At 46.7% G+C, this 57,671-nt stretch carries 54 protein-coding genes and 1 pseudogene (2 of these 55 cut by a window edge); 34 read left to right on the forward strand and 21 right to left on the reverse strand.

Features of this window, described 5'->3' with window-relative positions; translation table 11 throughout:
* The 3 genes from thrS to MHI55_RS08210 all read right to left on the reverse strand — a co-directional run.
* Positions 1 to 1,433 carry the 5' portion of a threonine--tRNA ligase gene (gene thrS, locus MHI55_RS08200; protein WP_340389648.1) on the reverse strand. It extends 568 nt beyond the left edge of the window, so the window shows 1,433 of its 2,001 coding nt (coding positions 1–1,433); the start codon lies at positions 1,431 to 1,433; the stop codon falls past the left edge of the window.
* A gap of 471 nt (positions 1,434 to 1,904) precedes the next feature.
* Entirely contained in the window at positions 1,905 to 3,665 is a 1,761-nt protein-coding gene (locus MHI55_RS08205; RefSeq protein WP_340389651.1) for a HAMP domain-containing sensor histidine kinase, read from the reverse strand.
* A complete protein-coding gene (locus MHI55_RS08210; protein ID WP_339189037.1) occupies positions 3,662 to 4,423 on the reverse strand; it encodes a response regulator transcription factor in 762 nt (253 codons plus the stop codon). The genes MHI55_RS08205 and MHI55_RS08210 overlap by 4 nt, the downstream gene beginning before the upstream one ends.
* 220 nt (positions 4,424 to 4,643) lie before the next feature.
* On the opposite strand from MHI55_RS08210, the gene MHI55_RS08215 reads away from it, so the two are divergent.
* Entirely contained in the window at positions 4,644 to 5,744 is a 1,101-nt protein-coding gene (locus tag MHI55_RS08215) for a M23 family metallopeptidase (protein WP_340389653.1), read from the forward strand.
* A gap of 342 nt (positions 5,745 to 6,086) precedes the next feature.
* Positions 6,087 to 6,590 (forward strand): N-acetyltransferase family protein, encoded by a 504-nt coding sequence (locus tag MHI55_RS08220; protein WP_339189032.1) that lies wholly within the window; start codon positions 6,087 to 6,089, stop codon positions 6,588 to 6,590.
* A gap of 116 nt (positions 6,591 to 6,706) precedes the next feature.
* Here the strand turns inward: MHI55_RS08220 and MHI55_RS08225 are convergent, their stop codons facing one another.
* On the reverse strand, positions 6,707 to 7,198 hold the full coding sequence (locus MHI55_RS08225; RefSeq protein WP_339189030.1) for a DinB family protein: 492 nt from the start codon (positions 7,196 to 7,198) through the stop codon (positions 6,707 to 6,709).
* Positions 7,199 to 7,484: 286 nt separating this feature from the next.
* Here MHI55_RS08225 and MHI55_RS08230 point away from each other — a divergent pair, with 286 nt between their 5' ends.
* The 10 genes from MHI55_RS08230 to MHI55_RS08275 all read left to right on the forward strand — a co-directional run bounded on the left by MHI55_RS08230 (position 7,485) and on the right by MHI55_RS08275 (position 17,360).
* Positions 7,485 to 7,904, forward strand: coding sequence for a hypothetical protein (locus MHI55_RS08230; RefSeq protein ID WP_091033471.1), 420 nt, complete (start codon positions 7,485 to 7,487; stop codon positions 7,902 to 7,904).
* Positions 7,901 to 9,190 (forward strand): ammonium transporter, encoded by a 1,290-nt coding sequence (locus tag MHI55_RS08235; protein WP_036610695.1) that lies wholly within the window; start codon positions 7,901 to 7,903, stop codon positions 9,188 to 9,190. Before MHI55_RS08230 ends, MHI55_RS08235 begins: the two co-directional genes overlap by 4 nt.
* Positions 9,191 to 9,339: 149 nt before the next feature.
* Positions 9,340 to 10,281, forward strand: a complete 942-nt coding sequence (locus MHI55_RS08240) for a YwqG family protein (protein WP_100527925.1) — start codon at positions 9,340 to 9,342, stop codon at positions 10,279 to 10,281.
* Positions 10,282 to 10,559: 278 nt separating this feature from the next.
* A complete protein-coding gene (locus tag MHI55_RS08245) occupies positions 10,560 to 11,018 on the forward strand; it encodes a DinB family protein (RefSeq protein ID WP_051449640.1) in 459 nt (152 codons plus the stop codon).
* Positions 11,019 to 11,125: 107 nt separating this feature from the next.
* A complete protein-coding gene (locus MHI55_RS08250) occupies positions 11,126 to 12,079 on the forward strand; it encodes an aminoglycoside phosphotransferase family protein (RefSeq protein WP_340389655.1) in 954 nt (317 codons plus the stop codon).
* Positions 12,080 to 12,108: 29 nt separating this feature from the next.
* Positions 12,109 to 12,813, forward strand: a complete 705-nt coding sequence (locus MHI55_RS08255) for a response regulator transcription factor (protein WP_026081203.1) — start codon at positions 12,109 to 12,111, stop codon at positions 12,811 to 12,813.
* A gap of 55 nt (positions 12,814 to 12,868) precedes the next feature.
* Complete coding sequence (locus MHI55_RS08260; RefSeq protein WP_340389657.1) at positions 12,869 to 14,002, forward strand: HAMP domain-containing sensor histidine kinase; 1,134 nt, start codon at positions 12,869 to 12,871, stop codon at positions 14,000 to 14,002.
* A gap of 99 nt (positions 14,003 to 14,101) precedes the next feature.
* On the forward strand, positions 14,102 to 14,842 hold the full coding sequence (locus tag MHI55_RS08265; protein WP_076251615.1) for a hypothetical protein: 741 nt from the start codon (positions 14,102 to 14,104) through the stop codon (positions 14,840 to 14,842).
* A gap of 20 nt (positions 14,843 to 14,862) precedes the next feature.
* The gene (locus tag MHI55_RS08270; RefSeq protein ID WP_256720039.1) at positions 14,863 to 16,704 is read left to right on the forward strand and encodes a PBP1A family penicillin-binding protein; all 1,842 of its coding nucleotides are present in this window, start codon (positions 14,863 to 14,865) and stop codon (positions 16,702 to 16,704) included.
* Between the two features lie 110 nt (positions 16,705 to 16,814).
* Positions 16,815 to 17,360, forward strand: coding sequence for a DUF2569 domain-containing protein (locus tag MHI55_RS08275; protein WP_076251619.1), 546 nt, complete (start codon positions 16,815 to 16,817; stop codon positions 17,358 to 17,360).
* 128 nt (positions 17,361 to 17,488) lie between these two features.
* Here the strand turns inward: MHI55_RS08275 and MHI55_RS08280 are convergent, their stop codons facing one another.
* The 13 genes and pseudogenes from MHI55_RS08280 to MHI55_RS08340 all read right to left on the reverse strand — a co-directional run bounded on the left by MHI55_RS08280 (position 17,489) and on the right by MHI55_RS08340 (position 27,683).
* The gene (locus MHI55_RS08280; RefSeq protein ID WP_076251620.1) at positions 17,489 to 17,947 is read right to left on the reverse strand and encodes a threonine/serine exporter family protein; all 459 of its coding nucleotides are present in this window, start codon (positions 17,945 to 17,947) and stop codon (positions 17,489 to 17,491) included.
* Positions 17,948 to 17,965: 18 nt separating this feature from the next.
* On the reverse strand, positions 17,966 to 18,727 hold the full coding sequence (locus MHI55_RS08285; RefSeq protein WP_036669533.1) for a threonine/serine exporter family protein: 762 nt from the start codon (positions 18,725 to 18,727) through the stop codon (positions 17,966 to 17,968).
* 235 nt (positions 18,728 to 18,962) lie between these two features.
* Positions 18,963 to 19,268: a hypothetical protein gene (locus MHI55_RS08290; protein WP_036669286.1), complete on the reverse strand. Its 306-nt coding sequence runs from the start codon at positions 19,266 to 19,268 to the stop codon at positions 18,963 to 18,965.
* A 64-nt stretch (positions 19,269 to 19,332) separates the two neighbouring features.
* The gene (locus tag MHI55_RS08295; protein ID WP_076251622.1) at positions 19,333 to 20,376 is read right to left on the reverse strand and encodes a S66 peptidase family protein; all 1,044 of its coding nucleotides are present in this window, start codon (positions 20,374 to 20,376) and stop codon (positions 19,333 to 19,335) included.
* A 97-nt stretch (positions 20,377 to 20,473) separates the two neighbouring features.
* Positions 20,474 to 21,811, reverse strand: coding sequence for a DUF4179 domain-containing protein (locus MHI55_RS08300; RefSeq protein ID WP_076251624.1), 1,338 nt, complete (start codon positions 21,809 to 21,811; stop codon positions 20,474 to 20,476).
* Complete coding sequence (locus tag MHI55_RS08305; protein WP_256720040.1) at positions 21,808 to 22,323, reverse strand: sigma-70 family RNA polymerase sigma factor; 516 nt, start codon at positions 22,321 to 22,323, stop codon at positions 21,808 to 21,810. The genes MHI55_RS08300 and MHI55_RS08305 overlap by 4 nt, the downstream gene beginning before the upstream one ends.
* 217 nt (positions 22,324 to 22,540) lie before the next feature.
* Positions 22,541 to 23,068 (reverse strand): ankyrin repeat domain-containing protein, encoded by a 528-nt coding sequence (locus MHI55_RS08310; protein WP_076251628.1) that lies wholly within the window; start codon positions 23,066 to 23,068, stop codon positions 22,541 to 22,543.
* A gap of 33 nt (positions 23,069 to 23,101) precedes the next feature.
* Positions 23,102 to 23,557, reverse strand: a complete 456-nt coding sequence (locus MHI55_RS08315) for an NUDIX domain-containing protein (RefSeq protein ID WP_036669535.1) — start codon at positions 23,555 to 23,557, stop codon at positions 23,102 to 23,104.
* A gap of 159 nt (positions 23,558 to 23,716) precedes the next feature.
* Positions 23,717 to 24,205, reverse strand: a pseudogene (locus MHI55_RS08320) (GNAT family protein); the annotation flags it as partial.
* Between the two features lie 147 nt (positions 24,206 to 24,352).
* Positions 24,353 to 24,763: a flagellar basal body rod protein FlgB gene (flgB, locus tag MHI55_RS08325; RefSeq protein ID WP_036610664.1), complete on the reverse strand. Its 411-nt coding sequence runs from the start codon at positions 24,761 to 24,763 to the stop codon at positions 24,353 to 24,355.
* A 183-nt stretch (positions 24,764 to 24,946) separates the two neighbouring features.
* A complete protein-coding gene (gene speD / locus MHI55_RS08330; protein ID WP_036610662.1) occupies positions 24,947 to 25,762 on the reverse strand; it encodes an adenosylmethionine decarboxylase in 816 nt (271 codons plus the stop codon).
* Positions 25,763 to 25,919: 157 nt separating this feature from the next.
* On the reverse strand, positions 25,920 to 26,498 hold the full coding sequence (locus MHI55_RS08335) for a DUF1273 domain-containing protein (RefSeq protein ID WP_076251630.1): 579 nt from the start codon (positions 26,496 to 26,498) through the stop codon (positions 25,920 to 25,922).
* Positions 26,499 to 26,534: 36 nt separating this feature from the next.
* Entirely contained in the window at positions 26,535 to 27,683 is a 1,149-nt protein-coding gene (locus MHI55_RS08340; protein WP_101314085.1) for an RluA family pseudouridine synthase, read from the reverse strand.
* A 190-nt stretch (positions 27,684 to 27,873) separates the two neighbouring features.
* Here MHI55_RS08340 and MHI55_RS08345 point away from each other — a divergent pair, with 190 nt between their 5' ends.
* Complete coding sequence (locus MHI55_RS08345) at positions 27,874 to 28,281, forward strand: hypothetical protein (RefSeq protein WP_076251631.1); 408 nt, start codon at positions 27,874 to 27,876, stop codon at positions 28,279 to 28,281.
* Positions 28,282 to 28,498: 217 nt separating this feature from the next.
* On the opposite strand, the gene MHI55_RS08350 is transcribed toward MHI55_RS08345, so the two are convergent.
* A complete protein-coding gene (locus MHI55_RS08350; protein ID WP_076251633.1) occupies positions 28,499 to 29,209 on the reverse strand; it encodes a GT-D fold domain-containing glycosyltransferase in 711 nt (236 codons plus the stop codon).
* A gap of 312 nt (positions 29,210 to 29,521) precedes the next feature.
* Here MHI55_RS08350 and MHI55_RS08355 point away from each other — a divergent pair, with 312 nt between their 5' ends.
* The 6 genes from MHI55_RS08355 to MHI55_RS08380 all read left to right on the forward strand — a co-directional run bounded on the left by MHI55_RS08355 (position 29,522) and on the right by MHI55_RS08380 (position 35,535).
* The gene (locus MHI55_RS08355; RefSeq protein WP_076251635.1) at positions 29,522 to 30,211 is read left to right on the forward strand and encodes a glycosyltransferase; all 690 of its coding nucleotides are present in this window, start codon (positions 29,522 to 29,524) and stop codon (positions 30,209 to 30,211) included.
* Positions 30,212 to 30,229: 18 nt separating this feature from the next.
* A complete protein-coding gene (locus MHI55_RS08360) occupies positions 30,230 to 31,219 on the forward strand; it encodes an SDR family NAD(P)-dependent oxidoreductase (protein ID WP_101314084.1) in 990 nt (329 codons plus the stop codon).
* A 75-nt stretch (positions 31,220 to 31,294) separates the two neighbouring features.
* The gene (locus MHI55_RS08365; protein ID WP_101314083.1) at positions 31,295 to 32,698 is read left to right on the forward strand and encodes a nucleotide sugar dehydrogenase; all 1,404 of its coding nucleotides are present in this window, start codon (positions 31,295 to 31,297) and stop codon (positions 32,696 to 32,698) included.
* On the forward strand, positions 32,685 to 33,431 hold the full coding sequence (locus tag MHI55_RS08370) for a methyltransferase domain-containing protein (protein WP_101314082.1): 747 nt from the start codon (positions 32,685 to 32,687) through the stop codon (positions 33,429 to 33,431). Before MHI55_RS08365 ends, MHI55_RS08370 begins: the two co-directional genes overlap by 14 nt.
* 451 nt (positions 33,432 to 33,882) lie before the next feature.
* Positions 33,883 to 35,013 (forward strand): glycosyltransferase family 2 protein, encoded by a 1,131-nt coding sequence (locus tag MHI55_RS08375; RefSeq protein WP_076251644.1) that lies wholly within the window; start codon positions 33,883 to 33,885, stop codon positions 35,011 to 35,013.
* A gap of 150 nt (positions 35,014 to 35,163) precedes the next feature.
* Positions 35,164 to 35,535 carry a hypothetical protein gene (locus MHI55_RS08380; RefSeq protein WP_340389659.1) on the forward strand — a complete coding sequence of 124 codons (372 nt, stop codon included), beginning with the start codon at positions 35,164 to 35,166 and terminating at the stop codon, positions 35,533 to 35,535.
* Between the two features lie 334 nt (positions 35,536 to 35,869).
* Here the strand turns inward: MHI55_RS08380 and MHI55_RS08385 are convergent, their stop codons facing one another.
* Positions 35,870 to 36,394, reverse strand: coding sequence for a DUF5412 family protein (locus tag MHI55_RS08385; RefSeq protein ID WP_101314930.1), 525 nt, complete (start codon positions 36,392 to 36,394; stop codon positions 35,870 to 35,872).
* Positions 36,395 to 36,417: 23 nt separating this feature from the next.
* A complete protein-coding gene (locus tag MHI55_RS08390; RefSeq protein WP_101314931.1) occupies positions 36,418 to 37,311 on the reverse strand; it encodes a helix-turn-helix domain-containing protein in 894 nt (297 codons plus the stop codon).
* Between the two features lie 90 nt (positions 37,312 to 37,401).
* On the opposite strand from MHI55_RS08390, the gene MHI55_RS08395 reads away from it, so the two are divergent.
* The 8 genes from MHI55_RS08395 to MHI55_RS08430 all read left to right on the forward strand — a co-directional run bounded on the left by MHI55_RS08395 (position 37,402) and on the right by MHI55_RS08430 (position 51,888).
* Positions 37,402 to 39,246: an ABC transporter ATP-binding protein gene (locus tag MHI55_RS08395; protein ID WP_340389661.1), complete on the forward strand. Its 1,845-nt coding sequence runs from the start codon at positions 37,402 to 37,404 to the stop codon at positions 39,244 to 39,246.
* Between the two features lie 187 nt (positions 39,247 to 39,433).
* Positions 39,434 to 41,185 carry an ABC transporter ATP-binding protein gene (locus MHI55_RS08400; RefSeq protein WP_257468243.1) on the forward strand — a complete coding sequence of 584 codons (1,752 nt, stop codon included), beginning with the start codon at positions 39,434 to 39,436 and terminating at the stop codon, positions 41,183 to 41,185.
* On the forward strand, positions 41,182 to 41,343 hold the full coding sequence (locus MHI55_RS08405; protein WP_180361886.1) for a hypothetical protein: 162 nt from the start codon (positions 41,182 to 41,184) through the stop codon (positions 41,341 to 41,343). Before MHI55_RS08400 ends, MHI55_RS08405 begins: the two co-directional genes overlap by 4 nt.
* A 313-nt stretch (positions 41,344 to 41,656) precedes the next feature.
* The gene (gene recQ / locus MHI55_RS08410) at positions 41,657 to 43,537 is read left to right on the forward strand and encodes a DNA helicase RecQ (protein ID WP_076251653.1); all 1,881 of its coding nucleotides are present in this window, start codon (positions 41,657 to 41,659) and stop codon (positions 43,535 to 43,537) included.
* A 410-nt stretch (positions 43,538 to 43,947) separates the two neighbouring features.
* Positions 43,948 to 45,990 carry a B12-binding domain-containing radical SAM protein gene (locus tag MHI55_RS08415; RefSeq protein WP_340389663.1) on the forward strand — a complete coding sequence of 681 codons (2,043 nt, stop codon included), beginning with the start codon at positions 43,948 to 43,950 and terminating at the stop codon, positions 45,988 to 45,990.
* A gap of 876 nt (positions 45,991 to 46,866) precedes the next feature.
* Positions 46,867 to 49,998: an S-layer homology domain-containing protein gene (locus MHI55_RS08420; protein ID WP_340389665.1), complete on the forward strand. Its 3,132-nt coding sequence runs from the start codon at positions 46,867 to 46,869 to the stop codon at positions 49,996 to 49,998.
* A gap of 531 nt (positions 49,999 to 50,529) precedes the next feature.
* Positions 50,530 to 51,183, forward strand: coding sequence for a DUF3024 domain-containing protein (locus MHI55_RS08425; RefSeq protein ID WP_340389667.1), 654 nt, complete (start codon positions 50,530 to 50,532; stop codon positions 51,181 to 51,183).
* Between the two features lie 54 nt (positions 51,184 to 51,237).
* Positions 51,238 to 51,888 (forward strand): DUF3885 domain-containing protein, encoded by a 651-nt coding sequence (locus MHI55_RS08430; protein ID WP_076251660.1) that lies wholly within the window; start codon positions 51,238 to 51,240, stop codon positions 51,886 to 51,888.
* A 497-nt stretch (positions 51,889 to 52,385) separates the two neighbouring features.
* Here the strand turns inward: MHI55_RS08430 and MHI55_RS08435 are convergent, their stop codons facing one another.
* Positions 52,386 to 52,988 carry a hypothetical protein gene (locus MHI55_RS08435; RefSeq protein WP_101314934.1) on the reverse strand — a complete coding sequence of 201 codons (603 nt, stop codon included), beginning with the start codon at positions 52,986 to 52,988 and terminating at the stop codon, positions 52,386 to 52,388.
* A 234-nt stretch (positions 52,989 to 53,222) separates the two neighbouring features.
* Here MHI55_RS08435 and MHI55_RS08440 point away from each other — a divergent pair, with 234 nt between their 5' ends.
* The 7 genes from MHI55_RS08440 to MHI55_RS08470 all read left to right on the forward strand — a co-directional run.
* Entirely contained in the window at positions 53,223 to 53,789 is a 567-nt protein-coding gene (locus tag MHI55_RS08440; protein ID WP_101314935.1) for a histidine phosphatase family protein, read from the forward strand.
* 89 nt (positions 53,790 to 53,878) lie between these two features.
* On the forward strand, positions 53,879 to 54,229 hold the full coding sequence (locus tag MHI55_RS08445) for a hypothetical protein (RefSeq protein WP_340389669.1): 351 nt from the start codon (positions 53,879 to 53,881) through the stop codon (positions 54,227 to 54,229).
* Between the two features lie 46 nt (positions 54,230 to 54,275).
* The gene (locus MHI55_RS08450) at positions 54,276 to 54,872 is read left to right on the forward strand and encodes an AAA family ATPase (protein ID WP_036669335.1); all 597 of its coding nucleotides are present in this window, start codon (positions 54,276 to 54,278) and stop codon (positions 54,870 to 54,872) included.
* A gap of 154 nt (positions 54,873 to 55,026) precedes the next feature.
* A complete protein-coding gene (locus MHI55_RS08455; protein WP_340389671.1) occupies positions 55,027 to 55,536 on the forward strand; it encodes a hypothetical protein in 510 nt (169 codons plus the stop codon).
* A 180-nt stretch (positions 55,537 to 55,716) separates the two neighbouring features.
* The gene (locus tag MHI55_RS08460; RefSeq protein ID WP_036669338.1) at positions 55,717 to 55,974 is read left to right on the forward strand and encodes a hypothetical protein; all 258 of its coding nucleotides are present in this window, start codon (positions 55,717 to 55,719) and stop codon (positions 55,972 to 55,974) included.
* Positions 55,964 to 56,335, forward strand: coding sequence for a retropepsin-like aspartic protease (locus tag MHI55_RS08465; RefSeq protein WP_340389673.1), 372 nt, complete (start codon positions 55,964 to 55,966; stop codon positions 56,333 to 56,335). Before MHI55_RS08460 ends, MHI55_RS08465 begins: the two co-directional genes overlap by 11 nt.
* A gap of 409 nt (positions 56,336 to 56,744) precedes the next feature.
* A protein-coding gene (locus tag MHI55_RS08470; protein WP_340389675.1) for an iron-siderophore ABC transporter substrate-binding protein crosses the window boundary here: on the forward strand, positions 56,745 to 57,671 show its 5' portion. Its footprint extends 114 nt past the window's final position; 927 of the gene's 1,041 nt are visible here — the first part of the coding sequence; its start codon is at positions 56,745 to 56,747; its stop codon lies beyond the right edge, outside the window.

Here is a 57,671-nt window from a genome sequence, read left to right on the forward strand (position 1 = left end):
CGACGATCTAGTACATTTTGCAATGCGCGTTCCGCTTGATCCCACAGCTCTTCCGATCCCATGGAATCTTCCGGACGAGTGGACAATTCAATCTTATATTCGAATCCAAAGATATCGTACATACGTCCGATCAGTGAGATCGCCTGATTGATCTCGTCCTCGATCTGCTCTGGCATGACGTAGAGATGGGCATCATCCTGGCAGAATGTCCGCACACGCATCATGCCGTTCAGGGCACCTGAGAATTCATGACGGTGAACCTGACCAAATTCCATCATGCGAATTGGTAATTCGCGATAGGAATGAAGTGTGTTTTTGAAGATCAGCATATGCCCAGGGCAGTTCATCGGTTTCAGTGCAAAAGTGGCATCGTCCACTTCCGAGAAATACATATTGTCCTTGTAATGCTCCCAGTGACCGGATTGCTCCCACAGACGATTGTTCATCATGAGAGGAGTCCGAACCTCCTGATAACCTTCCTGTAATTGTAGCTCACGGGAGAATTGCTCCAGTTCAGTGCGAACAGTCATGCCTTTGGGCAGATAAAAGGGCATGCCGGGAGCTTCTTCGGAGAACATGAACAGTTCAAGCTCTTTGCCAAGTTTACGGTGATCTCGTTTCTTCGCTTCTTCGAGCATGTGCAGATGTTCATCCAGTTGGGCTTTGTTCGGGAAAGCAGTGCCGTAGATGCGTTGTAGCATCTTATTATCCGAGTTACCCCGCCAGTACGCACCAGCCACATTCAGCAGCTTGAACGCTTTGATTCGACCAGTGGATGGAAGATGTGGACCGCGACACAGATCGAAGAACTCTCCTTGATCATAGATTGAAAGTTCGGCGCCCTCTGGCAAATCCTGAATGAGTTCAAGCTTGTAGGGGTCCTGGATCTCTCCGAAGATACGGAGGGCTTCCTTGCGGTTAACGACCCGGCGACTGATCTTATGATTCTCCTGAATGATTTTGTTCATTTCCTGCTCGATGGCAACCAAATCACTGATGGACAAGGCATGCTCCAGATCAACATCGTAATAGAATCCATCTTCAATGACTGGGCCGATACCCAGTTTCACTTGTTCTGCACCGTAGATGCGTTTGAGTGCCTGTGCGAGCACATGTGCTGCGCTGTGACGATAACGATACAGACCTTCCGCACTTTCTAAAGTAACGATAACAAGTTCGCAATCTTGCTGGAGCACCCAATCGAGATCGACATTTTGACCATCTACAATACCGCCGATAGCCTGTTTCCCAAGACTTGTGCTGATAGATGAGGCAACCGCACCTACAGTGATGCCTGCTTCGTAAGAACGTATCGCGCCACCTTGCAGACGGACCTCAATGGAATGACTGGATGGTTGAAGATCATTTGCTTGGTTGTTTATTTCGTTACCTGATTTGTTGCTTGCTGAGTTACTGTTTTCTTGTTTGCTCATGTGAACCACTCTCCATTTCTTAAAATGAAAGCGCAAAAAACACCCGTCCCGGAAAAGGGACGAGTGCGCTTGGCTCGTGGTTCCACCCTAATTTTGGTTATGGTGCACCCTGCTCTCGGCCAGCCGCCGGAACAGAAAACATCATAACCCTCATTGGAATCCGTTATCGGGGATCAGGCGGTGAACTCTACTGGCAGCATGCCAAACATCCGAAGGAAGTTCGAAATGCTGAGGTTCGAGGTCACGGCTGCAGAGGGGTAATTCCGGTCCGTTCGCTGAAGAAGGTTTCACCAATCCCCTCTCTCTCTGGGCAGCACGCAAACGAAATCATGTCTCTGGTCATCGCCAAATATGTTAGATCAACTCATCAGATGATCCTGAAATGTGTTGTGTTCATTATCAATATATTGGAACAGGTGTTATTGAGTGTCGATTATATAGACTGAAAATGGAAAGGTCAAGCGGAACATTTTAATTGGTTTCGGACGGCCCATCCCATATTAAGCGAATGATCGTTCCTTCACCAGGGGTGGACTGTACCTCAATACGACCATTCATGGCTTCGATCAAACCTTTGGTTACCGCCATGCCCAGCCCTGATCCAACGTCCGATGTACCTGTATCTGTACCGCGATAGTATCGTTCAAATAACTTCCATACCGTCTCGGAGTCCATGCCTCTTCCATTATCGGCAAACTGAATGCTGAACTCATCAGCGTGTTCACCAGAATGCACACTGACAACCAGGATGGACTCGGGCGGATTATGAAGAAGGGCATTGGCGGTCAGATTATCCACAATTCGTTCAAACGACGGAATATGGACAAGTCCATACACAGGCACTTCGGAAGGTTGGAATAGGATGCGACCTTCTCCATATGCCGGATTCCGTTCAGCGCGCTGGATCAGATCACGGAGCAACGTATTTACGTCAGTCTCTTCCACCACAGGTTGATATCCTCCACTGCGTAATCGATAGGTCATGGCAAGGTCGTTGACAAGCCTGTCCATATACATGGACTTATCGAGCATTATGCCTGCGAATTCCCTGACTTCCTCCGCGGTCCAGCTATACTTATCCGCCTCAAGCATATGAGCATATCCCTGAATGGAGGAGAGGGGTGTCTTCAGGTCATGTGTTATGCCAGCAATCCACTCCTCCCGCAGAGAATCGGTCTGTTTCCGAAGTTCTTCATCTTGCTTCAAAGTGTGAGACAGGGCCTGCATGGAGCGAAGCACTTCAGCATACACGTTGTATTTTCGCTTCCACTTTCCGTTACGACGCTGACTGCGAGGCACTCCAAAGGCTCCGGTAGGTTCCTCGTAATGTCCTCGTTCCAGACGCTGTAACCATTGGAGCATATGTAGCATGGGTGAACCGAATCGGTTGGCATACCAGAAGGCAAGCAAAATGAGCAGAATGATGATGGATACAATCAATACGACCAATGCCGGTTCCAGAATAAAATTGTAGGGGTTCTGATCACTGTTCACCGCCGGATCAACAGGGATGCTAATCAGCCAAGTGGTTTCACTCTGTTCGTCGTACCACGTTGCAACAGACAGGCCAGATCGACTCGGATAGCGAACTTGCAGAACGAGTTCCTGAATGGTGTATTCGGTCGGTACGCCCATGGCTGGTTTGTTGAAGGAAGAAATTTCACGTCCTGACGGGTCCAATATTTGAAGATAAGCATTGGCAGTACGAAGGGCCTCCTGTTGGTTGGGCTGAAGATTAAGCTTCCCGTTGGTAAAAGCAAGATCTGAACGAATGTTATTCATTAAGGACTTGGCCGGGTTGCGCTCACCATATAACAAGGTAAAATCCTTTCCGTTCTTCTCCCGGATCAGCATGGCGATCTGATAAGGGAACGGCTTCTGGCTTTCCCAGTATGCAATCAATTCCCCCGGTTTATAGTGAGTAGGAACATCGGCAGGTGTGTGATATTCATCAATGGCGTAACCTTGTTCATCCAGAACCTGGAGCCAGCCTTGATTTTTGTCCACTTGCTTCAGCAATTCGGGGTCATATCGGATGGTGTCATCCGGCATGATCTCTGCTGTACTAATCAATTGGTCCAGACCGTTAAGAGCAAAATCATCGATCAGATTCACCTCATTTACCTTTTGCACGACCCAGTAAGTGGCTACAGACCCAAGCAGGATGATAAGAACGACTGCACCGGCAAGCATCCCGATAAACCGGGTCATTAACCTGCGCCGAATACTCATGATCGTGACACATGTTCCGGCTGAATCAGTTTGTAACCCAGACCCCGGACGTTTACGAGAAACACGGGATTGGAAGGATCGGCTTCAATGCGCTCCCGAATGCGGTGAATATGAACCATCACGGTATTGTCATCACTAATGGCTTCCGAGCCCCAGACCCGTTCATATAGATCTGATTTGGTGAAAATTCGATTGGGATGTTTGCAGAAAAAGAGTAACAGTTGGAACACAAGTGCCGGACAAGATACGGACTCACCTTCAACACGAAGTTCACCAGCCCACTCCAGCACTTGAAACCGTCCAAAGTCGTACACGCCTTCCGATGTGCTGGGAGATGACGTATTTACGTTAGATGGGACATGATCCGAGATCGCTGCGGTTTTAGATGGTAAATAACGCTTCAGTAATGATTTAATTCGAGCAACGACTTCCAGCGGATTAAAGGGTTTGGCGACATAATCGTCGCCACCAACGGCGAATCCGGTTAATTTGTCATAATCGGTTGTTTTGGCCGTTAGAAACAGGATGGGCGCATCGGTGACCTGCCGTAGAAAAGGACAGATTTCCAGTCCACTTTTGCCAGGAAGCATGATGTCGAGCACGATGCAATGATACGTCTTGTTGTTACATGCCTCAATGGCAGCTTCGCCTGTTGTAACGGTATCAATATCGAGAAACTGCTCTTTGAGCAGAACGGTTTTGAGCATATGCAGAATAGCCTGTTCATCATCCACAAGCAGTAATGAGACGTTATCCATAGTTTAAAAATGACCTCCTGATCCTTCCGTTGTGTGTATTGCTAATCATACCATCCAAGAAGGCTGTATAGCGTACGAGCTATCTTAACGGAATCTTAATTATGCAGCGTTAGAAGGCAAGACGAGTTTAGCTACTGGTAAGTTGGGGTTAGACGAAGGATAAGACTCATTCTGTACACTTAACTGGAAAGTATAACGATTAGCAGAAGGGATGTTGAAAATGAACAGAGAAGGTCATGTGAAATCAGAGCAACATACACATTCGAAATTACAGAATAAAAGGGGTTGGAAGGTACTTGCGATAACCCTTGGAGCTTGCGTGATACTGTCTGCTTGCGGCAACAGTAACTCCATTACTTCCGACCAGGCAGAGCAGCAGTCAGCCGAACAGGCGTCCAATAATGAAGCGAGCGAGAACTCCATTCAGGAGCAGAACTCAAGTTCAGAGGTGAGCGCGGTGGTTACACCGGACAATTTCATAGATACGCTGATGAACGGTTCAAAGGATGCAATCTATAATCAATTCTCTCCCGAGTTGAAGGGGACGTTAACGCTTGAACAGTTCAAAACGACGGCTGATCCTTTTCTGGAGGGTGTTGAATCGTGGGAGCAAGTGGTAGACGCCGAAATGAATCAAATATCTGAGGTGGCCTGGAAGGATCAGACTGGGACGAAAGGAATTCGAGCCTATTTTTCCGAAGAAAATCAAATTGAAGGTCTCTCGATCCAACCGCTGCAAGCTCATGAGGACACGGATGCTAAATTCACCAAAACCGAATTTAAATTGCCGATGAAGGGAGAATGGTATGTATTCTGGGGAGGTAATGATGTGTTGTCGAACTATCATTATGAGCACGAAACGCAGCGGTATGCGCTGGATATCGTACGGACCAAAGAACAATCCAGTTATCAAGGTGATGCAAAGGAAAATCAAAACTACTATGCTTTTGGTGAAACGCTCTATGCAGCTGCGGATGGAACCGTTGTCGAGATCAAAAACGATATTCCGGACAATGTACCGGGTGTCATGAATCCGGAAGAACCAGCCGGTAACTACGTGGTAATCGACCATGGCAACAGTGAATACAGCATCACAGGACACATCAAGGAAGGCAGTGTTTCGGTCAAAAAAGGAGATAAGCTCAAGCAGGGAGACCCTATCGGTGAGCTTGGTAATTCGGGAAATTCCAGTGAAGCTCATCTGCATTTCCAGGTATCGGATGGCCCGGATCTGTTCACATCTCGCTCAATTAACATTCGTTGGGCAGACCAGAGTCAGCAGTTAACTCGTGGGAACACAATTCAGGGACTTCCAGAGTAATGCTATATATAAGTTAAAGCATTGAATTTACACTGGACTACTAAGCGGTCAGAACCATCTTCGGATCGCTGTTATCCCCAGATTTTATTGATTCCCTTATATAAAGGGGCAAATCCGGGGATAAAGGCGCAGTGTATGCTTCCGAAGTAGCTTTCTTGCAGAAAGCTTTTAGCTTCGCTTCTTCTGATTGGTTCTGTCCTCTCCTCTCCGTTGTCGTGTAAATGTTTACTTAAACATTTACAGATTTCTCTGTCAGAATGTTAGGGATGACGAAGACTTCTCTTCTCCGTTATAATATCTTCTATAATTAGAGGTTTGATCTGGAATGATGGAGGAATAGCGATGAAACTGGAAGATGTGCAGATTGAATATGCGCGCCTGGAGGACTTGCAGAGGATTGTGGAAATTTATAATTCCACTATTGAGGGCCGTATGGCAACAGCGGATTTGGAGCCAGTGACGGTGGAGCAACGTTTGCCTTGGTTCGAGGAACATACACCGGAACATCGTCCGCTTTGGGTGATGAAGCAGGCAGGACAGGTGGTAGCTTGGGCGAGTCTCAGTTCATTCTATGGACGTCCTGCGTATAATGGAACGGTGGAAGTAAGTGTATACGTGGATCAGCAATGCCGCGGAATTGGGGCTGGCGGACGTTTGCTCGAAACGGTATTTGCGGCATGTCCTGCACTTGGAATTAAGACCATTCTTGGATTTGTCTTTGGGCATAACGAACCGAGTCTGGGGTTATTGCGCAAGCATGGATTTGAACAGTGGGGATATTATCCCGAAGTGGCCGTGTTGGATGGTGTGAATAGAGATCTGGCGATTTTGGGCAAAAAAATATAAGTGTCGTTCTTATTCGTAACATAAGAACACTGAAAACCTCCAACCTAAATTAATAGGATTGGAGGTTTTTTTGTCGTTCGACTATATTTTTCGCTATGTGAAAAAGGAGGTTGTGTTTATACGCCAAGCTGCTGTTTAATCTCTTGGATCTGTCCCAGATGACGTTCCTCATGATAACTTGTAAAGTCAATCCATTGGGTTAGATCCATCTCACCAAATACGGGATGAGGAAAGGACTTGCTACGCAGCAGGTCAGGATCATGATCCAATGCAAAGTTGTTTAAAGCTTGGTGAGATTCGTCCAGATCACTGCGTACGTCTGCGAGTGCTTCAGGCGCTGCTGGAGGCTGAAGATGGGGTGGTGCCTCGACGGAGCGGCTGCGGTCCAACGATAATTCATATGGTTTTTTGTCCACAGACACCGTCTGTTCCTTCTCGAGGGCTAGGCGGGCTTGTTTTCCAATTACATTTTCCATCAGATTCAGATGTCGTAGTACTTGCATGATACTCCATTGCTCGGGTGAAGGTTTTTGGTTCAATTGTTCTTCTTCGAGTCCAGAGACTGCTTCCCAGATTTGGTTGCGTATATTGTCATTACGAGTAAACATTGTGGAATCCTCTCCTTATATACAGGTTCTATGATGCGGGTAGTCTGTGTATGTTCATTACCCCAAATGTGGATGCTTATTCTATAAGCATTGAGAATGGAAAGAGTGAATGCGAACCTGGGCAACATTATCCTTTGTTAGATGTAATTCGTGGCAAATAAAAAAAGCCGTTCTCCATGAACGGTTCATTTAAATCCATCCCAAGTCCAAAAAAAGATTGACGGGCTGACCCCGGCAAACTATAATCGGTACAAGTAACTTGATATGTAAGGAGTCCTGACATGATATGTTAGTAATCGACGAGGTGTATCACCATACAGCATTGCAAATATCATCGTCCGATTTATTGTACCTTATCGAACGGCTGAAGGTCAAAAAAGAAAATGAGATCCAAACGCTCAAGCAGAAGATCGAACAGTTCGAACAAAAGCGTCGAGCGGAAGAGATCGCTTATCAATCGTTGTCGCCCGTACGCAAATGGTTCGCGGGCCGCCCCGCATCCCATCATCAGGCGGTGGAGTATATGGTGCAGGTGAAGGAACGTTTTCGCAAGATGGAACAGATTCGCAGACGCATACGTGAATTAGATCAGATCGCAGAACGAATTAAGCATCCGGACAGCATTGAGCGGGACGAGATTGAGCTTGCGCCCGATACAATCCGTGAGCTCAGACAGCTTAGTGAAACGGAGGATGTACAAGCATGACTTTGGAAACGTTAAGCACCGGGATTGATACGGTCTGGGTCGTACTGAGTGCAGCGATGATTTTATTGATGGAGGGTGGATTCGCCCTGCTCGAGGCTGGCTTTGTGCGTTATAAAAATAGTGTGAACATTATTATGAAGGTATTTGCTGACATTACGATTGGGACGTTACTGTTCTATGCGATCGGTTTTGGACTGATGTATGGTTCGGACGTTGGCGGTTTTGCGGGAGTAACGGGATTTTTCCTGAATGGGGATTTGTCTCACCTGGACGTACCGGTATCTCTGGAGACATTCTGGTTGTTCCAGGCGGCCTTTACCATTGCCGTTATTTCCATCGTTTCAGGAGCGGTAGCCGAGCGCATCAACTTCCGTGCCTACCTGTTGTATATCATATTGATGACGGCGATCATTTATCCGATTGGTGGACACTGGGCATGGGGCGGCGGCTGGCTTAGTCAGCTGGGGATGCAGGACTTTGCCGGTTCGGCTGTCATCCATGCGCTCGGCGGATTCTCAGCACTGGCTGCTGCGATTATCATTGGCCCACGTAAAGGGAAGTACACGCCACTTGGCGTAAGTGCCATTGCACTCCCAAGCAATCTGCCACTGGCATCTGTAGGTGCATTTCTGTTATGGTTCGGTTGGTTTGGTTTTAATGCTGGTAGTACACTCAGCGCGACGGATGTAAGAATTGGTCACATTGCGATTGTCACGATGTTATCTGCGGCTTCGGGTGGTGCAGTTACGCTACTGTATACGTTATTCCGCTTCAATCGTTCAGATGCACCCTCGGTCATTAACGGTTCGCTTGCTGGACTGGTCGGTATTACGGCAGGCTGTGCTTTTGTTGGTGATGTAGCAGCGATATTCATTGGGGCAGTGTCCGGCTTGTTGATGATGGCTGCCACTAACTGGCTGGACCGTCGACAGATTGATGATCCGGTTGGTGCTTTCCCGGTGCATGCCGCATCAGGAATGTGGGGCACGATTGCTGTAGGTCTTTTTGCCACGGATGGTGGATTATTTATGGGCGGCGGCTGGAGGTTGCTGGGTGTTCAGGCACTTGGCCTTACAGCCTTGGTCATCTGGGGATTCGCCATGACCTGGATCGGGTTAAAGTTGATTGGCAAAATTGTGCCTGTACGTTCGACAGAAGAAGAGGAAGATCTGGGTCTGGATATCAGCTATCATGGTGTGATGGCAGCCCATCAGGCCCATGAATTCCTGGACGGTGAGGAGCATATGCGTGCTTACCAGGAAAAGTCTTCTGATCCAAATCGTTAAATGGAATATAGGATAAGGAAGTAGACTGACAAGGAGTGTCAGTCTCTTTTTTTGCTAGAAGCAGGGAAAGACGTCCGGGCAGAAGAATATACAGGTGTGAACCTGAATATGTCTCAGCATAGGTGTATTGTCAAAAGGGGAGGATCTATATGATTAAGCCAGAACAATGTGAACGTCTGACCAGAAAAGCCCGTAAAACACTTGAGGAATATGGTTTGGGAGTTGCTGCCGATCTGCTGTTGTCCTCAAGCCGCTGGGGAATTCGCCTCGATGTATCCACACTGGACGAATATCGCAGAACAGGAAACTCACGTGTGGGTGGACATCCGGATTTGCCAAGTCGCATGGAATGGCCCGTAACACAAGAAGGAGTTCCAATGACTTTCCTAGCCCAACTGAACCTGGTGGATTTGTCGCCGTATACGCCGAATGATGGACGCGGGACTTTGCCTGAACGTGGAATGTTATACTTTTTCATTGGCACGGATGAATCTGCTTGTCCCATTGAACATCGTGTGATTTTTGAGCCGAGTTCTCATAACCTGATAAGGCGAGAGCCTGAAGGCGATACCGCGCTGGATGGAGCCCCGTTTGTTGCACATTCGGTGACAGTGCTGCCTAATCTTGAGTTTCCTACATATGCATACATTGACGCCAACGCGCTGAATGAGCTCTCGCCGCTTCGGCTTGAGACCGATGAGACCGAATCGGAAGTAAGTCTGTATGACCGCTACCTTGAATTCGAGTCGAGCTGGAATCATCCAAGTACGCTGAATTGGGGTGGGATGTTTGGATATCCTGACGGGCAGCATCCGGATGCCGAGCATCGTGCCTTGTTACAGATCGCACTCGGAGAAGAGTACGATTATAATGAGCAGGAGTGTGAGAAGAAGCTGACCAAGCATTACGGCGGTGATGAGGATCGGACATGGCAGGAACTATCCGATACGCTGCTGCTGTTGAAGATAGATACGCATGATGCTATTGGTTTCCAATGGTGGGATTGCGGGGAACTGCAATTTTTCATTCGCAAGTCTGACTTGGAGGCTGGACGATTCGAGCAAACGTATTGTTCGTTATACTCAAGTTGAACAAAGATTTGAAAACAAATAGGCAACAAAATGTCCTGAATCCCGTCTATATGAAGGAGGAAGGACTTTTTTTTGTTCGTAGATTGATATATAAATTGAACTAAAGCTTTCTTGCAGAAAGCTTTTAGCTCCGCTTCTTCAGGTCCTTTCTGTCTTCTCCGTTTTGTGTAAATGTTTTGTTCAATTTATATAGATTTGGGGTATATATTAAGGAGGGATATCTTGGTTGATAACCGATCATATGTTCTGTATAATGGGATAAAAAGGAAGTGTAACTGTTGATTCAATCTGCGTTTAAACATATTGACGTGGCTGTAACATCTTTAATCGATATATGTGATCAGCTGTCGGAAGAAGACTTGGCTTTGACTCCAATTGAAGGTAAACGACCTGTTGGAGAACTACTGGCCCATCTGTCTGTGATCTGCCGAGCGGATGTTTATATTTCCGAAGGTGCATCGGAGGAAGAGATGGCTCAATTCTATGCAGAGAATCAGGTGCATTCGCTCGGTGAGATCAAGCAGGCTTTGATTGATAACCAGATGTATCTATACCAACGGTACAGGCAGTTTAACACGGAAGAGTTATTACATGTGACGGATTCGTACTGGGGAGCTTCCTATAGTCGGCTGGAGTGGTTACTTGAGATTATGGGGCATGTATATCATCACAGGGGGCAATTGTATACGATGCTGACCCTGACGGGCAAAGAACCCGAATCAGTACTTTTTAAATAGAAACGGATAGAATACATATAAGCATGTTATAGGAAATATCATGGGTTAAAGTGGGAATAGACCGACGATACTACACGCCATACGTGAAATAACGGAGGATTCGGGACGTGGAACAACACGATACATGGAATGCATCGATGGACAATACGTTGATTGACAGGTTAAAACAGATTCCTGAACTTGGTCAGGCCACGCGGATTGAACCTGTTATGAAGGGTTATTCAGCAGATGCTAAATTCAAAATGTTTGTCCCTGGTCAAGGCCATGTGCTGGTGAGGGTGTATGATATTGCTGAGGAATGGATGAAGCAAAGGGAATATCAATATTTGCAGAGCATGCAACAATTAGGTGTACTGTGTCCAGCAACGTTGGGCACAGGTAGATTGGATGAGAAGAACGGATATATGATTCTTAGCTACATTGAAGGCGAAGATGCTTCTGAGAGATTGCCTCAGCTGAATGAACAGCAGCAGTGGGCGGTTGGTTTCGAAGCAGGAGCGCAGCTACAGCTGATTCACCAGTTGCCGATGGAGGAACAGACCGAATCATGGTACATACGCATGAGCACCAAGCATCAACGTTACGTGGGGTGCTATAGACAGTGCCCTATTGTGATGAAAGAGGATCATGTTATTCTAACGTTTATTGCAGACCATCTCGGTTGGATGAAAAATCGTCCAGATGGATTTCAGCATGATGACTTTCACCCGAGCAATCTTGTCGTTAAGCAGGATAAACTCGCAGGAGTGATTGATTTTAATCGTTATGATCAAGGTGATCCCATTCATGAATTTTTGAAGCTGGGTTTGTTTGCTTCGGAGATCAGTATTCCATATTCCATAGGTCAAATTCAGGGCTATTTCGATGGCAATGAACCGGATGAGTTATTCTGGAGACTGTATTCACTGTATACGGCTATGGCGCTGGTGTCTTCTGTGGTGTGGATTCAGCAGGTGAAGCCTGAAGAGACGCTTGAGATGATGGCCAAGATCGAGCGTGTCCGTGAAGATCACGATGATTTTCGCAGTTTCATCCCTCGGTGGTATACTTTGAACAGGTAAGGAATTATGGAAGGGAAAGGAATAATGCCGTGGCACAGCCAGCAACCATTCTGCTTGTGGATGATGAGCAGGAGATTATTAAACTGATGGAAATTTATTTTGGCAACGAGGGTTATCGGATTCTCACCGCGAATGATGGGCTTGAAGCGTTGGAACAATTGAAAAAAGAGTCGATCGATCTCATTATTCTGGATGTCATGATGCCAAATATGGACGGAATCGAAGCTTGTATGAAAATTCGGGAAGAGCAGAAAATGCCGATTATTATGCTGTCCGCCAAAAGTATGGATATGGATAAAATCACAGGGCTAAGCATCGGTGCCGATGATTATGTGACCAAGCCGTTTAACCCGCTTGAACTTGTCGCACGGGCGAAATCCCAGCTGCGCAGGTATCATACCTTCAATGAAGGTCGGGAGAACAAAGAGCACGAGTGGGTTATTGATGATCTGGTCATTAATACCGATACACATGAAGTTTGGGTGGACGAGCAGCCGGTTCGTCTGACTCCGCGTGAATTTGCTGTTCTTGAATTACTGGCTCGTCACCAAGGTTCAGTACTTAGTATGGAACAGATCTATCGTCAGGTCTGGAAGGAAGAATTCATGGAGTCGAATAATACCGTCATGGTGCATATTCGCAAGATTCGTGAGAAGATTGAACTCGATAGCAAACATCCCAAGTTCATTCAGACCGTATGGGGTGTTGGTTACAAGATGATCAAACCGCAATAAACATGTTCATCCACAGGATGTCGTGTAACATGAACACATTCAGGGAGTTCCTACTATGAATTCAAAGTTGATTAATACAGTCCGATGGAAATTTATCTATGCATTTCTGCTGAGCGGTATATTAACTGCAGTTATTTTGTACGGAGGTAGTAAGGTGGGGCAGACCATCCTGGAAGCTCAGACGTATCCGGATTATTCCATTCCAGCCCAAGGGATCAGGTGGTTGGTGAATAATATCGGTTCGGTGCCTTTGATGATTGTGGTAGGCGTGCTTGGTTTTGTGCTGTTTTTTTTCCTGTTCTCACGCAAGGTGATGCGGGTCCTGGATGAAATTACGGCGGGGATTCAGGAGGTTGCCAAAGGAGAGTTATCCCATCGCATCGAAGTGAAAACCTCGGATGAATTCGGAGTCGTTGCTGCAAGCATTAATCAGATGGCTGAACAATTGCAGTTATCGCTTCAGGAAGAGCGTAATGCAGTTGCTGCCAAAAACGATCTGATTACGGGGATATCACATGATCTGAGAACACCACTCACTTCTATTCTGGGATTTCTGGAGTACATCGAGAAGGATCGCTACGAAGATGAGATTGAGATGCGCTATTACGTTAGCATTGCCTATGAGAAATCCTTGACCCTTCGTAAGTTAATTGATGACTTGTTCGAATATACGCGCGTGAGTGGCGGGAGCCTTCCGTTATCTCTGCAAGCGTTGAACCTGAATTCGTTTCTGATGCAGCTGGCTGAAGAGTTTGCTCCCATGCTGGAGGATGCTGGCATGACCTACAAGATCATCGGCGGGCAAGACCCACTATGGATACAGGCTGCTCCGGGGGAGCTTGTAAGAGCATATGAGAATCTGTTCAGCAATGCCATTCGGTATGGTTCGCAAGGTAAACTAATGGAGATTGGGCTGGCCCTTGAAGGTAAAGAGGCTGTAGTCCGCATCAGTAATTATGGTGATCCGATTCCGGCACAAGATCTGCCACATCTATTTGATCGATTCTATCGGGTAGATAAATCCCGTTCCCGCGATACGGGAGGTACCGGTCTCGGCCTGGCGATTGCCAAATCGATGATTGAATTACATCGAGGAAGTATCGTTGCTTACAGTGAAAATGGCAGAACGGATTTTGTTACCAGTTTCCCTGTAACCGTTGCTTCACCAAGTAATTACTCAGAGGAATAAAAATTAAGAATTTGGTAAGAAGTTAACCACTATCTCATTAAGAAATATTCGGTATTCTACCTCTATTACCATATTATTGTATAGAGGGGGATACCGAATATGAAGTCTCAATTCAGTACAGTAAGACTAAGATACATATACATTGGAGGAGCAAGCGCGTTACTGAGCGCAGCGCTCCTTTTTGTCGTTTATCACGTGCTACGGTTTGCCCACAATCACATCCTTCCAGATGCAGCACGGATAACGCGTATGATGAACTGGGGAATCAACCATATCGGAACAAAGCCGCTCTTTATCTTCATTGGAGGAGCCATGTTTGTGATCTTTTTCTGGATTCGATCCCAGAAGATTGCGGAAGATTTCAGTCAACTTGCACGCGGAACAGCCGAACTTGCATTGGGCCACAATCCTGGAAGAATTGATGTTCTAAGTGGTGGTGAACTACGACAAATTGCTGCAAATCTGAATAGGATTGCTATTCTCCAGCATGAGGAAGGACTGAGCAGATCAGAACCGAAACATGAGAGCAGAGAGGCAGAGGGAGCGTCTATTCAGCATGAGCAACCCGGCCTTCAGCAACATAATGAAGAAGACAAGGAGAACACTCAAACTATTTCTACACAGGTTGACCTACCGATAAAACTTACTCTCTACGGTATTCAATCTTCTCTGGATGAGATCATCCAAGGGCGGTGTCAGGACGAGATGGAAGTTCAGCATTGGGTCAGGTTGGCGTATGAACAGACATTGCTGCTTCATCATGCTCTGGAGATTACACAACGAGATAGACAGGAACACGAAGTTTCAATTGAACGGGTACACAAGGAGCCTGAATGTTGAAACACGGGAGCAAGCGATGGATGTATTACGTTTTTGATGTTGCAGTGGTTGTAGTTTTGATATTGACCCTTTTCTATCTCTATCTGATTACTTATGGCGAAGGAATGCTTCGCAATCGTCCAGAGGCCATGCAGGTGGCCTCTTCAACCATGATTACGAATGCAGAGGGGACCGAAATTTCGAGGTTGCATACGGAGACCAAAGGGTATTCCGAATATGCTGAACTGAACGCTATGCCAGATTTATTAAAGATGGCTTTTTTGGCTACAGAAGATCGACGTTTCTACAACCATGATGGACTGGATTTCATCGGACTTGGCAGAGCCATTATGCAAGACATCTTACATATGAATCTGAGTCAGGGAGGAAGCTCCATTACGCAGCAACTGGCAAGAAATCTGTATTTGAATGGGGATAAAACGTTGAGTCGAAAGGTGAATGAGATATCGATTGCGATGGCCCTGGAGAAGAAGTATAGCAAGGATGAAATTCTGGAAATGTATCTGAATCAGATCTACATGGGACACCAGCAGTATGGTGTAAAAGCGGCAGCCTGGCGGTATTTCGGAATTAAGGATATGCACCAATTGAAACTATGGCAGATTGCTACATTAGCTGGAATGCCTAAAGGTCCATCCATATACAATCCAGTAGATTATCCTGAACTTTCCAAACAAAGACGTGCCGTTATCCTTGGACTAATGCATGAACAGGGACTAATTACACGAAAGCAGGTGCTCCAAGCCCGTGATGTCGATTTCACGCCGCCTGAAACCGTATTGAATGCAACAACTTCACCGGGCTTGAGCGAGCCCGCATATGTGTCTGCCGTGGATGCTGTGATTCAGGAGGCTTCTCGGCTCACAGGTAAAAGTGAAGCAGAGATTCAATCGGCAGGTTGGGTTATTCAAACTGGGCTAGACGAACAGGCACAACTGGCGATGGAAGAAACATTTGCAGACGCTACCCGATTCCCCGATGATCGCCAAGACGAGCAGGTCCAGGCAAGTATGGTTATTATCGACCAGCACAACGGTGAAGTGAAAGCGATGATGGGTGGACGTAATCCTTTAAAAGGGGGCATCAACCGGGCGATTATGGATGCAAGGCAGCCAGGTTCATCTTTTAAACCGATTATTGCATATGGCCCTGCGTTGGAGTCGGGGAAGTTCAAGCCAGAGAGTATACTACCGGATAAACGCATGCAATATGGCAGCTATCAACCTTCCAATCTCGGTGGGCGTTACAGTGGTTCAATAGCCATGTCCCAAGCCTTGCAAAAGTCTATCAATGCCCCAGCCGTATGGCTACTTCATGAGACCGGACTGAACGATGCACATCAATTTGCGGCACGACTCGGTATTGAACTGGGGAAAGAAGATCTAAACCTCTCAATTGCCTTGGGAGGTGTGCATCAGGGAGTGTCGCCAATGAAGATGGCGCAGGCCTATACGGTGTTTGCGAATCATGGCAAATTGAATACAGCCCATCTGATACGCGAGATTACAGATTCACAAGGACGGACAATATTTGCTCATAAGTCGGAAAATAAGCAGGTAATCTCCTCCAGTACGGCGAATGCCATGACCAGAATGCTGCAAAATGTAGTCAGTCAGGGAACAGGAAGCCGGGCACAACTCGGTCAGCACAAGGTAGCAGGGAAAACGGGAACAACACAGGCTGCATTACCTGGTGTGGGAAGAGAGGCCAATCGGGATCTATGGTTTGTGGGCTATACGAGCAACTGGACTGCGGCGGTCTGGATGGGATTTGATCATACGGATGCAAAACATTATATGAAGTCAGGAAGTGGTGTTGCAGCGGAGTTGTTCGCAACAGTGATGAGACGTGCTACCCAATAGAATGCAAGAGAGAGACCTTAGTCCAGATGGTTCTTTCCTTCTCTTGGATAACACAGAATATAGCTTCTAATGTATAATATGTGTCTTATCTATCGTAAACGGAGGCTGAAATGAACTATAAATATAGGAACTCGGAACTGGATACAAGCTCGCTGCAGCCTAAAAGTGGTATCAGACCGGAACGGCCTGGCATCTCCGGATTAGGCGGATGGCTTATATTAATTCAGATTGGCCTGTGGGTCACACTGGTGCTTCTTATTGCGGATATGTCGCAGGTAAATGTCATTATGGATCCAGCAAGGTGGGAGGGTGTCCGTGGTGTTGATCCGGAACTTTATACTGAAGGGATACGCCCGCTCCTTTGGTTTGGAGTCATAAGCAGCGTCATTTTACTAATGCTCGTTATCGTGAATCTCGTACTGCTTCATAAGAAAAAAAGGCGATTTCCGCGCATGATGATTATTCTGTACATTGCAAATGTATTCATTGGAGTCGTGACATGGATCATGATCGCACGAATTGAGATTCCGAGAGAGCAACATGTGCTCGATCCAACATCAGCATTTAATTTAACAATCCGATCGCTTCTGACATGTTGTATCTTTATCCCGTATTTCCTACGGTCGGTACGTGTGAAAAATACGTTTGTGAAGTAAATAGAATATTGATTGATCTGCTGCTCTATAATGCTCTATAAAAAACGACACGTAAGGCCCGTAGGTATACAAGATTTTATCCTGTATGCTAACGGGCCTTACGTGTGCTGAATATGTGAAAAGAACGATTATTTCGATGATGATTTTGCCCAAAGTGAGGCGGGAATTCGGCGTATCATCTGGTTTAATACCTCTGACAGCACGAGGCCTACGGCAATAGCGCCGGATAACATGAGTGCCTTGGCGGCCATCTCCATAGCGGCACTGTAGTCATTTTGCACAAAACTTCGCATCGCATTATACGCCAGTCCACCAGGAACCAGAGGGATGATGCCTGCGACGCTGAAGATGATAACGGGTGCGCGAAACATGCGAGAGAATACCTGGCTGATGACACCTACGGCTATGGTCGCTGCAAGTGTAGCAGGAACCGCATCCGCTGCATATTCAAGCACGATATAGATAATCCAGCCGATCATGCCGACAAATCCACCGTGGAGCAGCATGCGCCGTGGTGCGTTGAAGATGATCCCAAACGCGGCTGAGGCGACAAAACTGGTCAAGGCTTGTTCAATAAAATGGAGCATATCCTGCATTCCTCCGTCTTACATAAAAAGTGAAAATACAACTGCAATGCCTGTACCTATAGCAAAAGCAGTCAGAAATGCCTCGGCTCCCTTGGATAATCCGGAGACGAGATGTCCGGCCATCAGGTCGCGTACAGCATTGGTAATCAGCAACCCCGGAACCAGCGGCATAACCGAACCAATAATGATTTTGTCCCGTTCATGACCCACTCCCATATAGATCAGGAGAAAAGCGAGTAAGCCAATAACAAAGGATGCCGTAAGCTCGGCAAAGAATTTGACCCGCACCAACCTGTGAAAGGCAATAACGGCTGCATAACCTATGCCCCCGCAGATTAACGCCGGAAGAAAGTCGCTCCAGCCCCCGCCAAACATAATGGTAAAACAACCACTGGATAACGCTGCGGCCGTAAGCTGCACAGCCGTTGAATAGGAGGAGGGCTTTCCTTCGATCTGTATCAACAGATCATGGGCTTCCTGAGCGGATAGCTCACCTTGTCCGATGCGACGGGAGACCGCATTCACCTCGGACACCTTGTCCAGATCCGTCGTACGCTCGGAGATACGAATGAGCTTGGCAGGTTCGGTTGCATCAACAGAGAAGAAGATGCCTGTCGGAACAACGTAACTGTGCGAATGGGGTAAGCCCAGCGCAGCTGCCATACGTTTCATCGTATCTTCCACACGGTAGGTTTCACCACCGCTTTGTAGCATGATTTTGCCTGCGAGCAGACAGATGGCAATCACGCGTGATTGTTCAGTAGGATTGCTGCCAATCATACCCGTCTCGGCTTGTGATACGGGTGATGAATCATGACGTATGTATTCCAACCGGATCAAGCTCCGTTTCATATGAGATATGGGGTGGTGCGACACCATTGTATCATATTTCACACGCTCGCAAGGAATCATACCGCACCATCGCCAAGACGATAAAAAAGCCTCGTTCCCAAGACTTGAAGATCTCAGGAGCGAAGCTTCTTGGAACAGGTTCGGATATAGAAGTACAATACCACTACATCAACAGTGTGATAACCAACAATTCATACAGCACAAGCGGCAAAATCGTTGGTCCAAACAAAGCGCGCGGTTCAGGATATCCATGCATCGGGGTAACCTGGAGATACAAAATTCCCCGGTCTGCACTGATGACGACACCTTCCCACACTTGCCCATCGATATTCTGGACTTGTACCTTCTTGCCTATATGCTGCCGAGCTGTATGATGAAGCATATTCCGCACATTTTGCACGGATTGAAGCATCGGTTGATTGGCTTGATACACGACACGTGTGGATGGCGTGGATGTGGATTCAGACATGATGCACAACCCTTCCTCAAAATAAGTTCTTACTTCAAGGTATGCATCTGCCTATAAAAGGTGATTACACAAACGCCATCTCAAGGCTCCCGCGTCCATTTTCATAAGCGACTTTGCCCAATGCTCCATTCACAAAGGTGAGCTGCGGCGGAACATGGCCGAGATCCACATCGTACAGTACAGGGACATCCAGACCCCCAAGTGCAGAGGATAGGGCATCGGTAAAATTAAAATCGGCTGTATCGGAATAACCCGCAGGTCGTCCAATCATGAAACCTTTCACACCTGCAAACCAGCCAGCCTGTTTCATCTGCCACAGATGACGGTAGATATCCCCCGCATTCATCTCACAGCTCTCCAGATACCAGATGGTACCTTCGACTGCACAGTATTGCTCCAGATAGGATGCAACAGGTGCATATGGCGTGCCAATCAGACTGGAGATTGTATCCATACAGCCACCGATCAGCCGACCGGAGAACGACACAGCGGTATCTGCATCTTCCGAGTGGCCGAGCTGTTTCCATTGCGAAGGTGTATCCAGGTTAAATCCAGGCAATTCCGGTTTCCATGCCGATTGATAATGTGTGGAAGACGATTGTGTGATCTGTCCGCCGTATTTGGTCTGTAACACATCAATCCAGCGCGCAGTCACGGGATCGAGGGCGTTTGATCTTAGATCAACATAGTTGGTGCCATGTGCTGATGCTGTTCCGGTGATCAGGGTATAGGCGAACAGGAACGTACTTATATCCGAATATCCCATGACCCATTTGGGCGGTAATGTTTTCAAAGCTTTCCAATCCAGCAGGGGGAGGATATCCATCAGAAATTCCCCGCCCCATGGAGGGATAATGGCTTGAATATTTGGATTGCGGAAAAACTCATTCATCTCTTCGGCGCGTTCCTCTTTGGAGGCACTCACACATTTGGTGTTGTGGCGGAGCGATGGGCTTTCCAGCACGCCAAAACCAAGGCGCTCCATATTACGTTTGCTCTCCTCAAGATAATGGTATAGGGATTCGCCTACACCGCTGGAGGGTGCTGCTACACCGATGGTATTTCCCGGAGCGAGTGGCTGCGGATAACGGATGGAACGTTGATTCATATCTAAAGACACCTTCCCTATGAACATCATTGCTCGTAATAATGAATGTTTCCATTATATAGAATATTTGCGATAATCACAGCCTACTGGTAGAAAATTAAGGATTAACAGGGATGTCCAATGAGAAGGGAGACTTTACTTTCATCGGATAGGTGGAGATGTTCATTTTCACTTCCCCTTTTAATTTGGCTCCATTTTTGATAGTAGAAGAAACAATCGTATGACTGTCATCCGTTCCCTCTCCACTACTCCAACTGGAGCCAGGGACTTCATATGACTTCCCTGTACTGTCTGTAACTTTCCTGAAAGTTAGAACGAACCCACCGTCCATCCTGCCAGCAACGGAGAAGTCAATAATTAGATCTTTGCCTTCGACCTTGCTGCCTACCATCTTCAATCCAGGTGGTCCACCTGTAATCTGGCGTGACTTCAGATCAAGGGAAAGATCCAGATTCTTTTTATCCAATCCCGAGAAGCCAGATCCCTGCAAGGTCAGCTTTTTCGGTATGGAGAAGTACATGCTTTCGAAGTAAATGGAGCGTTCATCTCCACCTGTCGAGGTATCTGTTCTCCACGCGCGACCTTGTTCGTCGACCAGTTGAAGATCGCTGAGCCCAAATACCTTTTTGGTATTCTTTGGATCAAAATTCACATCAAGTACAAGACGGGTTGGATACATAGTAGCCTGTTTCACATCAATACGCTGTCCATCCACTGTTAACGTCTGATTCACAGGAATGACCTTTTTCATGCCTTTGGTAAGATTCTTGTCTACCGGGAACGTTATTTTCCACTTTTCTGCACGCGTTGTATCTCTGGCCTTAAACACGACGCTCAGCTCTTCAGGAGGAGAGGTTCCATCCGTGAAGATCACGTCTATCATATTCTCATTCACATTCTCGTCTGGTGAAGGTGTTGGATAAGCGTGAGTAAACGCAACTGGAAGATCATTACCGTTCTCATCGAGCAGATCAATATCATAGTTGAATTTCTCGGGATCTTTCATGCCTTTCATCGTGTAAAAAATAACCATACGTGACTCGTCTGTGATAATGCCATCAACGGTCAAGGAAGTACCATCATGCTCGTCGGTGACACCGATCTTCTGCAAGAGAGACTGATCGATCGCCATCATTAATCCTTTGTCCTGGCGAATCATGCTCACAATGCCTTCCATGCCAGGCAATTGCTCCACAAAGGACGCAAAGGCGGGAGAGACACGGATACATCCGGTAAATAGCAGGATCAGGGCAGCTGCTGAGATGGAGCTCATATACCAACGCAGTCTGGACTTTCGCTTACGGGCAGCCTGGCGGATTCCGGACTGCACAGCCTGATAGGCGGCGGAATCGGGCACAGGCATTGTTTCGTACTCCGTCTTTCGAGCATTCAGACGTTCTTCCAATGTGTCGAATGAGTTTTGTTCATCCGTCATGAGGATACATCTCCCTTCGTTTCAAGTTGATCACGGAGCTGTCCGAGTGCCCGATGTAATCGGGATTTTACGGTTCCCGTCGGGATTTCGAGAATATCGGCAACTTCAGTTAAGGAGAAACCTTCGAAATAACTCAGGATAATAATCTGTTTGCAATCCCGGTCAAGGGTGGATACGGCCGCAGCAAGATCGGGGTCCGCAGGACGATCCCAGCTGCTGGATTCATGAATCTCGGTGACGGGACTGAACCGACTTTTGCGTTTGCGTTCGTCCGCACAGTAGTTGAGCAGAATGCGGATGAGCCAAGTGCCAAAGTAGGAGGGCTCTTTTAATTTTTTGAGTTTATGGAAGGCCCTGAACGTTGATTCCTGAATCGCTTCGAGCGCATCACCTTCGTTATGCAGGTAGGCATAGGCGATACGGTACAGTTGGCTCTGATGTAATTCCATTAAGGCTGTAAAAGCCTCGGCATCCCCTTTTTGTGCGGCGATGGTGAGCTGAAGAGGGGTCACATGGCTCCTCCTTTCATGGATATGTTGAGTATTAGACCGCATAAGGCACCAAACGGTTCTTATTTTCTTAGAAAATATGTATATACCTGATTTCTATATAGTTGAACTACGTATTTGAATGAGAACATACAGGACAACAAATAACCGTCAGACTTTCTCTTTGTACTCCAAAAAGAGTCTTGACGGTTATTCGCGTATTGCTTACGTTATCCAATCATTATTGCTGATGCGCTGTAATGGCTGCTCGTAGATATGAAGCTGTAGACGTGTTACCACGTTCAAGTGAAATATCCAGTGCGGTCTGGCCCGCTGAGTTCAGCACGTTTGGATCAGCTCCATGCTGAAGTAACATCTCGATAAGTTCGATCTGATCCGTATGAAATGCTGCGGAGTGCAACGCATATTGTCCATCGCTGTCCAGAATACCCGTGGATGCCCCATGTTCGAGCAAAAGTTGGATAACTTCTGGTGAACGTTCTCCCGCAAGCGCGGCATGTAGTGCAGTATTGGACGGGATAAAGGAAATCTTGGAATGAGAAAGGTTGTTAACATCTGCTCCATGCTCCAGAAGAAGACGAACTACTTCTGCTTGTCCATAATGAGAGGCATATCCCAGCGGAGTTAACCCATCCTGATTTTCAATATTGGTGAGTTCCGGGTGAGAAGCGAGCAATAATTGCAGGTTGGCCACATCTCCAGACTGTGCAGCCTGAAATAGTTGATTAATCTGTTCTGCATGATTCATAAGGAATACCTCCATCTGATGAGATATTAGAATTTACAGGGATTCATTATACAGCTTCTTCACAGCTTCCAGCCCCGGTACCGCAAAGCAGGCGAGTGGAGAGGGCAGATCATTCAATGGGAACCAGCCGATCTCACCGATGGCTCCGCCTTCTTCCAGATTACGAGCATGACCGCCAATCACCTTGGTGGAATAGAGCACGGATATCCAATGTTCCTTCTGTTGTGGCTGGATCGTCTCCGCCGTGCAGAGCAGACTGTCAATGGCGATATCCAGATTCACTTCCTCCTTGATTTCACGGATGACGGCAGTCTCCAGTGATTCGTAGGGATCGACTTTCCCGCCGGGAATACTCCAGGTGTGCTGCTCGGGCTGGCGATTCCGCCAGGCGAGAAGCACTTCGCCCCGTTCATTGAGGATGACCGCACCTACGCCGATACGAGGTGAAATTTCAGATTCACCTTTTGGAACAGAACTTAATTCCGACATTGACAGCGCAGCTTGTTCGTTCCCATTACGTTGTGAAAAACCACCCGCGTCCATTTCCCCAGATTGAGGAGTGTGAGTAGACTGGAATGACAATGGAAGCCCAGACTGCGCCGACCATTCTTCGGCAAGGATACTCATCGAGATCAGGTCATAATGCATGCCATCCCGCAAAACTGCAGAACGCTGGCGACCCTCTTCCCGAAATCCGACTTTTAGGTACGCACGTCTAGCCGCTTCATTGTATTCAATGACTTCCAGCGCAATCCGGTTCAGGTTCAATTCGTGGAAGCCATATCGAAGAATCAGAGCCAGAGCGTCGCTTCCGTAGCCTTTACCTCGATCATTTTCTTCGCCGATACCAATGGCCAGACGAGCCGACCGATTGTTCCATTCAATTCGGTAGAGGGCTGTGAATCCAATGAATCGGTTACCCTCCAGTGTACGCAATGCAAATTCAAATCCGTTGTCTCGGCGGACAGACGAAGAACCCGTTTCATCCGGCGTTAACGGGATCGCGATATCGGTATCCATGTTGCGCAAATATTCATAATCATCTGTGAAGCGGGAGAGACGCATGCAATCTTCCGGGCATGGGGCCGCTAATCTGACTTTGGAACCTTGAAAACCATTTAAATGACGTGGAGACATGTTGCACCTCTTTTATACGATATGAAATCATTCGTTTCTTCCCATTATACTACGAACAGGAGAGGATACCGAAAAATGGCACCAAACGAGCTACACTCAGGGAAAAACAACAAAAAAAGCAGCCGTTTCGGGCTGCTTGTACATTCATTATTTCAGATCATTCAATAAATTCTTCATTTTTTTGTAATGTCCACTGACCCGATCAACCATGTAGTTATACATGAGCTGATTCTCCGAAAGATTCGCCATTTCCTTGTCAATGTCAACGTTATTGTTGTTATTGTTCATGGCTGTTTCGTTGTTCTCGACAATTCGGTACTGTACGATGGAAGAATTGGGATCACTGATAGGAAAGTGTTTGTCATGAGTCCGCTTCATGGCGAGCTGATCTGTTTTGCCATTTTCAACGATACGTCTCAGCTCTTCCTGAAACTCTACCGTTTTCTTTTTGTAGTTAGGCGTGTCTGCATTGGCTATGTTGTTGGTAATGGCATTATGCTGTGCAGTAAGCGCTTGTAACAGTGATTCGTTACGTCTTGTCGTATTCGTTTCGATCACGGGCTCAGTCTCCTTCACTGTAGATTGTACAGTTACTTCTATAATAAGAAATTAAGTTGCACACTGTCAACATAACAAAGAAAAAGACAAGCACATGCCGGAGGCCCCCCGATAAGAAGAACCCTGCCTTCATGAAATCTTGTCTTAGATTTTGCCCTAATGGATCAGCGTTGAACAACCTCTTTAAGAGGGACGATTAATATTTTTGCCGTAATAGATTTCGTCCATCTCCAGCTTCAGCCATTCTGTAATCTCCTGTTGTTCCTTCTTGCTGAGCTTATCCTTGGTGTACCCAAACAGATAATTGTCGAGATCAAATTCCCTCAGTTTACATTTGGTATGAAAAATATTCTCCTGATAGACGTTCACGTCAATCATGTCAAAGCTACTCTTGATCTCATCCGGAATATAATTCTGAATCGAGCCGATCTCATGGTCAATGAACAGCTTGCGTCCGCTCGTATCCCGCGTAAAACCACGGACCCTGTAATCCATCGTCATAATGTCCGTATCAAAGGAGTGGATCAGATAATTCAGTGCCTTAAGCGGTGAGATCTCACCACAGGTGGAGACATCAATATCCGCACGGAAGGTACTGATACCTTCACTAGGATGAAATTCAGGGTAGGTGTGCACAGTGATATGGCTTTTATCCAGCTGCATGACAACGTTATCGGGCAGAGGGCCGGGAGATTCATCAAGTGATTCTTCGGGGATCTCCACGATTGGACCCTCCGAGACAAGCATCGTAACACTCGCACCTTGAGGCACGTAATCCTGCTGAGCGACATTCAGCACGTGGGCTCCGATGATATCGGAGACGTTGTTCAGAATTTTGCTCAGCCGTGCGGCGTTATACTGTTCATCAATATATTCAATGTAAGCTTCGCGTTCGTCTTTGGTTTTGGTATAACAAATATCGTACATATTAAAGCTGAGCGACTTGGTCAGGTTGTTAAATCCATGCAGTTGAATGCGCTGCTCTGGCGTAATTGTCATGGTTGCAGTTCCCCTTATCCCATACGACATATCATCGCAGTTATAATACTACTTATACCCAACCTGCCTCGAAAAAAAACATATGTACGTCATTCGAAATACGATTTTCCTCTGATCACAGCTATGCATGAAAGGACTTCAGATAATCTACATTTTTTCAGAATGAAGAATCGTCGAAGTCCGCAATATCGTTCATGCGCTCATCCTCAGCTACAGATTGAATATCCTCTGAAGTGACACTGATGATTGTATAGTCCGCGTTCTGCTGTTTCTTCACGGCTTTTTCCTTCACAAAACGGGGACTGCCTTCGCCGGCATCTTCGTCATAGACGAGTAGAAGACCGTCGCTTTTACGCAGCAACAGGTCATCCCGTGCAGTGAACTGCCACGGCCCGATATAAGGTTGATTGCTAATCGCACCGTAATAGTCCACACCCGAGAGGATGGAACGGTAATACTCCTGCTTGTCTTCTTTCCATTGCTCCTCCGGGTTCTGAAAGGCAGTGATGATCGACAGTTTCAGATGTGGGTACGTCTTCTTCAGATCAATGACCACTTCGCAGGCCCACAGGTCCACACCGTATTGTCCCGGCGTCAGCACCCATTCCAAACCATCCTCGACAAGGGGAGTGAGGCGGGAAGAGATGGCTTTTTTGATAAAAGGAATACCTTCATGCTTCTGTCCAAAAATCTGCAATTCATGTGCCCGGTAACCGGTGATTAACAGGTTTTTCAGTGTCCGTTCCTCCTTTCAGGCATGATCAAGGTAAAGTTATTTCGCGGGTGGAGTTTCTGCACGGAACGGATACAGGAATGGCTTCGGAATATCCGTTTCGAATGACATTAACTCATCCGTTGTGGGATGGATAAACGAGAGTATACGTGCATGAAGTCCGAGACGGCCAAGGTCTCTTGTGCGTGCACCGTATTTTCTGTCACCAGCAATCGGATGTCCGAGATCTTCCATATGCACACGAATCTGATTTTTACGCCCTGTCTCCAGACGCACTTCCAGCAAGGAGAACTCACGGTTCGATTTCAGACGTTTGTAATGTGTGATGGCATGTTGTCCATCATTCGGACGAGAGCTGGAGTACATTTTCAGCGTTTTGGTTTCCTTCAGCCAGGAAGAGATGGTGCCTTCTTCTTTGGCTACCGAACCTTCAACAAGGGCAACGTAGACGCGGTCTTGCACATTTTCCTTCCAGTTGTTTTGCAGTTTCTGCTGTACCTCTTCACTTTTGGCGAACATCATCACACCCGATGTATCCCGATCCAGACGATGGACAACAAAGATCCGGTTGAGCGGATTGGTGCGGCGCACATGCTCTGTCAGTTGGCGATAAGCCGTCAGGTCATCTGTCTTGTCAGCGGCAATGGACAATAGTCCGGCTTCCTTGCGGATCACAATGATATCATCGTCTTCATGCAAAATGTTAATACCCGTCAAGGATGGAGCAGCAACTGCACCTTCTTTTCGAATGTAGACAATCTGACCTGGCGTCAGCGCTTCATTAAACTTGGTTACAACCTTCTGATCCACGGATACCTGTCCACGACCCAGAATGGACTTCACTGCGTTCCGTCCTGATTTCAGATGCTGCAACAGGAAGTTCAACAGTTCATCCGGTTCAGTTACTTTGTACTGGCGTGGTGGTTCCTGCTTGCGATAGTAGGAATTGCCTGGTCGTTTGGATGCGCTGGCATTTTTGGGTTTGTTGCCTCCAGCTTTCTTGGGTGCACCCGATGATTTCGCGGTTATTGGCTTCTTATTCTCCTCCGTATTGCGTGATGCGGGAGCACCTGATGTTTTGGCAGATGAGAAGTTGGACTTGCCGGAACGTGCTGAAGATGAACCTGCATAAGATTTCCCCTTGGCCGAGGCCGATGTCTTGCTGGTTGGACGTTTGCGTTTATTCATGAATAGTAATCTCCTTCTGAACAGCCTGTACCGCTTGTGTGCATACGATCCGTTCATTTTCGTTATGCAGTTCAATATACCATTAACAGTCGACAAATAAAAATAGGTTCATACAATCTGCTATACATCCAATCATAAGAGTAGTGAGATTCATAGGATAGGGTATCCCATAGCATTGGAGGTGTTACTCATGGGCGTGTTTCTCGATATGAGAACTTCGATGAACTCGGCAACCGTAGGACAGCCCGGTTTGTCACTGTCAGAATCCCCGACAGCTTTTGGCACCATTGGTCTACAGACGCAGGGTGTGGTGAATCCCATTATTACGTTGAACGGGACAGTAGGTGTTACGGGAGAACTGGGAGATACCTTTGTTGTGGAGCTTGTGCGGGGTTTTTTATATGATCCTTTCTATATCATCTACCGTGCTGAAGGTACGATTGGACAGAACGGAGGTGCCGAATTCCATTCGTTCACAGCTCAGGATCTGTCTGCACCACCAGCATTGGAAAGTGTGTATACTTCGTTCATCTCGGGGGTGTCCACAGCAGTAAGAACCGGGCCGGAGATGTTATACGGTATTGCAGCCACCGTTTAGTAGTGAAAGGCGAAATATAACAGGCAGAGTGCTTCGTCATCACTTCTGTTGACGGCAGAGTTCGCTTCATACCCCAGATACGCAAGACAATGCAACGATAGGTTTCGACTAGCGCTCAGCAAGAAACCCCCGGCTCAAGAAGTCGGGGGTTTTTGCCGTACAAGCAACTGCACGTTTCAATACAAATCACGAAACTAAAGTTTGAAACTGTCCAGGATCAGTTGGCACGGCCTTTCAGAATGATGTTGTTGGCTTTGCCAAAGTCAATGGCCACTTTGCCTGCAAGTGCAGCTGTTCGCTCCGCAAGGATAACCGCGTTGACGCCACAGGAGAAGAGAGCGACATCGAAGGTATGTTGATTATTCTGAATCCAGTGCAGCGTTTCATCCATTTGATCATAGCTGTCGAAGGGCAGGGCAGTCACAATGTTCAGATTATACGGATCACGTTCGAGCATGGCACGCAGAGCCTCAATTTCACGAGTAACGAGTAACACACGCTTGCCTGCAAGCATCTGCCAGAAACGCGGGTTCTGCGCCAGTTCCCGATTAACACAGGCGTGACAAGTCATCGGAGGAGAGATGCCAAAGTGTGCAAATACCATGTCGGTCAGGGGTCTTTTAAGATAATCGGGAGCATTGATGGTGCTGTCACCACGAGGAAGAATGCCCACGATATCGGCACGTTGCAAGGAAGCGGCGACTTCATCCCGTAGTTTCGGGTTGGGAAGACGAAGTCCCTTTTGCCCTAAGTTGGCTTTCTTAGCCCAACGCTCCTGAAGGACCTGTTCCGTGGGCCATACGGTTTCTTGAGACATGACGATATTCTCGCCATCACCGACTCTTACAAGAGACAGCGGTCGGTGTTCCAGAAGTGCCGCTTCGAGCTGATCAAGCACACCTTCCATTTCAAGATAGATCGAATTCATTTGATGGGTTGCCTCCTTTGAAAATTGAACTGTTCTATTCTATGTTGCGAATACCGTAACGATATGTACGTTCGACCCAAAGGGCGCCATCTTCGGTTGTATATCAATCTATTTATATGAAAGTTAGTACATCTGTCGGTACCGCTTCTATCAACGTTTCATACGATATAGAGTGCTGGATTCACAAGCGAGATGTGGCTTGAAAGCGATCAGATAGATAGAAGATGGTCTTCGTAGGAAGACGGCATCAAAACTATGAAAACAGTCTGTATCCGGTAAACGGAACTTGCAGCGTTCATGAGGAGGAATGTTATGTCCAGGAAAGTTGTGATTGAGATTAACTTTAACAATTACGGGATGGACCCACAGCGATTAACGCGGGAATGGCTGGAGCGTCGGATGGGCATCTTCCGCACGTTCACATTGCATTGCCTGAAGGCGCAGACGAATCAGGATTTCCTCACAGTGGTGAAGTTGTCCAAGGAATCCGGGGAATTAATGCAGGAGATTCTGGCGGGTCAGGAGCCGCTTCCCTCCAATATTCGTTTTGGAACCAATATGGAGAGTGTGCGTGCCATTTTGGCGTTTGCCAATGGTTCGGAGCAACTCTATATTGCCCGTCTGGATTCGGATGATTTATACCATAAAACCTTTGTTCAACAGCTCTACGATATTCAACCACAGCAGCAGACGATGGCATTGATTAACCAGAACGGATATCTGTGGGACAGTGTGAATAACGAGATGGCCCCAGCGTTTCACCGTTCTCCACAGTTCTATGTCTACTTATATAAGACAGCCGAATACGCAGCAGGATACCGGGTCAAGCTTCCGGGCAGAGGTACACATGGCAATGTCATTGAACTGCCGCACGAGCTGCTTGCTCCGCGCAATTATGTCAACATCGTGCATTCGAGCAATACTTCAACCAAAAAGGTACCGCCCAAAGACCGGTTAAGCCGGGATGAGATGGCACAGGTACTACGCGAATTCATGATCTGATCAGGGAGGGATTCATCCATGATTCAAGGACAAACGATTCTGATCACTGGAGGAACGGGCTCCTGGGGTCAAAAGCTGACTGAGGTACTGCTGGAGCAGGACCCGGCTGAGATTCGCCTTCTGTCACGTAATGAATACGCCCAGATTGCGATGCAGCGAGAGTTCAACCATGATCCGCGTCTGCGATTCATCATTGGGGATATCCGCGATTATCGGGCAGTGGAAGATGCATGCAGAGGTGTGGATGTGCTCTTCCACCTGGCTGCGCTGAAGCATGTTCCGGTCTGCGAGGACCAGCCAGATGAAGCGTTCAAGACCAATGTGATCGGGACGCAGAACATTATTCGGGCTGCGATCCGTATGCAGGTTGCCAAAGTCATCGATGTGTCCACCGATAAGGCGGTAGATCCGATTAACGTATATGGCATGACAAAGGCCTTGGGTGAAAAAATGATGATCCGTGCCAACTGGCTAAGTGAAGGTACCCGGTTTGTCTGCATCCGTGGGGGCAATGTGCTTGGAACCAGCGGTAGCGTCGTGCCTCTGTTCCGTCGTCAGATCGATGAAGGCAAAAGCCCGACCATTACGGACAAAGGCATGACCCGTTTTTTTCTGACGCGTACCGAAGCTATACATTTACTGCTTAAGGCGGCTGAGGCGGCCGTGGGCGGAGAGACTTTTGTGATGAAAATGAAAGCTTGCAAGATGACGGAACTTGCATCCGTCATGTTGGAACAGGCAGGTCGTCCATCCTTCGATTATAAGGTGACGGGAATACGTCCAGGCGAGAAATTACATGAAGTGCTGATCTCGCCCTTTGAAGCGCCGCGTACGTACCAATACGATGCGCAGTATTATGTCATCCTGCCGGAGCACAAGGACAAGAGCCTGACGGATCAGTACAGCAGTCTGCCACGTGTGAACTTCTCCGAGTATCGCTCGGACAGTGCCATGATGAACAAACCAGCGATTGCCCGGTTTTTGCGTGAAGGTGGCTATATCGATTAGGGTGTATCTCAAAACTCGTTCGGAGTTTTCAGATACGCCCACCGAGGGGAGGCGGAGCGTTTGGAGGTGGTAGGAATGGAAGAAAATCATCAGCACAACCAGCACGAAGGTAATGAAGAGTTACAGCAACGTACCCTAATACAACATATTAATGACCGCTCCCTAAAAGCTGTTGTCATTGGTCTAGGCTATGTTGGTTTACCGATGGCTGTAGAGATAGCACAGGCCGGTTATCAAGTCCACGGGATTGACATCGATACTTCCAAGGTAGCCAAGCTGAACGCCGGGCATTCGTATGTCATAGGTATAGAAGATGATGTTGTGCAGTCGCTTATACAGGCTGGATTATTCACGGCAAGCACCGATTATGCAGCGGTGGCACAGGCCAATGTAATTGTAATCTGTGTGCCCACTCCGCTGACTGCCGAGCATCAACCGGATATCTCGTATATCTCGGCCGCGGTGGATGGCATGACTCCGTATTTGCAGGAAGGCAGCCTGGTTATATTGGAAAGCACGACCTATCCGGGCACAACGGAGGAACGTGTGAAACAACCGATTGAAGCGGCAAACGGCTGGCGAGCTGGAGAACAGTTCTACGTCTGTTATTCTCCAGAGCGGGTAGATCCGGGCAGTGTGCATTATGGTGTGAAAAATACCCCGAAGATTATTGGCGGTTCGACACCCGCATGTCTGAATTATGGTAACCAGTTCTACGGCTCGTTCCTCAACGAAGTTGTTCCGGTTAGTTCAACAACGGTAGCGGAGACGGCAAAGCTGTTCGAAAATACATTTCGCAGTGTCAACATTGCACTCGTGAATGAGCTGACCCCGGCCTGTGAACAGATGGGTGTAAACATCTGGGAGGTGCTGAATGCGGCGGCGACCAAGCCGTTTGGTTATATGCCATTCTATCCCGGTCCCGGCATCGGAGGGCACTGTATCCCAATCGATCCGATCTATCTGTCCTGGGCTGCAAACCGTCAGGGATCGGAGCTGCAATTCATCCAGCTGGCGGATGCAACTAATCGGCAAATGCCAGAGAGAGTGGTGAAACGTGCCGCGGAGCTGCTGGAGCAGAATGGTGTATCTGTGCGGGGAGCACGTGTTGTACTGGCGGGTATGGCTTATAAAAAAGATATTGACGACTTGCGCGAATCGCCAGCATTGGATGTTTTTCGGCTGCTGAGCGCAGCGGGTGCAGATGTTGTTTTCACCGATCCAATGGTGCCTATCTTCCGCAAGGATGACGGTACATTGCTTCAATCCCGGCCGGCTACGCCGGAATTGTGGACAGGAGCTGACCTGGTGATCATCACCACGGATCATTCGGCATTCGATTATCAGGAGATGGCAGACCATGCAAAGCTGATTTTTGATACACGCAATGCAACGGCCGGATGCCACGGGGGGAATATTGTGGTGCTGGGTCAGCCGGTTCACCGAGTGAAAACGGGAGAAACCTATGGCGAATCATGATAGAGTGAGTGAACGCTACTACGGCGAGATTAATTCGGAAGATTCTCATGAAGCGACGAGAACGCGTATCCACTGGATGTGCCGTGAGGCGACAGGCAGACGCATTCTGGATGTCGGGTGCAGTCAGGGCATTACATCCATTCTGCTGGCACGTGAAGGATTTCGTGTGACAGGGATTGATCTGGAAGAAGAAAGTGTTCGATATGCGCAAGCTGAGCTTGCCAAAGAGTCTAGGCCAGTTAGGAACAATGTGGATTTTAGAATGCTGGATATTACGCAATGGAAAGTAAGGACTACCTTTGATACTGTGCTGCTTGGAGAAGTGCTGGAGCATTTTGCTCATCCGGAGACGTTGTTGATCCAGATTCATCGGCTGTTGCAAGAAGATGGGACGTTGGTTGTGACTGTGCCGTATGGGTATCACCCGTTCTATGACCACAAGCAGACCTTCTATGCGGGAAGTCTGGCGATGACCCTGATGCCGTATTTTGAAGTCTTGAAACTCGAAGTTCATCATAAATATCTATGTTGCGTGGCCCGCAAACGGCGGAGTTCACAACTGCATATGTCGCCGACTTTGGATCAATTGATGGAGTGGATGGAACTGGATCATGTACATTTTGCCGAGGTGGAACATCAGCACCTCCGCGTAATGAAACAGCGCAAGAAGGCACTGGACAGTGCGGTGGAGCAGGTGAAACGCCTTCGCCGTCAGGAGAGTGGGGAAGGGTAGCAGTGAAGGTAGGGACAGTGGCAAGGGCAGGGGTATTCTAACGAATCTCACACGTCTTATTTTGATGAATTAGACGAGATGAGAAATGTAACGAATCTCAGCGGCGCTATTTCATCTGAAAGCTGCGATAAACGACGAATGGATGCCTATACTGCGAGAATAGCGGGTCTCAGATTCGTTACATTTACCAACTGGCTGAAATACACCGAATAGCGTCGCCTCAGTTCGTTAGCCACAGTGAAGATGAAATAAATTCTTTATTGAACTTTGAGATTTGGGAGAATGAGTGTGAAAGCAGCCTCTTGTAGTGGTAGCGCTGATTCTTGGTTTACAAGTTAATCGTAAGTTTGAAGAGAAAATTGGAGTGGCTTAGTACCAGTACCTGGTCAATGAAAGAACAAACCCGTTATGACATTTCGCAATACGCGTACGACAGGAAGGGGCTCAAAACGTGATCACCATCAGTCTGTGCATGATTGTGAAGAACGAGGAACGCACGCTGGCGCGCTGTCTGGACTCGGTTGCCGGCATCGCGGACGAGATCGTCATTGTGGATACCGGTTCATCGGATCGCACGATGGACATCGCTGCGCAGTATACCGACCAGGTCTACACATATGAATGGACGGAAGACTTTGCCGCAGCGCGGAATGAGTCATTCGCCAAGGCCACGCAGGAGTATATCCTGTGGCTGGATGCGGATGATGTGCTGCTGCCCGCGGAACGGGCGAAGCTGGAGGTGTTGAAGCAGCAGCTTCCGTCCGGGGGGAAGACGGAAGCTGTGATCTTGAACTACACGCTGGCCGAGGGAGCGGAGGGAAGTCCACTTGTGACGGACCGACGCCTTCGCCTGGTCAAGCGGGATGCCGGGTGCCGCTGGCATGGCCGGCTGCACGAGCAGCTTAGCTTTCCGCGGGGCGAGGTCATTACGGCAGATATTGCCGTCACGCATCGCCGCGAAGCGGGACATCATTCGGCGCGAAACGTGCGCATTCTGCGCAAATGGATCGCCGAAGAGGGCGTAGCCCAAGGTCGCCTGCTGTTTTATTATGCAGGCGAATGTTATGACCGCCAGCGTTATGCGGCGGCGGCACTCGGTTACGCGAAGCTGCTGGAGCAGCCAAGCGGTTACCGCGAGGATCGCCTGATTGCCTGCGCGCGGTTAGCGGAATGTTATGAACGACTGGGTGAGCCGGGCCGTAAGCTCGGCGCATTGCTGCAGTCGTTCCAGTATGATCTGCCACATGCCGATTTCTGCTGCGCTATTGCGGCCTGTTTCCATGAACGGCAGGAACCCGTCTCGGCGATCTACTGGTATATGCAGGCGGTGGACGTGAGCAGCCGCGATCCGGGTCTGCGCCCGGTGCCTATGGCTTGCCGTACATGGCTGCCACATGCTCGTTTATCCCTTTGTTATGCCCATCTGGGCAACTGGGAGCAGGCACTCATGCATAACACCAAAGCCCGTGAGTACTTGCCCAACGATCCCGGGTTGCTTGCCAATCGCCAGAAGCTCGAAGTTGTGGTACGCAAAGAGATGAAGGAGCGGGAAGAACGTGGTGAAGTGTCACCGCGTAAGTAGGGAGACGAACTGGGACAGATGAGGACAGAAGGGTTTGACGCGGGATTAGGAAATAGGGGGAAATAAATTGAAGTAGAAGTGAAATAACAACAAAAACTAATTCGTTGCTGGTAGGATGCGATAGGGCGGATCAGTGAAAATAAGGGTTGAGTGGAAATAGAGTGTAAGGCACAATTGCGAGCAGAAGCAGAAGCAGAAGCAGAAGCAGAAGCAGAAGCAGAAGCAGAAGCAGAAGCAGAAGCAGAAGCAGAAGCAGAAGCAGAAGCAGAAGCAGAAGCAGAAGCAGAAGCAGAAGCAGAAGCAGAAGCAGAAGCAGAAGCAGAAGCAGAAGCAGAAGCAGAAGCAGAAGCAGAAGCAGAAGCAGAAGCAGAAGCAGAAGCAGAAGCAGAAGCAGAAGCAGAAGCAGAAGCAGAAGCAGAAGCAGAAGCAGAAGCAGAAGCAGAAGCAGAAGCAGAAGCAGAAGCAGAAGCAGAAGCAGAAGCAGAAGCAGAAGCAGAAGCAGAAGCAGAAGAGGTAGAATAGATGTGATAGATAAGTTATGTGCTGCCATATATTTAAAGTTCCATAGCTACGAAGTTGTTAATAAACAAGCATATTAGATCACAATGAAGTATAAGTAATTACACGATAACATGTAGAACAAGCGTAGCCCCGCTTAACCGAAAGAGTCGGTGAGCGGGGCTTTTTACGCTTCTCGTACCGCGTGTATCTCCTACATGGTGTAATGAAAGTAGCATTTGGTGAAATTTTCACAAGGCTTACACCGCGTAAAACTTCTGATGTGCGGTGCAGTGAAGATTACGCATCAGGATGGAACTTCGCGTGTTTTAGACTTGCACTATGTTGCTAAGTTATTTTACTTTTCGGGTGCCAAGCATCGCACAGACTGGTCCTTCATTCGTAAGCTTTTGCAAGCCCAGCCCCATCCATCATATATTTCGTCATCGATATTGAGGGTAATGGTTTCATCCGTATATTCATTCCAGTTTTCAATCCGGAGCGTGTTTTCACTGTCCCTTTCAAGATGGTTATTCCCGTGGTGCTGGGCACGATAGATCGTTTTTACCGTGGCGTCCTCAGGGGCATTTGTCTTCTTTACATCGACCCAGATTGTAACGCCGCCTGCCGCGCCACCATAGGGCACACCATAAATCTCGGCAGTATACTCACCATTCCTTGAAGGCATGGAATAACTCAATTCCCCCAGCTCGGAACGGTCAAATGCTGAGACGTAAGGACGGAGCCAGAAATACAGGAATACAGCGGCAAACAGTACAAGAATCAACAATGTAAATGTAGTGAGGATCGGGTGTCTACGTATCCAAGGTTTGCGAGAATTTGTATGGGATGAACTTGAATTAGCTTGAGTATTTGAGTCCATAAGGTTGAACCTCCATTTGCAGCTTACAGTGAAATTTGCTTTGCAGGAATATAAATGTCCATCTCTCCGTAGTGGTCCTGAGCCAGACTGCCATCAATTCTTTCAAAATAGTAGGGATCACTCTTCTCGTACCCCGAATGGCTCTGCCAATATTCATCGATAAATGTCCAGACACTGTCCAAATGATCAATATTGATCAGACTTGGATGGAAATCACACACAAATTTGAATACGGCATACTGGTTGGCCGGGACCTCAATTCCGTCCAGTTCTTCAGGGATATGATCCAGACTGGTGACCTCTACAGACGGCTGATATGTACTGTAATCCTCGTTAATTTCATTGGTAAATCCAATATATACGTTGGGCTGCAACACGTTAGGAATCGAATGAAAGTGTTTTTCAAAAAAGTCGTTGCCTGCTGAATTGGCTTCATAGTGCTCTTCGTTATCTGCATACCGAATGTGGGATCGTTGCCCAATGAGTTTCATAGCCGGTTTTCGCACATACGTTGGTTTGAAAATATATCCATATGGAAGCGTTGTGATCATGGACGAAGTCATGCGGGCTGTGAATTCAAGGTCTCCAGCTCCCTGTTTGCGATACTGCAGGGGTGTAATGCCGAAGGCTTGTTTGAAAGCACGTATGTAGGATTGTTCATGTTCAAAAGCGTAATGTCCGCTGATATCGATAATCTTCCAGTTCAGATTCACCAATTGCTCCAGGCTGCGTGCCAATTTGCGTGAACGAATGTATTCTCCAGGCAATTGTCCGCTGACATGTTTGAACATGCGATGCAGGTGGAATTTGGATATATGAGTCACAGATGCCAGATGATCCAGCGTTAATTTGTCTTGAATATGGTCTTCTATGTAGTCGAATAGCTTATCCAATGTGTCTAGCAGATCATGTTGCATATCAATCTCCCTACTTCTAATAGTACTTACAGCAATAAATGTTCATTTTTTCCTTATCACCGATGATATCATAACCAAGTACATAATTTAATGACAAGATTGGAGAAAGCATCCATGTTTGCTGACAAAAGAACTTATACAACGTTAGGCATGTTAACTCGATTATGGACACTAACGGGCAAGTACCGTATGTTCATCATTCTATTACTTTTCGCCGCATGTATGGTCTCCCTGATTGAGGTCGGTTATTTGGAATCGATCCGAAGACTGGTCAAAGGCGCGACTGAAGCACAGTTTTCGTTACTCTACTCAGGGTTGATCATAGGCGTTAGCATTGTAGTATTACGATTGATTGTAACCGCATTCATGACGAGGGTCGAGACGTTATTCCAGCAAAAGACATTATTGTCTGTGCAGTCTCTACTGCTCTCATCCTTTAGCAACACAGAGACACGCAATCTGGCACATTATCATACGGGTGACCTAACCTCTAGGGTCTGGACTTCAGCCAAGGAAGCACAGAAGGGGATAAACCAACATGGCATTGAACTCGCAAAAAATATCATTCAGCTGATTCTTGCCTTTGCTTACTTCAGCTGGGTTAACTTGCCGCTGTCGTTGGCTATCATTGCATTCACATTGATCTATCCTCTTGTAACGGTAGGACTTGGTCAACGTCTACAAAGACGGCATGATCAGTTGAATGCCAGCGCAGCGTCAAGAGATGAGATACTGACTGAAATCATCCAAGCCCCGGTTGAGATCCGAAGTTACGGACTCGCGGGTTATGTACACCATCATTTCAAAGGTCGAATGGATCAGGTGTTCAGACATACGATGTCTGTATCTGTGTTACAACGACTTTCGGAAGCAGCCGGACGGGTCTCCACGTATGGTGGCATGATTTTGATTCTTTATCTAGGCGGCATGCAGGTCCTGAATGGACATATGGATGTAGGAGGACTGGCAGCTTTTCTGGTAGCAAGCAGTCAGTTAACACGTCCGATTGAATCGTTATCTGGGTTGTGGAATGATTTTATTGGTTCGGCTTCTCATGCGTCCAGAATCTTTGAGGTGCTGGATTTGGAGAGAAAAAACACGGTTGCTAATACCGGTACAAATACATATGTACGGTCCGATACGCATTTAGGCCAGCTTGAAAAACAATCTAAACCGGCTGGCATCAGCGTGCAGCATGTGTCTTATAGGTATGCGGAGCAAGAAGAAGTGTTAACAGATATTTCTTTTGAGGCCAAGCAAGGAAAGCTTACTGTAATCACAGGGCCAAGTGGATGCGGGAAAACCACGTTATTGAAATTAATAGCTGGATTAGATAGAGCTGTTACTGGTTCGATCCAGGTCATGAATCAGAAGAATTCACTGAAGGATATGCACGAAGTTCAGACAGGGAATGTCAATCAGGTGTATGCTCCGCGACAAGCCTTTATTTTCACAGGAACAGTGGAAGAGAATATTGTTTTTGGACAAGAAGGGATATCTGCCGATCAAGTAAAGGTTGCGGCCCACATGACGCATGCACATGACGCGATTATGCGTCAATCGCTCGGTTATGGGACAGAGCTTCAGCCACAAGGCGGGACGATGTCGGGTGGTGAGCTTCAGCGTATTAGTCTAGCCAGAGCGATGCTGAGGAACCCGGATATTCTATTGTTGGATGAACCGACGTCATCTCAAGACCCGTGGCATGAGCAACGATTGAATGATCTTTTTGCCCGAATCACTGCTGACAAAGGCACAACGGTTATTGCAATTACTCATCGATTATCGCTGATAGAACGGGCAGATCAGGTCATATATATCCAGAAGGGACGCGTCGAAGATACGGGGACTCATCGTGAATTGCTGGATCGTCCAAACGGATATCGAAGTTATATTGCGGAGCAGGATACGGAAGTGGAGGAACAGCATGAGTAACAAGATTGAAGATGCAGCATATGCCGATGACGTTGAAATGAAAAGCAGTCATGAGAAAAGCGGAGCATATGAGATAAATGAAAATAATGAAAATGAAGCTCATCATCAGATGAACGAAAGTGATGTTCCAGATGACCCAAAACAAGCTGTATCATTGGCAACGGTATGGCCCGTTATTTTTCGCTGGATGAAGCCTTATGGATTAGCTGTAGCGATCTTGTTCATTTTTATCGCAGCAGATGCGGTCTTTGATTGGGGACTAGCCTTTGTACAGGGATTCTTCGTGGATGCTATTCATGATGGGGGACAGGAACAGCTTAATGCCACCGCAATGATTTTCATCGCCATTCTGGCAGGATTTATTGTATTGCTCGCGATGCATCGTTATGTGCTGGTATGGCTCAAGGAATCAATGCAACGGGATATGTCCATGGATCTGTTGAAACTGTTAAACCGGATGCCCTATTCCTGGGTGCGCAGACAGAAGTCCGGGGATGTGATGCTTCGTATCAAGGAAGACACGAAGCATGGTGCAGAAGTTGTGGAGGCTATTGCAGAGGGTGTTACGGTTGTATTCATCATTGCTCTATCGCTGGGATACTTGTACAGAGCAGATGCATGGGTTGCGGTTATTGCCTTGGTAAGTGCAGGGGCAATCTGGTTCACTGCGAGGTTGTATGATCAGCGAATTATACATCTGTCCGATGAGGTCGAATCCAGGGAAGGCGAGTCCCAAGAACAGATCCAACAGTATGTTGAAGGGATACCGGTGATTCAGATGTATAATGCTTCACCGTGGTTTCTCGCTCGATTTCGGACACAACAGCAATCACTGAATCGTGTTCATGCCAAGTTGCAGATGACCCTGAGCATGTCGGATAACGTGGCGATGGCGGTGTTTGGTCTCGCTCAATTGGCAGCGCTGTTCCTTATTGCTTTGTCAGCGGCTAGGGGAACTTTATCTCCAGGCATGGTTGTTGCAAGTAGTCTGCTGTTTGAACTGGTGGTGTGGCCAGTACTCGGCTTGTCCAGCCAGTGGAGTCAGATGCAAGCCAGCGTGGGTGCATTTGGACGTATCTCTGCATGGTTGAAGTTGGCGGAGAACAAGAAGACTGACACATCCAATACTAAGCACGAGGAGCTTGCACAGGGAATTTGTAACCAAGATCAAGGGAATACACAAAAAGGGGCACATGAAGAGAACGAAATGGCGACGCTACGTCTTCAACAGGTTACGGTAATAGATGAAAACAGTGATCGGACGATTTTGGATCAGATTACGTTTAATCTGGTTCCTGGTGAACTGGTTGCTGTAGTTGGCGCCAGCGGTGCTGGCAAATCTACACTGTGCCAAGTGTGTGCGGGGTTGATCGAGCCAACAAACGGAAGCGTATTGCTGGGTGATAAACATGTTGCAGAGTATGTAGAGATAGATGACCAGTCCAGACTGACGTATATGCCGCAGACACCAACTTTTTTCACAGGAACGATCGAAGATAATATTCGTCTGAGTTCAGACGTTACATTGGACAGAGTGAAGTTTGCGGCAGAGCAGGCAGGTTTGGATGAATATATTGAGGCACAGGAAGGACAATACGCAGCAATGTTGCATGAGAAAGGGGCCAATCTATCTGGAGGCCAACAACAGCGACTGTCGCTTGCCAGACTCTTTACGAGGTCATCCGATCTGTATATTCTGGACGAACCAACGTCATCACTGGATATTCAGACAGAACAGAACGTGATGAATCACTTGCTGAACTTTATGAAAGGCAGAATAGGGTTGCTTGTCACACATCGCATGGAGGTTGCTCGCCAGTGCTCTCGCATCCTTGTGATGGAACATGGCCGAATTGCCGAGGATGGAACGCATGAACAACTGATGCAGAGGAAAGGATTGTATTATCGTATGAATGCAAAAGGCGGTGATACAACATGAATGAATCTGGGGTTAAAAAAGTAATGGATACGCTGGAGTTCTTGAGTCAGGATCGGGAAGCACGTCGTTTGTATGAAGAGCGCCCGAAATATTTGCATGACGAAGCTTCCATGATTGAGTGGCTAACTGAGCCTGAGATACAGTCATTGAAAGGCTAGGAGCGTATACAATACAAACTAGTTGTTAATTAAGCTCTTATTGTATGTTGAAATGAATGCAATCGTTTTGTCCAACTAGGGCAGGACGGTTGTTTTTATTTTAATGAAGAAGCTTCAAACGTTTTACAGTAAAACGCGGTTGCTCATTCCGGGCTGGGCCGTTAAACTAAAGGGAGCGGCGTTTGCTTGACGGACAAGTCATGAGAACGCCATTTTGTTGTCAAGGATGCGGGATATGAGCCGCTTTCGGATGTCAGAATCGGATCGGACCAAGCTGGTGGGAAAACGCCGGTGATAAGTAAGGAGTCTTTACATGAGTGTGCAAACACCTACATTAGAAGAAGCGCAGGGTCTCCTGCAAAAATATTATGGCTACCCCGACTTCCGTGAGGGACAGAAAAAGATCGTAGCCAGCCTGCTCGAACGTGAAGATACGTTGGGCATTATGCCAACCGGGGGCGGTAAGTCGATCTGTTATCAGATCCCCGCTCTGTTATATTCGGGACTGACACTTGTGGTCTCCCCGTTGATCTCATTAATGAAGGACCAGGTCGATGCGTTGACGACCGCCGGAATTGCTGCCGCGTATATTAATAGTACACTTAGCGGCAAAGAAGTGAATGATCGCATCCGCGCGGCGCAGCGCGGTGAGCTGAAGTTGCTCTATGTCGCGCCTGAGCGACTGGAGCTGGATTGGTTCCGCGAGGAGATGGGCTATTTGCCGATCTCTTGCGTTGCCGTGGATGAGGCCCACTGTGTATCGCAGTGGGGGCATGATTTTCGGACAAGCTACCTGGCGGTAGCGCCGTTTGTGGATAGTTTGCCGGAGCGGCCGGTGGTTGCGGCCTTCACGGCGACAGCGACGCCCGAGGTCATGGGCGATATTCTGCGGTTGCTGCGTTTGCAGGACCCGCAGACATATGTGACCGGACTTGGGCGGGATAATCTGGCGTTTAGCGTGCTGCGTGGCGAGAGCAAGAAGGATTTTGTCCTGAATTACGCGCGCGAGCATGCCAGCGAGCCAGGTATTATATACGCCGCGACCCGTAAGGACGTGGACGATCTGCATCAGCGTTTGTTGCAGGCGGGATTGCCCGCAGGACGCTACCATGCCGGCATGACGGACGATGAACGGTCCCAGAGCCAGGAAGCTTTTTTGTACGATGATATCCGAGTGATGGTGGCGACCAATGCGTTTGGGATGGGGATTGATAAGTCGAACGTGCGTTACGTTATTCATAACAGCATGCCGAAAAATATGGAGGCATACGTGCAGGAAGCCGGACGTGCAGGCCGGGATGGAGAGCCAAGCCAGTGTATTCTGTTATTCGGGGCACAGGACATTATCACCCAGAAGTTCCTGATTGAGCAGAATCCGATGGACGGCGACCGCAAACAGAACGATTACCGGAAGCTGCAACAGATGGTGGATTACTGTTACACGACGCGTTGTCTGCGCAGTGCGCAACTCGATTATTTCGGTGAGGTGCATGACGATACACCTTGCGGTACTTGCAGTTCCTGTACGGACGACCGCGAGTTGGTAGACATGACGATTGATGCACAGAAAATATTCAGTTGCATTCACCGCATGCGTGAACGGTATGGTGTATCGCTGGTCGCTTCGGTGCTCAAAGGCTCCCGTGCCAAAAAAGTGCTTGATTATGGCTTCAACTCTCTGCCAACCTACGGCGTGATGGGTAATCGGACAGAACGTGAAATTTCGGAGATCATCAACGTGATGGTATCCGAAGGATATCTGATGCTGTCTGAGGGACAGTATCCGGTTGTGCGTTTGCAGCCACTAGCGGTGGAAGTGCTCAAAGGCCAGCGTGAAGTGATGCAGCGTGTTGTCCGCAAGACAGCGGCAACGGCTTCGGGTACGAACTATGGTGGACGGCGCGGACGCGATGCAATGCCATCTGCGGTTAATGAGACGGTATTTGAACAACTTCGTCTGATCCGGCGCGACTTGGCGGCGAAAGAGCATGTACCATCGTACATTATCTTCAATGATGCGACCCTGCGTGAGATGAGTGTGGTATGTCCACAAACAGAACGTGACATGCTGGATATCAAAGGGGTCGGTGAGGTCAAGTACCGCAAGTACGGACTGCCGTTCCTGGAGTTTTTCCAGAAGCAATCGGGCGAAGAAGTGGATACGGATGATGATGCGTTTTACGAGTATGAGTGAGTATGAAATGAGTAAGAGTAAGAGTAAGAGTGAATTGAGTATGAATTGTTAATTTTCACTTTCTAATCTTTGAAGTTGGTTGTCGCGTCTCTGTAGAGTGGACAAATGGTGGCGAATTGTCTTTCAAAGGGTGGACATTGGCGTTAGAAATGGCTGACCTTATAGCATACAGCATGTAGTTTTATTATGTGTGTTTCATACTGTATGTTGTGGTTCGGATTTGATGGGTGTATATGTCTTTTTGAAAAGAGTGTCCACTCTTTGAAAGACAAAAGTTGGATATGTCCATGAGACATGGAATGGCTAGTTCAAAAGAGGTTTAGATGAACAGCGTCCGGGGCAGGATGGCTGTGCAGCTTTCTTTTTACCAAAAATATATGGTCTGGGTGTCCAGGCAAAGGTTGTGAACCATGAAGGTTATTCTTTCTACATTAAATGCAAAGTACATCCATACCTCCTTGGCCTTGCGGTGTCTGAAGGCGTACAGTGAGAAGGATTTTGATATTGACCTGGCGGAGTATACGATCAAGGACCCGGTGATGAATATTGTGTCTGATCTGTATCAGCGCGGCGCGGACGTGATTGGTTTCTCGTGTTACATCTGGAACATCGAAGAGACGATCAAGGTCATTGATAATCTGAAAAAGGTTATGCCGAACGTGAAAATTTTGCTGGGCGGGCCTGAAGTGTCCTACGACACGGAATATTGGATGAACCGCATTCCCAATGTAGATTTCATCGTGATGGGTGAAGGGGAAGAGACGCTGCATCAGCTTTTGACGGAGCTGGAAGGAAGCAAGAAGTTCCACTTTGTCTATGGACTGGCGTATCGCAAAGGGGAAGAGGTCATTCTCATGCCAGGACGCCCGAAAGCGGATCTGAACGATCTGCCGTCACCGCACCGTTTTGATGAGGATATCCCGGAGCTTGGGAAACGGGTTGTTTATTTTGAGACCAGTCGGGGCTGTCCGTTCAGTTGTCAGTTCTGTCTGTCCAGTATTGAGGTTGGCGTGCGGTATTACGATATCGAACGGACGAAGTCGGACATTTTGTACCTAATTGAGAAGGGTGCGAAGCTGATCAAGTTTGTGGACCGGACGTTTAACATCAAGCGGGATTATGCGCTCGAAATGTTCAAATTCCTGATCGAGAATCATCAGGGGACGGTGTTTCAGTTTGAAATTACAGCGGATATTATGCGTCCCGAAGTACTGGACTATCTGGCAGAGAATGCGCCACCGGGCACATTCCGGTTCGAGATCGGGGTTCAGTCTACGAACGATCCGACGAATGAACTGGTGAAACGTCGCCAGAACTTTACCAAGCTGAGCCGTACCGTGAACAAGGTGAAAGCCAGCGGCAAAATCGACCAGCATCTGGATCTCATCGCCGGACTGCCGGAGGAAGATTACAATACGTTCCGCAAGACGTTTAACGATGTGTTTGCACTGGGGCCGGAAGAACTTCAACTCGGATTCCTCAAAATGCTGCGTGGTACAGGTCTGCGTCTGGATGCAGAAAAGTACAACTATACGTATATGGATCACGCGCCGTATGAGATTCTGGGCAGTGACGTGTTGCCGTTCAGCGACATCGTGCGCTTGAAGCGGCTGGAGGATGTGTTGGAGAAATACTGGAACGCACACCGGATGGACCATACGCTGAAGTATCTGATGGAGCAGGAATTCAACTCACCATTTGATTTCTTCCAAGCATTCGGGGATTACTGGGAGGGACAGGGTTGGCAGAAGATTGGTCACCAACTGGAGGATCTGTTTACTCGTTTGCACAGCTTCCTGGAGTCGCGGAACACGCCGCATATGGATATCGTGCTCGGCCTGATGAAGCTGGATTATTTCCTCGGCCACAAATACAAACCACGCAAAATCTGGTGGGAAGATCCGCTTCAAAAAGACCAGTGGGCGGGTTATATGAAAACGTTGGCCGAACGTCCGGAAGACGTTCGACTGCCACGTGTTGCCGGCGCCGCAGGCACGGCATGGCTGGAAAGCAGCGGCACGGGTCCAAGTGCCGCTGCGGGAAGTTCGGTTGCTGCCGGAGAAGACTCTGCCGCAGATGCGGCGGGTGTGATCGGCAGCGAAGCCGGGGGTGCAGCGTCGCTCACTTTGGGCGACGCAACAGGGTCCGCCGCGGATGGAGCGGCGGACATGGTGGACGGCAACGCTTCGCGTGCGTTGCCGATGACCTCGGCCATGACCGCACAGACGGTCATGGGTGCCCGTGCTTTCGCCGACCTTGGTCTCGGCGAAAAGGAACTGCAGAAGCACACCGTATTGGATGTGCTTCCGTTCCGGCTTGAGCGTGTGCTAGCTGGCGCCAGCCCGCTTGCCGCGAAAGGCCGGACGCTGCTGGTCGTTGTGTACCAGCAGCATGAAGGGCAGCAGGCGCAGTATTACACGCTGCCGCTGGGAGAAGAAGCCGCTGCCATGTAGGTGCAGCGGCCTGAGATAAGCTACATGGCTAATTGGTGCCATGTAGCAAGAGGAAGCGCCACGACTATGCGGTCGTGGCGCTTTTTTTTGCATGCATCACGGGGTCGCAATCGTGATGCTGCAATGATGACCACCGCGCTAATGAACGCGGTGTGTCTCAAGAAAGTGCTGCACCCAGTGGGCGCAGCACTTCATCATTACGAGGCTCGCCGCCATCGTACAAGCCGCGCTCCGATCTACCTTTAACATCATACATGTTCCGAAAGCATCGGAAGGTCATCTGACTCCTATACGGGATGAAGAATGATCTTCCTTTTTTTGTTTTCGAAATTCCCATAGAATCACATACCCAATTCAGTCAAAGGATAGTTTCGTATGAATGATAAGGCCAAAACTGAAGAGACAAACACAGTAACTAAAGGTTCAGCTGACTCATTGCATGTCCATATTCCCTATAACGCTGTACATATTCAACGCATTCGTCAGTTAAAGGGTAGACGGTGGGAGCTAAATAAGAAACTGTGGATCATTCCTACTCTATTGCAACCATCCAGGATTTAACGAACCATTTTGATGCAGTATATGTGCAGATTACTACCCGGCTAGATGAGTTGTATAGTTTTTGTATAGATTCAATCGTTAAAATATGAGTTGCAGAAACTGTGGGGAATTGTCGAGAATATAACCCGATGTTAATTAGAAGAGATTGGATGGAAAATAGAGCTCTATTTTTACAATCCAACATGAGGTAACTTCATAAATTGATAATTAAATTAGGGGGATCATCGAAAAAAAGAAAAACATTTGCTCATATGAAAGTGCTAAAAAGGATTTGTCTACATCAGAAAGTCTAAAAAAGAATTGGGGGAAAGGTACGTGTCAAAACAAAGCAACAAGTTCTTTAAGAAAAAGCATGGAGCATTATTTCTCGCAGCGGCTCTGACCGTGGGCGGTTTACCACCAGCAATGTTCCCGACGACAGCAAGTGCAGCTGATGCAGGCGAAGCTTTAATATCCACATCAGGTGGTACAACCAGATACGATATTGTGGACGGAGAGCAATCGTCCGAGGCCGTTATTGATCCTGGAATTCTGATTCAAGACTCCCCTTATACAATAAATCTGGACGCTGCGACCGTGCTGCTTGAAAATTTTCAAGCAGGGGATCAATTGACATTTACCGCAGCGACAGGAATCACAGGAACATATAATCCTGCGAATGGTGTCTTAACGTTGAAGGGAACTGCTTCAGCGGAAGCCTATAATCAGACATTATCGACTGTTGCGTTCTCAACAACCTCCAGTAATACGTCAGTCAGAACCGTTAGGTTTGCCTTGGGTGATGCCCTTCCAAATGATGCTAACGGCCATTTTTATAAGTATATCAATAAGAGAAGCAATATTACCTGGGCTGCCGCGAAGAATGAGGCTGCCGCCGACAATTATTTCGGGCGCGAAGGATATCTGGTCACGATTACAGATGCTCAAGAGAATGAGTTTGTAAAAGAAAAGACGTTAGGTCTTGGATGGATTGGTGCACAAGATATCCAACGGAAAAACGGTGAACCCGTAAATACTGGTGACTGGCGTTGGGTAACCGGACCGGAGGGCCAGCAAGATAGCGGGAATGGTCAGAAGTTCTATGAGGGTTATCTGGGCGGCACAAAAATAGGGTATGCAAATTGGGCCGCCAGCGAACCTAATAATTATTCTGGTTTGGAATATGTTGCCCATATTTATGGGCCCGGCAGAGAAGCAGGACATTGGAACGATTACCCTTTGAGCAACAATGTTACAGGGTATGTTATTGAATACGGCGGCATGGCGAGCGACGAAAATTTGGATATCATCGCTGAGAAAACCATTGCTGTTGTCAATAGTACCGATCTTAAACAAGCCGTTGAAGAAGGGGATCAACTGGACCAAGAAGATTATATGGTAGCGGAATGGCCAGCGTATAAAAAAGCTCTGGAAGACGCCAAAGCCGTGCTTGACAACAAAACCAAAACTCAAGAAGAAGTAGATAAAGCAGTTCAGGAATTGAAAACAGCGAGAGAGCTGCTGAAACCCAGGTTGATCACCGAGCCGAGCGGTGGGCTGGTCAACGTGTCCAAGCCTGAACTCAAAGGTGTGGTAGACCAAGATTCGAAAGTCACCGTTGAATTGAAGGATGAGAACGGCAAAGTGATTGAAACAAGGGAAGTAGAAGCAGATAGTAATGGAAATTGGAGCTTTACCCCGTCGGCAGAATTGCCGGATGGAAAATATACGGTTGATGTAACGGCATTGAAAAATGGAAAAGTGACCAAACAATCCAAGACAATCTTAGTCGAGTCTGCTCAAAAATCGCATCTTACCGGTCTCGAGCTGAATGCCAACGATGGAACTTCGCTACCTCTGTCACCGGCTTTTGCTGAGAATACGTACAATTACACTGCTACTACTGCAACGTACAGCGTATATTTCACACCAACACTGGACTCGCTTGCAGGTCTGGATCCGAACGCCAAGATTGAGTTTTCGCTCAACAATGGTGCCTGGACGGATGCAGCCAGCGGTAAAGCAAGCAATGAATTGCCTTTGAATGAAGGCAGCAACACGATTGTTGTTAAGGTTACCGTTAACGGAAGGGAAAAACTCTATACGCTGACCGTCTTCCGTGCATTCAACAATAATGGTAACAGTGGAGGCGGAGGTGGAGGTGGCGGAAGTACAACTCCAACAACGCCAGCAGCACCAAGTACTCCTGAAGCTCCAAAGGGTAATCTCGACGTAACTTTGAACGGCAAAGACGATCCGTTTGCAACAGGCACAACTTCAACTGCAGACGGTCGTACGACAACGTCAGTTAAGGTAGACCCGGACAAGCTGGGTAAAGCTGTATCTGAAGGTACAGGCCAGGATCTGTCGATTCACTCGCCAAATGAAGGGGATATGACGGTTGATGGCTTGACAGCAGACACTTTGAAGAAACTGGGCGATAAGGGCGCAAGCCTGAAAATAAGTAACCCACTGGCCATTTATCCGGTACCTGTCGGAAAAATGAACCTGAATGCTGTCGCCGGTCAATTGGGCAATGCAGCGCTGAACGATATCGGTGTTCGCATCGACATCAAGCGTTCTTCGGATGCATTGATTGCATCTGCGAAGAACAAGGCAGCAGCAGGAGGTTATGAGCTGCTGGTTGATCCGGTTGATCTGGACCTGACGTTTAGCCATGGGGGTCAAACCGTAAAATCCGGTCAATTGAACGGCTATGCGGCGAAATACATCGCTCTCCCGGAAGGCATCGATCCGAACCGGATTACGACGGGTGTTGTAGTGAATCCGGACGGCAGCGTATATCATCTGCCAACCGTTGTAACGAAGATCGGCAATCGTTATTATGCACAAATCCATGATTTGCGCAGCATTGGTACGTACTCGGTAATCTGGAATCCGCAGGATTTCACGGATGTGAAAACCCATTGGGGTCAAGCGGATGTGAATAACATTGCGGCACGACTGGATCTGAAGGGGAACGGGGATAACACGTTCTCGCCGGGACGCAGCGTGACCCGTTCCGAGTTCGCGGAGATCGTGGTCTTCGGCCTGGGTCTGATGCGTCAGGGAGCGTCGCAGAATAACTTCCCGGATGTACCGACTTCCGCCTGGTACGGAAATGCCCTCGCGATTGCGGATGAATTTGATATCGTTCGCGGTTATGACGATGGCAACTTCTACGGCAACCAGCCAATTACGAGAGAGCAGGGCTTCGCAATGGTAGCCCGCGCGTACCGCCTGATTAAATCCGAAGCTGTCGTTAGTCAGAATACTTCTGCTCTGTCCGAATATAAAGACGGTGCGAGCGTATCGAACTGGGCCAAGGCGGATGTGGCGCAATTGATCGAAGCAGGCATCATTCAGGGCGAAGGTACTCATCTCAGCCCGAAAGCTCCGATGACGCGTGCTGAAGTGACGGCACTGATTGCAAGGATGTTGAAAATTACCAATTTAATTGACAAGTAAGCAAGTTTATTCAATCAACCACTGACAGCCTAAGTCGTCAGTGGTTGTTTTTTATACATTTTCCAGGGGACAGGACATATACGAATAGAAACCGCCAAACTGACGGTTTTTTGTTTTAACAATGCAAGTTCTTGTAGCTAAATGCTCCGTGATTCGGCGATACGTCCATTTCTTTTCGACGTGTAACACAAGCTGCGTGGCCGAATGGCATCATACAGCAGGAGGAAGCGCCACGGCGATGAGGTCGCGGCGCTTTTTTTTGTGTGCATCACGGCGCAGCTATCGTGATGCACCAAGTGTTTCCACCACGGAATTGTGTTCGTGATGCAGCATTAGCACCACGCTAATGCATGCGGTGCAACCTCCTCGTGAGGTACTGCCCTATTGGGGGCAGCACCTCACCCTCACGCTCTTGCCATTCACAAGCCGCGCTCCGTTGTACCTTTCACAAGTTAAAGCAATCATATAAATCTGAGAAAACATCGTGATATAATCAAAGCAAAATGGATCAAGACAGAAGAGTTAGAGAATATGGATGATTTTACATTACAGATGCCGGTAGCACAGTTCAGATTAGATGAGAAAGCATGGAAAGTGTATTGGCAGGACAGCAAAGGCAAATGGCATTTCATCGATGATATCGAACCGAACGAAGATTTTGAAAGGGGGATTCGTATGATTATTTTTAAACCAACCCAACTAACATTAAAAGATCTGAATGTCAAACCGGAAACCATCAAAGAGACAGATGCTTTCTTTAGTTGGCATGTAAACTTTTTCACGTTATATGGCAGAAAACATTATGTGTTTATGAATGATTTTTCCAGATTAAGTTTAACAGTCAATGGGATTAGAACAAATCAGGCGAGTAAACTGGCAGGAATCTTTAAAGAAAATTTGGAGGCCTATTTCGCTGTTGAGGAAATTCCTGATAACTTGGCGAACTATTATTTAGATAAATGTAACGAGAAGACGATAACCAAAACAGATAGTCGAAGTGTTATAAGTACCATGAATGAAATCATGCTTGTGATCAGGTCGTTTGAAGGGGAAACTGATAAATTTAAAGACAAAGATACACGACACAAGTGGAACAATAGATTCATTTACAAACCCATCGACTATAAAGAGCCAATTGATGTATTTGTTAAAGAGCTTCAGGCAAGGGCTGAGATGGAGAGTTAGATAATCAACCAGGCGAGCAAGCGAGCAGCAATAACAATATAAGGAGGCCACAGAATGGATTTGAAGACGTACCTGGCAGAGCATTTTCCTAACTTAATTTTAAAACCACCTCTATTCTATGCTTGGGACGTTTCAATACGATTCGAACTTGGTAATCCTCTGATGTTTAGATTAAATAAAGAGCACTATATGGAACAAGTTTATTATCGATCGCTTGAATTATTTAAGGCTCTCCATGATCAAGAAGATGAAGTCCTATTCATTACTCAAGCTTATTTTGCGGATAAGTCTAAAAACAAAGTGAAGAAGTTAAACCTATACAGGAAATATATCAAGAAGAAAGAGCCGATTAGAGCCTTAAGACACGAGATACTTCCACATTTCGATTGTGAACCGGATGGGCTTCCAGACCCAAACCCTAAGAAGAACATGTATAGGTACTGGACTAGATGTAGAGTTGGGGACTTAAAATATAGTCAGTTCATCAAAGCTATTTGTAATCATGATGTTGGAATGAAACCAATGATCTACCATAGGGTGTATTTCATTAATATAAGTAAGAAAACGATATTTCATATCTATGATGATAGAGGTTGCGATGTTATTTCAGCATCTAGAGAAGGGCTAACGGATATCTATAAAGAATTCAATGATTGGATTTTAGAGTATGATCGAGAAAGAATGAACAACGTATTTCTAAGGTAATGGGGAGAAATGATTTAGGCTTTCAGAAGAGTATTGTTTAGCATAACGATCATAAAGAAGATTTAATACCAAACCTTACCGAGAGAATTTTGAGGTCAGTAACTCCAATAAAAGCTGATATCTGGGGAACGCTGCTGTACTCCGGGTTACGGTAAATTTTGCGGTGGATCAACTCATGCGAAGCAGGAACCACTACCGGGATAGTAATCTACCCATTTTTGCCCTGCCCATCGAACATACTTAAAATGAAAGTCTGCACTGGATTCAAGATTGTCCCACCTGAGAAAACCCATATGCGTTATGAAATAAATAAATTATCAAAATCGATTTTTAGACCATATTGGTAAAGTGAAGCGTTGGATGAACTACTTTTGCAACAATCAAAGAGATGATCGGTGATCAGATTATCATAAAAAATAGATGGGGGAAGAGCAAGTATTTGATGTTGTTTCTTCTCAAATTAACCATTCTATAGCCGGCAAAATGAATATCGGACACTAATTCAAATTATACTTCTCCAATACTGAGTTACGGAAAGTTTCGTATTCCGATAATTCCTGAGAAGTGAAAGATTGAGGAAAATTACTTTGACTAGTCTCTTCTAAGCTGAACTTCCCTAAATTATCATTGATTAATCCATAATTACCAAAAGTATTTTTCATTAAGAAAATCACACTTTTATTATTCTTCTGCAGTTCTACATAGTCATCAACTGTATATTTGACGTCTCCTTCGAGGCTAACGGGTTCAATGATTGTCAATTTGTTCTGATCTGAAGGGAAACCATTAGGTTTCTTCAATATCTTTTCAATCTTGATGTTTGTGTTGGTGTGAAAGGATTGCATGGTTCCATCATCAAATCCAGTAATAACATGCTCTCGATCTCTGAAATCTTCTTTTGCATAACCAATAACGATCAGTTCGGCGAACGCATCCAGCTTATCTATTTCATGAAATGTTAAAGAGTTGGCTGAAAGGTTGACGACTTTATGAATGTTTACGTCCGGTTTGGATTGACCATTTACGTAAGCGATTGCAACAGCAGAGATAGCCAATACGAGTAAAGAGACTAGTACAACCTTCTTTTTGAAAAAAGACATGATCTCATCCTCTCCGTCAGATTTAACTTCTTTTGAAAACATCTTGCTACATTTCTACTATACACATATCTGAAAATTATTGTAAATTAAATGTCTGACAGAGTATCAATCCTGAATTCAGAATCTAAAATATGGTGGCACCATGTAATTAATTTTTGGAACGAAAAGACAAAATATGTTGAAGGACCTAAAGCGTGACCATAAAATTGATAAAAAAAATTTAAGGAGGGTCCTATGAAGACCATCGTTTATATGGTAAGGCATGCGGAGTCACCGTATACGGAAGGAACGGAAAGAACGAGGGGGCTTACCCTTGAGGGCAAGATGAATGCAGAACGAATAACGGAAATATTAACGAATGAAGGAATACATTCCATCGTCTCAAGTCCTTATGCCAGGGCGATTCTAACCTTAGAGGGTGTGGCAGCAGCGTTAGAATTAGATATTCAGATCATGGAGGATCTGCGGGAAAGGCATTTTTCAGATGATATGATTGTGGATGAAGAGTTCGAGCCTGCTTCGAAGAAGATGTTTGATGACCCGGATTATGCATTGCCAGGAGGCGAGTCGAACACGGTTTGCCAGAATAGAGCAGTGGGCGTGTTGAAACAGATATTAGAAGAATACAAGGGTGAAAAAGTGGCGATCGGCACACACGGACATGTAATGACGTTGATGATGAACTACTTTGATTCGAGTTACGGATTGGATTTTATGAATCAAACCAAGAAACCGGACATTTATCGATTACAATTTGACAAGATGGAATTAGAGAACGTGACAAGGCTATGGAGCGAATAGGGTGAAAGTGAACAAGCGAGAACGCTTGTTCATAATTTTGGTTACAAGTAAAATATAGATATCATTAAATATGGAAGGAATTGACTCCAATGACGTTACAAAACTTGTTTCATCAAAAACCAACCAAGTTGTGGAATGAAAGAATGATTGAAGGCGGAGATGAGCTCTTCACAGAAGAGAGATTACTCATGTCTGATCAAGCCCTAGATACATATTTGCACCAATTAATAGCATTACAAGAAACGCAAGATTCTGAGCGCATGATGAAGGCTGTAGAAGAAGTTGTGGTTAGCTTTAATGAAATGAATGAGGCCAATGGTTACTTTATTGAGACGATGGAACGTGAAGAATTGGCTGATTTTATAGACAAGGCGGCTAGGCTGGTTGGATTGGACATCCATGAGGATGAAGATATTACGGAAGAATGGAGAGAGTGGTAATTCAGCAGAACAGTGTTTTCCAATTTTAATGATAAGGGTGATCAATATGGAACGAGGACTCATTATATTTTTGAACGGAACGTCAAGTTCGGGGAAGACAAGCATTGCGATGGAAATGAAAAATCAGGGAGACATTCCGTTTCATCACTTATCTGTAGATCAATTTCTGCATAATTATGATCAATTTATCGACAATACATATCCAGATATGAAACCAACTAGAGAAGTAGAGCACCATGTCATGACAGATATCCTGTTCGACCCGATCAATTCGATGTACTGTGCAACCATTAAACTGTTTTCGGAAATGGGTTTGAATGTCATCGTGGATACGGTCATCAGCAATGACAAGTGGTTTAATGATTTTTATGAGTTACTATCGGATTATCCGATATTGTTTGTAGGCGTGCAGTGCTCGAAAGAGGAACTCACCAGAAGAGAGCAGAGCAGGGGAGATCGCGAGATTGGACTTGCTCATTCCCAGTTCGACTACATCTACTCCTATGATGAATATGATCTGGAAGTGAATACGGAAGAGCTTAGTTCAGCTGCATGCGCGGAAAAGATATTAAGTTATATGAAGTCTGATCAGGAATACTCGGCATTTAAGAAATTAAGCAGAAGAGAGGTAAAAACACCGTAAAAGAAATGAATTCAAGACCAAGGCTGGTAAGGTGGTCAAAAATTGGAGATGGAGGATTAGACCTCAAGACAAAGTCTGTATTTTGCAAACAAATTTGGATATAGTACGCTTGAAGTAGTTTATAATCAGATTAAGGAGCAAGGAGGAGTCGAGCATGATTATTTTCAAAGCAACCCAACTCACATTAAAAGATCTTCATGCCAAACCGGAAACCATCCAAGACAGCAATGCCTTCTTTAGTTGGCATGTAAACTTCTTCACGTTGTATGGCAGAAAACACTATGTTTTTATGAATGATTTTTCCAGATTAAGCTTAACGGTCAATGGGATTAGAGCAAATCAGGCGAGTAAACTGGCAGGAATCTTTAAAAAGAATTTAGAGGACTATTTGGCCGTTGAGAAGCTTCCTGATCACCTGGTGAACTATTATTTGGAAAAATGTAACGAGAGCACGATCACCAAAACGGATAGTCGAAGTGTTATAAGTACCATGAATGAAATCATGCTTGTGATGAAGACGCTTGAAGTTGAAGATAATGATTTTCGTGATAAAGATGAACGCCATATGTGGAATAATAGATCTATGTATAAACCCATCGACTATAAAGAACCCATTGAGGTATTTGTTAAAGAGCTTCAAACACGGTTTGAAATGGAGAGTTAGAGAAACTGGATTTTCATCGGAGACCTCTGATGCCAGTAACAGTATAAGATGGATCATGGTGGGTTATTCCAGCAAACCACATCTTATCAAGTCAGACGTCATGAATACGGTAAAATGAGATCAGGAGATATGTTAAAATTACAGAAAGTAGAACTAACTCAATAACAGGAGGTAGAACACATGAAATGGCAAGAAGTTAGAGAACTGTTCCCTGACCAATTTGTTCTGGTTTCTATCATTCATTATCATGAGGAAGACAACAAAAAAATAGTAGATGAAGTTGCACCAATCCGAACCATATCAGAACGAGATGTAAATAAAGAGTTTTTTCAAGTAGAGCCTGGTAACGTCGTGTATCATACTTCAAATCAAGACTTTGTGATCAATCTTCGCAGAGATCCATTAATGAGAGTGAGACGTAATACGAATGAAAATTAACTATGATGGTCAGTTAATTACCACGTCACTCACCGTTACATTTAGAGGCAGAGTATTAAGAATAGATGATGTAATTATAGATACAGGATCCTCACATACGATCATTAGTCCTGATGTTTTAGAGGAAATCGGTGTGACCTATGAAACCGGCGATTCGATATATGAAGCATACGGGATTGGAGGAAGTATTCCTTTCTACACTAAAGTCATGGACAGGATTGAAATAGGAACAAAAAGCATTGGGAATATAGAAATAGATGTAGGCATATTACCTAAAGAATATAAAGGGCTTCTCGGATTGGATATTCTGAAACAACAAAATTTTATAATTGATCTGAAAACATTAGAATTACATTATTGAAAATAAAATTGTAGTAATGAATGAGACTTATATATAGTGCGTTTCGGATAATAAGATACATATACAAGTGGTTTTTACCTAACAAATTTTGTTAGTTTTTTTTTGTTCTAGAGCCTACGCGCTTTTCAACAGTTGAATTATGCTCTTATCCCATTACTTCAATCCGTAACCAACACTAAACATAAGCACGATTCGCTGTCATGAAACCGATTGTCCGTTCTCCAGTTTGAGCACAAGAAGCATGGTTTATTTTCTCCAAGAAGTTAATGCCTTTCTCCGCACCATGTCGCATTAGTCCGGCTCAAATGTCGCAAAAGTACATGGTAACGCGATGCAGAGATCGTTTATACTCTCTTTATGTTTCGATAATGAAAATCATTATCAGTATTATACATAAGGGGGACTCATCATGAATCAAGGAACAAAGAGGCAGGCTGCCGGAAGCAAGGCATATGCTGCTCACAAATCACGATTATTTATGGGCTTGATGTTGGCCCTTATTCTTGTCCTGACGGCTTGCGGTGCCGGAACAGGTACAGATAGCGGTAAACAATCTGCAGCAACGCCAGCAGAGACACCTGCGAATGCGGAAACGCAGTCGGACGGAGCTTTTCCCGTAACGATCAAGGGTATGAAGGGTGACATCACTCTAAACGAAAAACCACAGAAAATTGCAGTGCTTGATGTTAAGTTCCTGGATCAAATGTTAGCCGTTGGCGAGAAGCCGGCAGGCAGTGTTATCGCTGGAGGTAATACTGATTTTCCAGAATACTTAGGCGATCAACCGAGTGACGTACAGGTACTGGGTACACGGGACGAGCCTAATCTGGAAGCGATTGTAGCCTTGGACCCGGATCTGATTATTATGACAGATTTCCAGGAGAAGCAGTATGAGAGTGTAAGCAAAATTGCGCCTACCCTGGTACTTGATTTTTACGAAGATTGGCGTGATACGTTAGCCACAGTTGCTAAGATTACAGATAAGCAGGACGAAGCGGAGAAAGTACGTACAGCCTATGAAGAGAAAGTTGCTGGACTGAAGACCAAGCTGGCGGAGAAGATGGGCGATGAAACGGTAGCTCTTATTCGTCCGAGAAAAGAAGGCATTCGTGTTCATGGTATCGAGCATCGCACAGGCGGCATTCTGTATCAGGATTTGGGCTTGAAAATGCCTGCACTTGTTGAGGGGATCAAGGATGATACCTCTGTTGAGATCTCGATGGAGAAGGTTCCTGACATTGGGGCAGATCGTTATTTTGTGTTGTCGGATGAGCTGTTTGCGGCAGAGGCAGAAGCTATGGTGAGTAATCCCGTGTGGAAGTCTCTTGATGCTGTG

Source organism: Paenibacillus sp. FSL E2-0151, from assembly GCF_037993015.1.
Lineage (GTDB): Bacteria > Bacillota > Bacilli > Paenibacillales > Paenibacillaceae > Paenibacillus > Paenibacillus amylolyticus.

What these genes read in the sequence shown, in the direction of transcription:
- MHI55_RS08205 (WP_340389651.1), bottom strand. Translation starts at nt 3,665, where the DNA reads ATGAGTATTCGGCGCAGGTTAATGACCCGGTTTATCGGGATGCTTGCC.
- MHI55_RS08210 (WP_339189037.1), bottom strand. Translation starts at nt 4,423, where the DNA reads ATGGATAACGTCTCATTACTGCTTGTGGATGATGAACAGGCTATTCTG.
- MHI55_RS08215 (WP_340389653.1), top strand. Translation starts at nt 4,644, where the DNA reads ATGAACAGAGAAGGTCATGTGAAATCAGAGCAACATACACATTCGAAA.
- MHI55_RS08220 (WP_339189032.1), top strand. Translation starts at nt 6,087, where the DNA reads ATGAAACTGGAAGATGTGCAGATTGAATATGCGCGCCTGGAGGACTTG.
- MHI55_RS08225 (WP_339189030.1), bottom strand. Translation starts at nt 7,198, where the DNA reads ATGTTTACTCGTAATGACAATATACGCAACCAAATCTGGGAAGCAGTC.
- MHI55_RS08230 (WP_091033471.1), top strand. Translation starts at nt 7,485, where the DNA reads ATGTTAGTAATCGACGAGGTGTATCACCATACAGCATTGCAAATATCA.
- MHI55_RS08235 (WP_036610695.1), top strand. Translation starts at nt 7,901, where the DNA reads ATGACTTTGGAAACGTTAAGCACCGGGATTGATACGGTCTGGGTCGTA.
- MHI55_RS08240 (WP_100527925.1), top strand. Translation starts at nt 9,340, where the DNA reads ATGATTAAGCCAGAACAATGTGAACGTCTGACCAGAAAAGCCCGTAAA.
- MHI55_RS08260 (WP_340389657.1), top strand. Translation starts at nt 12,869, where the DNA reads ATGAATTCAAAGTTGATTAATACAGTCCGATGGAAATTTATCTATGCA.
- MHI55_RS08265 (WP_076251615.1), top strand. Translation starts at nt 14,102, where the DNA reads ATGAAGTCTCAATTCAGTACAGTAAGACTAAGATACATATACATTGGA.
- MHI55_RS08270 (WP_256720039.1), top strand. Translation starts at nt 14,863, where the DNA reads ATGTATTACGTTTTTGATGTTGCAGTGGTTGTAGTTTTGATATTGACC.
- MHI55_RS08275 (WP_076251619.1), top strand. Translation starts at nt 16,815, where the DNA reads ATGAACTATAAATATAGGAACTCGGAACTGGATACAAGCTCGCTGCAG.
- MHI55_RS08280 (WP_076251620.1), bottom strand. Translation starts at nt 17,947, where the DNA reads ATGCTCCATTTTATTGAACAAGCCTTGACCAGTTTTGTCGCCTCAGCC.
- MHI55_RS08285 (WP_036669533.1), bottom strand. Translation starts at nt 18,727, where the DNA reads ATGATTGGCAGCAATCCTACTGAACAATCACGCGTGATTGCCATCTGT.
- MHI55_RS08290 (WP_036669286.1), bottom strand. Translation starts at nt 19,268, where the DNA reads ATGTCTGAATCCACATCCACGCCATCCACACGTGTCGTGTATCAAGCC.
- MHI55_RS08295 (WP_076251622.1), bottom strand. Translation starts at nt 20,376, where the DNA reads ATGAATCAACGTTCCATCCGTTATCCGCAGCCACTCGCTCCGGGAAAT.
- MHI55_RS08300 (WP_076251624.1), bottom strand. Translation starts at nt 21,811, where the DNA reads ATGACGGATGAACAAAACTCATTCGACACATTGGAAGAACGTCTGAAT.
- MHI55_RS08310 (WP_076251628.1), bottom strand. Translation starts at nt 23,068, where the DNA reads ATGAATCATGCAGAACAGATTAATCAACTATTTCAGGCTGCACAGTCT.
- MHI55_RS08315 (WP_036669535.1), bottom strand. Translation starts at nt 23,557, where the DNA reads ATGTCGGAATTAAGTTCTGTTCCAAAAGGTGAATCTGAAATTTCACCT.
- speD (WP_036610662.1), bottom strand. Translation starts at nt 25,762, where the DNA reads ATGACAATTACGCCAGAGCAGCGCATTCAACTGCATGGATTTAACAAC.
- MHI55_RS08340 (WP_101314085.1), bottom strand. Translation starts at nt 27,683, where the DNA reads ATGAATAAACGCAAACGTCCAACCAGCAAGACATCGGCCTCGGCCAAG.
- MHI55_RS08345 (WP_076251631.1), top strand. Translation starts at nt 27,874, where the DNA reads ATGGGCGTGTTTCTCGATATGAGAACTTCGATGAACTCGGCAACCGTA.
- MHI55_RS08350 (WP_076251633.1), bottom strand. Translation starts at nt 29,209, where the DNA reads ATGAATTCGATCTATCTTGAAATGGAAGGTGTGCTTGATCAGCTCGAA.
- MHI55_RS08355 (WP_076251635.1), top strand. Translation starts at nt 29,522, where the DNA reads ATGTCCAGGAAAGTTGTGATTGAGATTAACTTTAACAATTACGGGATG.
- MHI55_RS08360 (WP_101314084.1), top strand. Translation starts at nt 30,230, where the DNA reads ATGATTCAAGGACAAACGATTCTGATCACTGGAGGAACGGGCTCCTGG.
- MHI55_RS08365 (WP_101314083.1), top strand. Translation starts at nt 31,295, where the DNA reads ATGGAAGAAAATCATCAGCACAACCAGCACGAAGGTAATGAAGAGTTA.
- MHI55_RS08370 (WP_101314082.1), top strand. Translation starts at nt 32,685, where the DNA reads ATGGCGAATCATGATAGAGTGAGTGAACGCTACTACGGCGAGATTAAT.
- MHI55_RS08385 (WP_101314930.1), bottom strand. Translation starts at nt 36,394, where the DNA reads ATGGACTCAAATACTCAAGCTAATTCAAGTTCATCCCATACAAATTCT.
- MHI55_RS08390 (WP_101314931.1), bottom strand. Translation starts at nt 37,311, where the DNA reads ATGCAACATGATCTGCTAGACACATTGGATAAGCTATTCGACTACATA.
- MHI55_RS08395 (WP_340389661.1), top strand. Translation starts at nt 37,402, where the DNA reads ATGACAAGATTGGAGAAAGCATCCATGTTTGCTGACAAAAGAACTTAT.
- MHI55_RS08400 (WP_257468243.1), top strand. Translation starts at nt 39,434, where the DNA reads ATGAAGCCTTATGGATTAGCTGTAGCGATCTTGTTCATTTTTATCGCA.
- MHI55_RS08405 (WP_180361886.1), top strand. Translation starts at nt 41,182, where the DNA reads ATGAATGAATCTGGGGTTAAAAAAGTAATGGATACGCTGGAGTTCTTG.
- recQ (WP_076251653.1), top strand. Translation starts at nt 41,657, where the DNA reads ATGAGTGTGCAAACACCTACATTAGAAGAAGCGCAGGGTCTCCTGCAA.
- MHI55_RS08415 (WP_340389663.1), top strand. Translation starts at nt 43,948, where the DNA reads ATGAAGGTTATTCTTTCTACATTAAATGCAAAGTACATCCATACCTCC.
- MHI55_RS08425 (WP_340389667.1), top strand. Translation starts at nt 50,530, where the DNA reads ATGGATGATTTTACATTACAGATGCCGGTAGCACAGTTCAGATTAGAT.
- MHI55_RS08430 (WP_076251660.1), top strand. Translation starts at nt 51,238, where the DNA reads ATGGATTTGAAGACGTACCTGGCAGAGCATTTTCCTAACTTAATTTTA.
- MHI55_RS08435 (WP_101314934.1), bottom strand. Translation starts at nt 52,988, where the DNA reads ATGTCTTTTTTCAAAAAGAAGGTTGTACTAGTCTCTTTACTCGTATTG.
- MHI55_RS08440 (WP_101314935.1), top strand. Translation starts at nt 53,223, where the DNA reads ATGAAGACCATCGTTTATATGGTAAGGCATGCGGAGTCACCGTATACG.
- MHI55_RS08445 (WP_340389669.1), top strand. Translation starts at nt 53,879, where the DNA reads ATGACGTTACAAAACTTGTTTCATCAAAAACCAACCAAGTTGTGGAAT.
- MHI55_RS08450 (WP_036669335.1), top strand. Translation starts at nt 54,276, where the DNA reads ATGGAACGAGGACTCATTATATTTTTGAACGGAACGTCAAGTTCGGGG.
- MHI55_RS08455 (WP_340389671.1), top strand. Translation starts at nt 55,027, where the DNA reads ATGATTATTTTCAAAGCAACCCAACTCACATTAAAAGATCTTCATGCC.
- MHI55_RS08460 (WP_036669338.1), top strand. Translation starts at nt 55,717, where the DNA reads ATGAAATGGCAAGAAGTTAGAGAACTGTTCCCTGACCAATTTGTTCTG.
- MHI55_RS08465 (WP_340389673.1), top strand. Translation starts at nt 55,964, where the DNA reads ATGAAAATTAACTATGATGGTCAGTTAATTACCACGTCACTCACCGTT.